The organism is Streptomyces sp. NPDC087263, assembly GCF_044744645.1.
Lineage (GTDB): Bacteria > Actinomycetota > Actinomycetes > Streptomycetales > Streptomycetaceae > Streptomyces.
Map to the genome: position 1 here is coordinate 55,859 of NZ_JBIUYT010000001.1, position 56,784 is coordinate 112,642.

The following is a 56,784-nucleotide window of genomic DNA, read 5'->3' on the forward strand; positions in this document are numbered from 1 at the left end:
GAAGTCCTTCACCAGCGCGAGCACCGCCGCGACTGCCGCGGAGGGCAGGAACGCCCACAGGGCCTTGGGGTTGACGCCCTTGCGGTAGTAATAGGGCGATCCCGGCCGGGCGTTGAAGAGCTGGTCGATGTCGATGCGACCGCGCTTGACCCAGTAGTAGTCGAGCATGATCACGCCGAACAGCGGTCCGAGGAAGGCGCCGAGGCCGCCGAGGAAGTAGTTGACGACCGTGGGGTTGGAGAAGAGGTTCCAGGGGGTCACCAGCAGCGCGGCGACCGTGCTGATCATGCCGCCGATCCTGAAGGTGATCTTCTGCGGCCAGACGTTGGCGAGGTCGTACGCCGGTGAGACGAAGTTGGCGACGATGTTGACGCCCATGGTGGCGATGGCGAAGGTCAGGGCGCCGAGGACGAGGACCCAGGTGTTGCCGACCTTGGCGACGAGCAGCGCCGGGTCGGTGATGGCCTCGCCGAACACCTCGATGGAGCCGGCCGTGACGATGACCGAAACGATCACGAAGGCCGTCGAATTGATGGGCAGACCCCAGAAGTTGCCGCGCTTGACGGTCTTGTAGCCGGGCGCGAAGCGCGAGAAGTCGCAGAAGTTGAGCATCAGGGTGCCGTACGTGGCGAGGATCAGCCCGATCGCGCCGAACCACTGCCGCCACTGCTCGCCGACCGACACCGGGTGCGGGGTCGAGGTGAGGGAGATCGTCCAACCCGCCTTGGACAGAACCCAGATGGCGAGCGTGATCATCACCAGCCAGATCGCCGGACCGCAGAAGTCCTGGAACTTGCGGACCGACTCCATGCCCTGGCTGATGATCATCGCCTGGATGAGCCAGAGCGCGACGAACGACACCCAGCCGAGCGCGTCCAGGCCGAGGAAGGAGTGATGGGTCCACGACTCCAGGCCCGGCCAGGCCGCGAGCAGCATCACGTTGACGGCGACCGACGCCAGATAGGTCTGGATGCCGTACCACATGATGGCGATGACGGCCCGGATCAGCGCGGGGATGTTGGCGCCCCAGACGCCGAAGCTGATGCGGCTGACGACCGGGAAGGGCACGCCGGTGCGCTGGCCGACGCGGCCCATCAGGTTCATCCCGGCATAGATGATCACGAAGCCGACGAGCAGCGACGTGAAGATCTGCCAGACGTTCATCCCGAGGACCAGCAGGCCCGCCGCGAAGGTGTAGTTGCCGAGGTTGTGGACGTCGGACATCCACATGGCGAAGAGGTCGAAGACCTTCCAGTTGCGCTTCTGCGCGGGCGCGAGGTCTTCGTTGGTGAGCCGGGGATCGGGGACGAACGCGGCGGTGCCGGTGGCTTCGGCACGGTCGGCGAGGGACACGGGGCCTCCATGGGCGAGAGGGCGGAGGGCAGCCTTTCGGCCTCGCTCGGAATACCTTGGGCACCTTTGACACCCTTGGCACCTTTGGAACCTATGGAACCTTTGGCACATCGCCTCTGACACATCGCCTTCGGCGCATCGCCTCGGCCACCTTCGGTGCACATTTGGTATACCAAACTGCCGTCATAGTCCCGCCCCGATGACGCCCACCCATGTCCTTGCAGTTACGACTCCGTAAAACACCCCCGGAGTCGGCGAACATGGACCCATGACGAAGATCGAACCCCTGGGCGCGGTGCGGGAACGCGTCCTCGCCGCGCTGCGGCAGGAGATCATCGCCGGACGGCTGCGCCCGGGCGACCGACTGGTCGAGCGCGAGCTCGCCGACCGCTTCGGGGTCTCCCGGGTCCCGGTTCGCGAGGCGATCCGCTCCCTGGTCGGCGAGGGGTTCGTGCACTCCGAGACACCACGCCGCACGGTGGTGCGCCGGCTGACCCCGACAGACGTGGCGGAACTCTTCGAGCTGCGCGAGGCCCTTGAGGTGTACGCGTCCGGGCTCGCCGCCACCCGTGCCACCCCGGAGTCCCTGGCAGAGCTGGCCGAACTGCTGGACCAGGCGGCGACCGCGACCCTGGCCGACGACGCGGAGGCGATCACGGACATCAACACCCGCTTCCACGACCACATCCTCGCCATGGCCGGCAACAGCCTGCTGATCTCCGTCATGGAACCGGTCGACGGCCGCCTGCGCCGGCTCACCCGCCAGAACGAGGAGTGGCCTCAACTCCTCACCGAGCACCGTGAGTTGTACGAGTCCATCGCGTCCGGCGACCCGGACCGCGCCCGCACACACGCACTCGCACACGTCCAGGCCAACTACCGCTCGACGATGCGCCACCTCTTCGGTGACGGCTAGCAGACCCTGTACACGGGGAAGCCCACATCAAAGACCCGTCGGTACCCGTTCACGGGCAACCGCACACTAGGTCCTGTCGAGGTACGGCCTCGTCGGCAGCCCCGCCACATCCGCCGCCGTACGCAGCACCTTGCGCAGCATCGCGGGGGTCAGTCGCCCGGTGAAGGTGTTGCGCTGACTGACGTGGAAGCATCCGAAGAGCTCGATCGAGCCGACCGAATCCGATCCGGCCGAATCCGAATCGACCGGTACCGAACCGGCCGGTGCCGGTGCCGAACCGGACCTCGGCGAGCCGAACCTCGGCGGGTCAGCCGACTCGGAGCCGACCACGACCCGCACCCCATGCCCGAACACCGGCCTGGGCCGAGGCATCACCCACCCCGCACCCGCCAGGGCCGGCAGCAAGGCCTGCCACCCGAATGCCCCCAGCACCACAACCGCCCGCAGCGAAGGCCGCAGCAGCTCCAACTCCCGTACGAGCCAAGGCCGGCAGGCATCCCGCTCCTGCGGCGTCGGCTTGTTGGCCGGTGGAGCACAGCGCACGGGCGAGGTGATTCGTACGCCGTACAGGGTCAGCCCGTCGTCCGCGCTCACGGCCGTACTCCGCGACGCCAGCCCCACGTCGTACAGCGCCTCGTACAACACATCACCCGACCGGTCCCCCGTGAACATCCGCCCGGTCCGGTTCGCGCCGTGCGCGGCGGGTGCAAGGCCGACGATCAGCAGCGACGCGTCGGCGGGTCCGAACCCCGGGACGGGCCGGCCCCAGTACGTCTCATCGGCGAAGGCCGCGCGCTTGGTGCGGGCCACCTCCTCACGCCATTCGACGAGGCGTGGACAGGCCCGGCACCCGATGATCCGCCCGTCGAGCTCCGCCAAACCGCCGCTGTCCATGCTCCACCGTACGACCAGGACGACTACGTCATCGCCGCCCGAGGTGTTCCAGTTCGATCAGGGCGGCCATGCGCCAGGACTTCCCACCGACCTGCCCGGCCCTGGGGACTAAAGTCGAGGTATGGCTTCTGAGGGTGCGGACGTCGACGCCGATGTCGTCACGGATGTCGAGAAGGACGACGAAAAGAAGGGCGCGGGCGGCTCGCCCGATGCCGCAGCCGCGGCCAGGGCTGCCGGTCCTGGCGATGGTGAAACCGTACGGGTCGACAGTTGGATCTGGTCCGTACGTCTCGTCAAGACCCGCTCCATGGGTGCCACCGCCTGCCGCGGTGGGCACGTCCGTGTGAACGGCGAGCGCGTCAAGCCCGCGTACGCCGTGCGCGTCGGCGACGAGGTACGCCTGCGGCACGCGGGCCGGGAACGGGTCGTCGTGGTGAAGCGCGTGATCCGCAAACGGGTCGGCCCGTCCGTCGCCGTCGAGTGCTTCGTCGACAACAGCCCGCCGCCCCCGCCGCGCGAGGCCGTCGCCCCCGCGGGCATCCGCGACCGCGGCGCCGGCCGCCCGACCAAGCGCGACCGCCGCGAGCTGGAGCGCCTCCGCGATCTCTCCCGCCCGCAGTCCGGTCCCGACGGCTCCTGAACCCACGACTGCCGACACGACCGCTGGCACGACCGCCGGCACAACTGCTGGCACGACTGCCGACACGACCGCTGGCACGAAGGAGAGCACGCGAGCTCCGGGACAGCAGATGCCGTACGACGTCGAGGGCGCCCAAGTTTTCTGGGCGCCCTCGACGTCGTACGAGGGTCGGCGGTCAGCGGTCCCCCTGGGCCGCGTGCGCGCGCAGGGCGGTCGGCGGTCGGCGGGCCCAGTCTCACGCCCGTCGTCGCACCAGGCGGAGCAACTCCGTGGTGTGACTCCTGCGGGCCCAGGCGATCAGTGCGAGCGGCAGGATCAGGATGAGCGGCGTCGCCACGTACGGCCCGTGCAGGACGGTGACGTTCACGATGAAGGCGCCGACCATCAGCGCGCTGAGCGACACCGCGGCCACGGAGGACAGCAGCGGGATCATCAGCGCGATGCCTCCGGCGAGTTCGAGGGCGCCGATGATGTACATCCCCGTGCTGCCCCATCCGAGCTTGTCGAAGCCCTCGGCCGCCGAGGGGTGTGCGATCAGCTTGGGCAGGGCGCTCGCGACGGCGTAGAAGAGGCCGAGCGTGATCTGCAGGGCGCCGAGGGAGATCCGGGCACCCCGGCTGCGCGGGGCTCCGGCGGCGGTGGCGGAGGAGGCGCGGGGGACGGGGGTGACGGGGACGGTGGTCTCGGACATCGGGGTCTCCTGTGTGGAACGGTGGCCGTTGCTTTCACACAGGTAGACCAGGTGTGCGTCCGGAACTCATCGGTGTGGGAGAGGATTTGATTCGCGCCCGCCGCCCCTGCCCGTCCCCTACCTGGAGCCCGCGGCGGAGCCGCTGATGGATGCGGTGCCCCCGGACCCCCGCTCGCCCGAAGGGCTCGTCCTCAAACGCCGGACGGGCTGAAGATCCCCTCCCCCAGCTGAACAGCTCAGCCCTTCACCACCCTCACCCACACCTCGTCCTCCGTCAGATACCGGTCCACCCTCAGTCCCGCCTCCCCCAGCGCCTCCTCGAACTGCTGCTTCGTCAACGGTCGGGACAGGAACGTCTGGGTCCAGATGGCGTCCGGGAACAGATACTCCACGTGTACCGAGTCGACCCCGTCGCCGACCGGCTCCGCCGACACGATCCGTATGGTGAAACCGGTGGGGTCGACCCGCTCGCGGGGCACGTTGGTATGGGAATCCGCCGCCTCGCGCTGGATCAACACGCAGCCGCCCTCCGCGACATGGCGGGCGCATGCCTCCAGCAACCCGCGCCGCACCTCGACGTCGCCGCTGTGCACGAGGAACGACGCGAGCATCACCACGTCGAATGTCTCGCCCAGGTCGAGACCCTCGATCGGGCCGCATATCGTGCGTGCCCCGCGGACCCGCTCCAGCATCTCGGCCGACTCGTCCACGGCCGTGACCGTGAACCCCCGCTCCAGGAGCGGATGGGTCATCCGCCCCACCCCACTGCCCAGTTCCAGAATGTGCGCACCCGCCGGTACCGCCGCGCTGATGATGGTCGGTTCGTCCCCGACGGTCAGCCGCGAATAGAGCTCGACCGCGCAGCCGTCCGGCGTGATCGCACCGGGTCCGGTCCCCTCGTAACCTTCACGCATCTCCATCTTCATACCCGCCCAACGGGCGCCCTCCGTCTGCCCGTTCCCATCCCCCACCACTCGTTCGAGTGAACCGTTCGAAGCACACCGGTCCGGATCACACCGGCGAGATCAGACCAGCCGGATCACACCAGCCGCATCACACCGGCCGCCTCACACCAGCCGACGTACCCACGGATCGCACCCGTCCGAATCACCACGCGAACCAGCCATGCCCCCCATACCAATGCCCACCCGCCCGCAGATGGTCCCCCACCGCCCGCTCGACGCTGTTGCGCCGGGGCAGTCCCGCCACCGGCAGTTCCGGATCACCGAAGACGAAGCCGACGGGCACCCCGTCGTCCGGGCTCGTCTCCTCGTAGGCGACCACGAACCGGTCCTGAAAGCGGACGATGTTGGAGTCCGCCGGCAGATACCGCTTGAGCTGCGGATCGAGCAGCCACGAGTGGCAGACGGCGACGTCGTGGCGCTCGTCGGGGAAGTGCAGCGCGAAGAACTCCCGTGCCAGGGCGAGCGAACGATCACAGGCAGCAGGCGACAGGGGACCGTGGAAGTCGGTGATGTGCAGGTTCAGGCAGGGGTCGCCCGGCCCGGATCCCTGATCCGCTGCCGCGACGGCTCGTCCCATCCGCTGCCCCAGCCGCGCCCGCTGGAACTGCAGACGGCCCAGCTGGAACAGCTCACCGTGGAAGTGCAGGGAGATCCACCACGGGAACAGCAGCCCAGGGGTACCGAGCCGCCTGTGGTGCACGGCCACATGCCGTCCGAGGTCGGCGAGCGTACGCCGGGACACGTCGTCCGGGATACCGCGCGAGCGGTGATAGGCACGCACGAACGGGAGCGCCGCGACAAACACGTACACGTGAAAGCAGCGTCCGAGCGCCCCTGTCGACGCCGGGAACGGCGGCGGCTCCCATCCCTTGCCGATCTCCCCCATATCCCGCACGAAGCGGCGGACGCACCGTGCGAGGAGCGTCATCGCCGCCGCGTCCGCCACCAACCGGGCGCGCAGCGCTACGAGTTCGTTGACGTGCTCATGGGCCACGGTCAGATCGAGCAGGACGTCCGCCAGCTCATCGGCTTCCGGTAGCAGCGCCGCCCCCCGCGGCGCGCTCTCGCTCTCACTCTCGCTCTCGCTCTCCAGGTCCCTCAGCCAGTCGGCGAGCCTCGCATCCGCCCGCAGCGCCTCCAGCAACACCGTCGCCCCCCTTCGTCCGACCGCTGTCCCATGGTGAACGTGCACCACGAAGAGTACGTTTTCTCGGTAGGAGTAGTGATCGGGATGCGTACAGGCAGTGAACCTATGACCGCGCGCAGTGCTCTGCGGATGCGTTTCTGGCTGAGCGCCTGGGGCCTGATCTGGGCGACCGCCGGGACGGCCGGGTTCGCTCTGGCCGGGCGGCCGGGATGGGCGGCCGCCTGCGGTGTGCTGTGGCTGATCGTCACCGCGGACATGGCCGTGATCCTGCGGCACATCCGCCAGGGTCCGCACTACCAGCCGGGCCGCGACGTCCCGCCGTACCGCCCGCCGGATCACCGTCACCCGTGACCGGACAGGAGTCACGAGGGGCCGACGAAGGACTCACGAGCGCAGTACGACAGTGCGAGGTACTCGTCAGAGCCGTCACACGAGGGGCCTACGAGTCGAAGCGCGCCGCTTCCAGATACTGCGGGTTCGGATCGAGCGCCGCCGCCAGCCTGAAGTGCCGTTTCGCCTGCTCGGGGCGGAGCAACCGCTCATAGGTGCGGGCGAGCGCGAAGTGCGCGAACGCGTTGTCCGGCTCACGCTCCAGGACGATCGTGAACTCCAGCTCGGCGGGGCGCAGTTGCGCGGCGGCGAAAAAGGAACGCGCGCGCAGCAGCCGCGCCGCCGTGTTCTCCGGATGCGCGGCAATCACGGAGTCGAGCAACTTCACCGCGCCCCGCGGGTCGCGGGCGGCGAGCAGTTGCTCGGCGGCACGGAAGTCGATGACATGCGTCTCCGGAGTACGTCCGGTCGAACCGCTGGTCTCGGGCACGGCAGAGTCCTTCCCTCACTGGAGAGGTTCAACGCCCCCATCGGCGGCCCCTATTCCATGGTCGTCGCCACAGGGGCCCCCTCACAATCGGCGCAGGGCGCCCGGCGTCGATGTCACACGACGCCACTCGTCCGTGGTCAGAGGCCGTGATACGCCCTCACAGAACCCCCACGACCGTCAGCCACCGGCCGTCACCGCCACCTACCACCAGTCGCCTACCACCCGCCACCCGTCACCCGTCACCCGGTCGATCACCGACCGACAGCCGTCGACCATCGACCACTAACCGTCAGTCATCAACCGTCACAGACCAAGCACCCCAAGCACCGCTCCCACCACGATCACCGCCCCGCCCCGCCCGCCACCACGAAGGCCCAGTCCACTCCGGCGCGCTCGCTCCCGAGCACTACTGTCTCCCGCGGGTCGTCCACGTCGTACGCGAGACGGATGTGGCCGCCCTCGGGCAACGGCCGACGCCGACTGCGCGGCACCGGCGACACGACCTCCACGACCCGTCCGTCCGCCGTCTCGAACTGCAGCAACGGCCGCTCCAGGCCCGGCTGCGGAGGTTTCACCAACGCCTCGGTCACCTGCCCCGCCGCGCTGATGCGTCGCGTCTGCCGCAGGCCGTACGCTCCCGCGAGCAACGCCACCAGGCCACCAAAAGCCGTCAGAGCAGCGAGGACGACCATTCCCGCCCCGTCCTCAGGCCGCCGTGGACGCCCGCTCCACGAGATCCGCCCATACGTCCCGTACGCGCTGCTCCAGCTCCTGGAGGGGTACGTCGTTGTCGATGACGATGTCCGCGATCTCCAGGCGCTTGTCGCGGGTGGCCTGGGCGGCCATGCGCGCGCGGGCGTCCGCCTCGGTCATGCCGCGCAGCCGTATGAGGCGGTCGAGCTGGGTCTGGGGGCTGGCGTCGACGACGATCACGAGGTCGTACAGGGCCGCGAGGCCGTTCTCGGCGAGCAGGGGCACATCGTGCACGACGACGGCGTCCTGGGACGCGGCGTTCTCCAGGTCGCGGGAGCGGGCGCCCACCAGGGGGTGCACGATCGAGTTGAGGACGGCGAGCTTCTCCGGGTCGGCGAAGACGATCGAGCCCAGCTTGGGGCGGTCCAGACTGCCGTCGGGAGCGAGGACGTCCTCACCGAAGGCGTCGACGACCGCCGCGAGCCCGGGAGTTCCGGGCGCGACGACCTCACGCGCGATCCTGTCCGCGTCGATCAGCACCGCACCCTGCTCGACGAGCAGCCGCGACACCTCGCTCTTGCCGGCGCCGATTCCACCGGTCAGGCCCACCTTCAACATGACGAGAAGCTTAGGGCCCGCCTCTGACAGTCGCCCGCGAGCCCCCGGGCGGGGCTCAGCCCTCGCCCTCCCGCTCCGCCAGGAAGCGCTCGAACTCCTGCCCGATCTCGTCCGCGGAGGGGATGTCCACCGGCTCGGCGAGCATGTTGCCGCGCGTCTCGGCGCCCGCGGCGGCATCGTACTGGTGCTCAAGGCCCTGGACGAGAGCGACCAGATCCTCGTCGCCCTCCTGGATCTGCCGGTCGATCTCGGTCTGCGTGCGGTGTGCCTCGGTGCGCAGGGCGTGCGCGACCGAGGGGAGCACCAGGCCCGTCGCGGCGGTGATCGACTCCAGGACGGTCAGCGCGGCGTCGGGGTACGGAGAGCGGGCGATGTAGTGCGGCACGTGTGCGCCGACCCCGAGGATGTCGTGTCCGGCCTCCATGAGCCGGTACTCGACGAGGGCCTCGGCGCTTCCGGGTACCTGCGCCTCGTCGAAGGGGCTGCGGTGGCCGGGCACCAGGTCGGTGCGGTTGCCGTGCGGGGTGAGGCCCACGGGACGTGTGTGCGGGACGCCCATCGGGATGCCGTGGAAGTTCACCGAAAGGCGGACCCCGAGTCGCTCCACGATCTGCTGGACGGCGGCGGCGAAGCGCTCCCACTCGACGTCCGGCTCGGGGCCGGAGAGCAGCAGGAAGGGCGCGCCGGTGGCGTCCTGTACGAGCCGTACATCAAGGGTCGGCACTTCGTAGTCGGTCCAGCGGTCGCGCTTGAACGTCAGCAGCGGGCGGCGGGCCCGGTAGTCGACAAGCCGGTCGTGGTCGAACCGGGCAACGACCTGATGGGGCAGCGTATCGAGCAGCCGTTCGACGATCTGGTCGCCGGTTTCGCCCGCGTCGATGTATCCGTCGAAGTGGTAGAGCATGACCAGTCCTGCCGACTCCTGGGCGAGCGCCATGTCGACAACAGCCAAGCCCTTCGGCTCCCATGCGTACAAACCCTGCGGATCAAGCACTGTGACCGCTCCTCCTTGTGTTCGTACGGCACAACGTGGTGTGGAGCGCGGGCATTCCCCACCGGCGCTCCACACGGGAAACCTCTTACCGACTTCTCAGCCTCCACGAGAGGCCCCGAAAACGGCTGTAGGAGGGGTCACCCGGACAGCACGCGCGCGTGGAGCGCGGTGACCGCCTTGCGGGCGGAGGTGAAGGCGCCATGCTGCCAGGCATCGGTGTAGCTGAGCCAGTCGCCCGCGAAGTAGACGCGTCCGGTGGGCTCGTTCAGGGGCTTGTAGCGGGCATCGTCGGGGCCGCCGGGGGTGCTGTGCCAGGCAGCCTCCAGGTGGGGCGTCTGACGCCAGTGGTGGGAGAAGGAGGACGCGAGTTCGGTGCGGTACTTCTCGCCGTAGATCTTCACGCCCGCGGCCACCGCGCGTGTCTCCCGCTCCTTGGGCGTGAGCTTCGCGTACGTGTCCGCGTCGTCGCCGTAGTTGTAGTAGCCGATCATGACGCCGCGCTCACCGTGGAAGCCGTAGGAGGGGTGCCAGATGTGGGTGACGTCCTGGTCGGTCTCGGTGATGCCGCCATAAATCTTGTGATCAAGCTCCCACCAGCGTGAACGGTACTCAAGTCCGATCTTGGCCGCCGACGAGGGAGTGATCGCCTCCAGAGCCGTCTGCACACCCGAGCCGAGGTTGTGCGGGATCTTGGCGAGGATGTTGGGCGGCAGGGCGCCGATGCAGTAGTCGGCGTCGAGGGACTTGGTGCGGCCTCCCTGGGTGTAGGTGACCATGACGCCACTCCCCTTGTCGGTGATTTTCGAGACGGCCGCCCCTGTCCGGATGCGCTGGGCCCCGATCGCCTTGGTGAGCGCGCGTGGTATCTGGTCCATGCCGCCCACCGGCTGGAACATCAGCATCGCCTGGTCGAAGCCGAACTCGAAGGAGAAGTAGCGGCCCACCCCGGTGGCGAAGATCTCGGAGGCGGAGGGGACGTCGCCGAGGAGCACACCGGGGGTGCCGGCGGCGGCCGGGACCGTGGTGTAGCCGCGGCGCTCACCGCCCTCGTACGTCAGCTTGTCGCCCAACTCCCCGAAGTCCTTGAGGAACTCGACGAGCCGCTCCTGGTCGGTGGCGGTCAGCTCCTTGTCGAGGGCGCCCTTGTCGGTGGCCTTGGCGAGCAACTCGGAGACATAGCCGTAGACATCGGCCTTCGCGGTCCGGTACCGCATCGGCGCGGTCATGCCGGCCGACTCGTTGTAGATGTACGCGTCCGCGTTCGTGTTGGTGAACACCTCGATGGGGACGCCGAGTTCGCGACAGTAGTCGAGGGTGACCATCCACTGCGGGAGCCGGGCGGGGCCGGCGTTCATGTAGTGGCCCTCGCTGAAGCGGGCCTTCTGGGTGTTGCCGTAGAGGTCGGTGGTCGAATCGCCGCCACGGACCGTGAAATTACGGCCGCCGGTGCGGTCCCTGGCCTCCAGGATCGTACAGTCGTAGCCGGCTTTCCCGAGTTCGTAGGCGGCCGCGAGTCCGGCGATTCCGCCGCCGACGATGACGACCTTGGCGGCGCCGCGCCCGGTGAGGGTGAAGTCGCTCGAGTTCAGGGCGCGGAAGGGCTGTTCACGCTGTGCGGCCTGCGCGGTGGGCGCGAGGCCGAGGGCTCCCATGGTGGCGAACATGGCGCCCGCGCCACCGGTGAGACCCACGTTGCGCAGAAACGAACGCCGGCTCGCGCCCGGCCCACTCTGAAGCTCTGTCATGGTTTCGGCTCCTCTGTCGATCTTGATCGATCGAGGAAGCCTCCCAACACCCCGTTACGGTCCGTCCGTTACTCGTGTATCCCCCACGTTTCTGCAATCTCAGCGGTACGGCGGACACCCGCGCAGGACACCGGAAACGCACTGCGGGCCCGCACCCAGAAGGGTGCGGGCCCGCAGCAAACAACTACCGGCTAGAAGCCGACCTGAGCGATCAGCTCTGGCCTCCGGCCAGCTTCTCGCGGAGGGCGGCCAGAGCCTCGTCCGACGCCAGGGCGCCGGAGGTGTCGTCCGACTCCGAGGAGTACGAACCACCCGAGACGCCGCTCGCGGCAGGACCGGCGACGGGGGCGGCAGCGCCCTCGGCCTCGGCCTGCGCGTCCGCCTCGCGGGACTTGATGACCTGCGCCTGGTGCTGCTCGAAGCGCGTCTGCGCCTCGGCGTACTGGGTCTCCCACACCTCGCGCTGAGCCTCGAAGCCCTCGAGCCAGTCGTTGGTCTCGGGGTCGAAGCCCTCGGGGTAGATGTAGTTGCCCTGGTCGTCGTACGACGCGGCCATGCCGTACAGCGTCGGGTCGAAGTCGACCGAGGCCGGGTCGGCACCGAAGGCCTCGTTGGCCTGCTTCAGCGAGAGGCTGATGCGACGACGCTCGAGGTCGATGTCGATGACCTTGACGAAGATCTCGTCGTTGACCTGGACAACCTGCTCCGGGATCTCCACGTGGCGCTCGGCCAGCTCGGAGATGTGGACCAGACCCTCGATGCCCTCGTCCACGCGGACGAACGCACCGAACGGAACGAGCTTCGTGACCTTACCCGGGACGACCTGACCGATCTGGTGCGTCCGGGCGAACTGCTGCCACGGGTCTTCCTGCGTCGCCTTGAGCGACAGGGAGACACGCTCGCGGTCCATGTCGACGTCGAGAACCTCGACGGTGACTTCCTGGCCGACCTCGACAACCTCGGAGGGGTGGTCGATGTGCTTCCAGGAAAGCTCGGAGACGTGAACCAGACCGTCGACGCCACCCAGGTCCACGAACGCACCGAAGTTGACGATCGAGGAGACGACGCCGGAGCGGACCTGACCCTTCTGCAGGGTCGTGAGGAACGTCTGGCGAACCTCGGACTGGGTCTGCTCGAGCCAGGCACGGCGGGACAGGACCACGTTGTTGCGGTTCTTGTCCAGCTCGATGATCTTGGCCTCGAGCTCCTTGCCCACGTACGGCTGGAGGTCGCGGACGCGGCGCATCTCGACGAGGGAGGCCGGCAGGAAGCCACGGAGGCCGATGTCGAGGATGAGACCACCCTTGACCACCTCGATGACGGTGCCGGTGACGATGCCGTCCTCTTCCTTGATCTTCTCGATGGTGCCCCAGGCGCGCTCGTACTGGGCACGCTTCTTCGAGAGGATCAGGCGGCCTTCTTTGTCCTCCTTCTGGAGAACAAGGGCTTCGATCTCGTCGCCGACCTTGACGACCTCGTTCGGGTCGACGTCGTGCTTGATCGAGAGCTCGCGGCTCGGGATGACACCTTCGGTCTTGTAACCGATATCGAGGAGAACCTCGTCCCGGTCAACCTTGACGATGACGCCATCGACGATGTCGCCATCGTTGAAGTACTTGATCGTCTCGTCGATCGCGGCGAGGAATGCTTCCTCGTCACCGATGTCGTTGACCGCAACCTGCGGAGTGGTGGCGGTGGTCTCGGTGCTGCTCGTCATGTGGGTAAGGGCTCCGGTACGGACAGTGAGTCGTAGGTACTGCTTACGCCGGGAGCCCGTTTCGCTCTGCAGAAGGCCGGACAGCCAAGGAAGCGCCGGATCCGGAGGGTGTTTGTGAACAAACACCGCCGGTGGCGCCTCGACAACCGAGGGGTCATACATACAGATGCGAGCGCGACCTGCTACGTCTGAGGTGCGCAGGCCCGCAGCGCAACTTGTAGCATACGGGGGCAGCCGGACAGGGTCAATGCGCGAAGGCGCACACCCGGGGCGGAACGCCGCATACCCGGCACAAGACCTGTCACACGAGGCCACGCGGGCCGTAGTTGACCCCTGCCGTGACCCATCCCCTGGACGGGTTGAGGAGGATGGGTCCGCAGACTAATACGAGGGAGCCGATCATCCAAGAGCCCGAACCGTTCGAGCCCGAAGCCACCCGACGCGACGCGGGCGGCACGGAGAGTTCCCGTGCCAATCGCGGCTGGTGGGACCGGAACGCGGACGACTACCAGACCGAGCACGGCACCTTCCTCGGAGACGACCGCTTCGTGTGGTGCCCCGAAGGGCTCGACGAGGTGGAGGCCGAACTCCTCGGCCCGCCCGAGGACCTCAAGGGCAAGGACATCCTGGAGATCGGCGCCGGCGCGGCCCAGTGCTCGCGCTGGCTGGCCGGGCAGGGGGCACGTCCGGTGGCCCTGGACCTCTCCCACCGCCAGCTCCAGCACGCCCTGCGCATCGGCGGCACCGTCCCCCTGGTGGAGGCCGACGCGGGCGCCCTGCCGTTCGCGGACGGCTCCTTCGACCTGGCCTGCTCGGCGTACGGCGCGCTGCCGTTCGTCGCCGAACCGGTCCGCGTCCTGCGCGAGGTGCACCGGGTGCTGCGCCCCGGCGGCCGTTTCGTCTTCTCGGTGACGCACCCGGTCCGCTGGGCCTTCCCCGACGAGCCGGGCCCCGACGGCCTGACGGTCGCCTCCTCCTACTTCGACCGCACTCCGTACGTGGAGCAGGACGAGGAGGGCCGCGCGGTGTACGTCGAACACCACAGGACGATCGGCGACCGCGTCCGCGACGTCGTGGCCGGCGGCTTCCGCCTCCTCGACGTCGTCGAGCCGGAGTGGCCCGCGTGGAACACCCAGGAGTGGGGCGGCTGGTCGCCGCTGCGCGGGAACCTGATCCCGGGTACGGCGATCTTCGTCTGCGTACGAGACTGAGCGGGTGATCCGCCACGACGCTCTGGACCCGCTGCCCGTACGCGGCGCGCTGCCCGCCCTGAACGACTCCCTGGAGGCGCACGGCGCGGCGGTCCTCGTCGCACCGCCCGGCACCGGCAAGACGACACTCGTGCCGCTGGCTCTCGCCGGGCTGCTGGACGAGGGCCCGCCCCGCCGTGTCGTCGTCGCCGAGCCACGCCGTATCGCCGCCCGGGCGGCCGCGCGGCGGATGGCGTGGCTGCTCGGGGAGAAGGTCGGCGAGAGCGTCGGCTTCACCGTGCGCGGTGAGCGTGTGGTGGGTCCACGCACACGCGTGGAGGTCGTCACGACCGGTGTACTGCTGCAACGCCTCCAGCGGGACCAGGAGTTGGCGGGCATCGACGTGGTCGTGCTCGACGAGTGCCATGAACGGCATCTGGACGCCGACACCGTGGCCGCCTTCGTGCTGGACGTACGGGCCACGCTCCGCCCCGAGTTGCGGCTGGTGGCCGCGTCCGCGACCACCGACGCCGGGGGCTGGGCCCGGCTGCTGGGCGGGGCGCCGGTGGTCGAGGCCCAGGGGGTCTCGTATCCGGTCGAGCTGGTGTGGGCGCCGCCCGTGCGCCCTGTACGGCCACCCCATGGGATGCGCGTGGACCCTGTGCTGCTCACCCATGTGGCGTCGGTGGTGCGCCGGGCGTTGGCCGAGCACGACGGGGACGTGCTGTGTTTCCTGCCCGGGGTCGGCGAGATCGCGCGCGTCGCCGGGCAGTTGGGGGATCTCGGCGCTGTCGAGGTACTTCAGGTGCACGGTCGGGCGTCGGCCGCCGTGCAGGACGCGGTGCTGTCGGGCGGGCCGGGGCGCCGGGTGGTCCTGGCCACCGCCGTCGCCGAGTCGTCGCTGACGGTTCCCGGGGTGCGGGTGGTCGTCGACTCCGGGCTCGCGCGGGAGCCACGGGTGGACCACGCGCGCGGGCTGAGCGCGCTGGCGACCGTACGGGCCTCGCAGGCGGCCGGACGGCAGCGGGCGGGGCGGGCCGGGCGTGAGGCACCGGGGCGGGTGTACCGCTGCTGGTCCGAGGCGCAGGACGCGCGTCTCAGCCGCTTCCCCGCGCCGGAGATCAAGGTGGCCGACCTGACGGCGTTCGCCCTCCAGGCGGCCTGCTGGGGCGATCCGGACGCGACGGGGCTCGCACTCCTGGACCCGCCACCGGGCGGCGCGATGGCCGCGGCGCGCACGGTGCTGACGGCCGTGGGCGCCGTCGACGCCGCGGGGCGGGCGACCGAGCGGGGTGTGCGGATGTCCCGTCTCGGGTTGCACCCGCGACTGGCCCGGGCCCTGCTGGACGCGGCACCCGAGGTCGGCGCGGACCGAGCCGCCGAAGTGGTCGCCCTGCTGAGCGAGGAGCCACCGCTGGAGTACGGCGACGACCTGGCGGCGGCCTGGCGGGCGGCCCGGCGCGGGGGCGACGCCTACGCGGCCCGCTGGCGCACGGAGTCCCGCCGGCTGCGCACGTCGTCCCCCGCACCCGCCCCTGGCTCCCACTCCGGTGTGGGCGACGACAGGGTGGCCGGACTCGTCGCCGCCCTGGCGTTCCCCGAACGCGTCGCGCGGGCTCAGGGCGGCTCGTACCTCATGGTCTCCGGGACGCGGGCCGAGGTCGGGGACGGTTCGGGGCTGCGCGGAGCGTCCTGGCTCGCCGTGGCTGTCGCGGACCGCCCCGTCGGCGCCGGGCACGCGCGCGTGCGTCTCGCGGCGGTCATCGACGAGGAGACCGCGATACGGGCGGCGGTGAGCCTGCGCTCCGCGGGCGACGAGGTCCACTGGGCCGACGGTGACGTCGTCGCACGGCGGGTCGAGCGGCTCGGGGCCGTGGAGTTGGCGGTGCGGCCGCTCAAGAAGGCCGACGCCGGGCTCGTACGGAATGCGCTGCTGGAAGGGTTGCGGGAGGACGGGTTCGGGCTGTTGCGGTGGTCGCCGGACGCCGAGGTGCTGCGGCGGCGGCTCGCGTTTTTGCGTCTGCACCGGGGCGCCCCGTGGCCCGACGTGTCCGACGACGCGCTCCACGCGCGCGTGGACGAGTGGCTGGAGCCGGAACTGAGCCGCGCCCGACGGCGGGCCGATCTGGCACGCATCGACGCGGGGCAGGCACTCGCCCGGCTACTGCCCTGGGCGACGGGCGAGGCGGCCCGCCTTGACGAACTCGCCCCCGAGCGGATCCAGGTACCCAGCGGATCCAGGATCCGGGTCGACTACGCCGACCCCGAACAACCGGTGCTCGCCGTCAAGTTGCAGGAGATGTTCGGCCTCCACAGGTCCCCGGCCGTCGCCGGGGTGCCCGTGCTCGTGCATCTGCTCTCGCCCGCGGGGCGGCCCGCCGCCGTCACCGCCGACCTGGCCTCCTTCTGGAGAGAGGGCTACAAGGCCGTACGGGCCGAACTGCGCGGACGCTATCCCAAACATCCGTGGCCCGAGGACCCGGCGACCGCCGAGCCGACGCGGTACACGAACGCGCGGCTCAGGCGCTGACCGGTTCCGGTTCCGCGGCGTCCGTGGGCGCGGGGTCGCCCGGGCGGCGGCTGCGTGCCTCCAGGTAGAGGGAGAGCGACAGGAGCCCCGCCCCCAGGATCAGGAAGCCCCAGGGGAGGTACACGGTCATCAGCAGGACAAGGGTGCGGTTCGACTTGACCAGATCGACCGTGTACCTGGTGTAGTCCTCGCGCATTTTCACGTGCCCGGAGAAGGCGGTCACCTTGTCGCGGTCCCCCAGGAGGGTGCCGCCGCGCAGCTCCTCCTGGTGGATCTCCTCGCCGTAGACGGGCGCTCCGGTGACCGGCTCCACCCAGAACTTGCGCACCGTGGTGTACCAGCGGGTGGTGCCCGTCTCGGCGAGCGACTCCGGTGTGACGCCCTCGATGGGCAGGACGTTCGGAAAAGCGACCTTGGTCCAGGGGATGGTCTGCTCGAAGTAGTAAACGTTTACGCCCCGGAAGTCGCGGGTGCCCTCGTAGTGGATGGGGGCGGAGGTGCGGGTCTGCGCGTCGAAGTACTCGTAGTCCCTTTTGTCCGTCATGAAGGGCCACTTGAACTCGATGCCCTCCCGGGTGACGGGCTCACCGTCGACCGACTCGCCGGTGGCGTGGACGGGCTCCTGAGTGTGCGCGTCGAAGATGTAGCGCTCGGGGAGCTTGGAGACCATCTCCCCGTCCGGGCCCTGCACATAGGAGAGGGAGTCCCAGACGACGACGTCCCGGCCGGCGGTCTTCTCGATCTTCTCGGAGGCTTCGACGTTGCCCTTGAGGGTCTGCACGATGGTGACCTTGGGGACCTTCTTGGCCGTCATCGTGCCGTAGTCGAGGAGGGTGGCGTCCTTCGCCTCCAGCACCATGTCCTGGTACTGGTTGGCGGGGACCTTGGCCAGGCGCGGGAAGGCGTACCAGCGCAGCAGGGGGGACAGCGCCGCGAAGAACACGGCGAAGGCGAGCAGGATCAGGCTGACCTTGCGGCGCATTTCGGCGTCCTCCCTGTGCGTCATGGGTGGGTGGGCACGGTGGTGAGCAGCGGCTTCGGAGAGGTCTTGCCGGCCGGTGAGCCCATGGCCGTGAGGGTGAACACCAGGGCGAGCGCGACGGCGAGACCGGTCGCGGCGGCGATGAGGGCACGCATGCGGGGCCTCCCCGAGGGCCGGAAACTGGAGCTGATACATCGTCAGGTCCGGCACCGTAGCAACGGCGGGGCGAGATGAGAACACGTTGCACACACAGACCAGGGCGCCCCTCCGCCGGAAGCGGAGGGGCGCCCTGACCGTGCGTGTACGGACTACGCCGTGGCCGTCGGTTCCGGCTCCGGCTCCGGTGTGGCCGCCGCGGCCACGGTCAGCTCGACCGTCAGCGTCGCGCCGCCCGTGGTGGAGATGCGGAGCAGGAAGGTGCCGGTGGTGTCGTCCGCGTACAGCTTCGGGAGTTGCAGCACTCCGTCGGCGTCCGTGGTGAGGTCCGTGAGGGTGCGTACGGTGTTGCCGTCCGCGTCCTTGAAGTACGGGCCCTTGTCGTTCTCGGTCGCGTCATCCGTCGACTTGATGAGCGTGGCGGTGGCGGCGACCTTGTCCGCGACGGCGCCGTCATAGGTGGCCTTCACCCCGACCTGGTCCGCGAACTCGCCGCCCGGCACACAGGTCAGCGCGGTGTCGGTGGTGCGGACGAGGGTGTCGGCCTGGCGTGCGGTGACGCTTGCCGTGTAGTCGAGGCCGGTCAGTGTGCGGCCCACGACGGTGGTCCGGACGATGAAGTCGCCGGTCTTCTCGCCCGCGACGAGCGCGGGCGCGGTGGCCGTGCCCGCACTGTCGGTGACGACCGTGGCGACGGTCTCGCCGCCGGTGAAGGTGGCGTCCGTGGTGTCGCCGACGATCGTGAACCGCACCCGGACCTTGGCGACCGCCTTGCCCGCCGAGGTCTCGGTCCGCACCGCGACCTGCTCGCCGAACGTGTCGCCCGCCGTCGCGGTGAGCGCGTCGGTGCCCGCGTCCTCCAGATGGTCCACCGTTTCGGTGGGGGTGGGCGGAACGGGTGGGGTGGGCGGCGGCGTGCTCGGCGGGGTGGCGGGGGGCGGAGTCGGGCTCGGCGGGGTGGCGGGAGGCGGGGTCGGACTCGGCGGGGTGCTCGGCGGGGTCGGACTCGGCGAGACGACGGCCCCGTCGGAGTCGTCGCTGCGGTTCCCGGGCAGCGTGCCCGTGCCGTCCGGTACCTCGTGGGTGCCCTTGCGGTAGTAGTCCAGCCACGACAGGACCGTGTTGAGGTACTCGGTCGAGTTGTTGTAGCTGAGGATCGCACTGTCGAGATCTGTCTGGTCGGACAGGTCCCAGCTGAACCGGCACAGGTAGTTGCCCGCCGCGAGCGCGGCGTCGTAGACGTTGTTGGGGTCCTTCTTGCCGTCGCCGTTGCCGTCCTCGCCGGCCCACTCCCAGGTGGACGGGATGAACTGCATCGGGCCGACCGCGCGGTCGTAGGTGCTGTCGCCGTCGTACGCGCCGTTGTCGGTGTCGCTGATGTTCGCGAAGCCGTTGCCGTCGAGGACCGGGCCGAGGATCGGTGTGATCGTGGTCCCGTCGGCGGCGACGTTGCCGCCGCGGGCCTGGCCCGACTCGACCTTGCCGATGGCGGCGAGGAGTTCCCAGGGCAGGTTGCAGCCCGGCTTGGACGCGCTCAGCGAGGCCGCGGCCTGCTGGTAGGCGTCGAGGACGGTCGCGGGTATGCCGGCCTCGGCCTCACCGGTGGCGGCAGGGGTGCCGATGGTCGGCGTCGGGCTGGGGGTGTTCAGCGGCGGAAGGTCCGTGTAGTACGGCGAGTTACCGGTCGCGCTGCCGTCGGGCGTGGACTCGGCGTCGGCGCCGGTGGTCTGTCTGCCCTGGTCGTCGGTGGCCACTCCCGGGGCCTGGGAGGCGGACAGAGCCGCGACAGCGACCGCGGCCACAGCCGTCGTCATCGCTCCCTTGCGCAGCCTCGTGCCGAAATGCGCCACCATTGAGTGAGTCCCTCCCGTGGACGACCACTTACGCGCCTTTTGTCGCGCAGTTTGTTCCCGTGCGCGCACTTCTGGTGCGTTTTCTTCTGTCTTCTCTGCTGTGTTCTCTACTGTTTTCTGTCCTGCGTGTTCGACCGTGCTCCCCGCCACGGCGACCCAGGCGACCCTACGACAACTCCTGTCGCCCGGGCACCCGTTCGTGCCCGATTTTCACCAGTTGGCCACGTCCGACAGTGCGGTCGGCAGCTCACCGTGTGCTCTGCCGGACAGTTCTCACGCGTCCCTCATAATGGGCGTCCGCCGGGCACCGGGGATCGCCGCGACCGGCGTACCCGGCCAACGTAAGCCACAGGGAGACGACTTGCCCTTCACTCTCAGCCACGCGGCGGCCGTACTGCCCGCCGTGCGCGCCGACGGAAGCGGTCGCGGCCGACTGGTGCCGATGGTGCTGGTGGCCGGTTCGTTCGCACCCGACATGACCTATTACGCGGCAGGTGTGCTGCCCGGAGCGATGGAGTTCGGCACCTTCACCCACTCCTTCACCGGTGTCCTCAGCGTCGACGTACTCGTCGCCTGGGCGCTCGCGGGCGCCTGGCTGGTGCTGCGCGAGCCGCTGGTGGGGCTGCTGCCGCGGGCCCGGCAGGGGCGGGTCGCCGGTCTGCTGCGCTGCGGGGCTCCACGGAGACGGCTGAGTCCGCCGGTGGTGTGGTGGTGGTACGCCTCGGCGGTGCTCGGCGCGCTGACCCATGTCGTGTGGGACGCGTTCACGCATCACGGCCGGTGGGGCGTGGAGCTGTTGCCCGTTCTGGGGCGGGAGATGGCCGGTTCGCCGCTGTACTGGTACGCGCAGTACGGCAGTTCGGTGGTGGCGGCCGTCGCCATCGCGCTCTTCGTGGCACTCGCGGTACGGCGGACGCCCTCGGGCGAGCCCGTGGGGGTGCCGGTGCTGTCCCGTTCCGACCGGTGGGCGGCCGGTGCGGTGATCGGGGGGTGCGCGCTGGTGGGCGCGGTGCAGCGGGCCTCGCTCTGGATGGCTTCCCGGGCCGCCGACGCGAAGATCTGGGAGTGGATCCCGACGCTGTGCTTCGGCGCGGGCGCCGGCCTGGTGCTCGGCCTCGCGCTGTACGCGGTCGGGGTCAGGATGTGGCGTCCTGCTCCGGCTCGTCCCAGCCCGCCAGCGGTCCGTACGGAGCCGAGCCGTCCGGCTCCTCGCTGATCGTGCTCTCCGGGGTGGGTGCCTGCACGAGTCCACGTTTGTGGCGCAGGCCGCGGTGGACGGCCTGGGCGATGCGCTCGATGGTGCGCACTCCGTACGCCATCGTCGGGTTGTCGTGCGACAGGACGACGATGCGATACGTGCGGTGGGGGCCGGTGAACGCGCCGACGCTGTGGACACGCCAGCCGTGCGTGGCGCGCGGCAGCCAGCCGTTCTTGACGTGGGCCTTCAGACCGCTCGGCATGCCCGCGGGCACCCCCCAGCGCTGGTCTCGGCGGACCTGGCTGAGCAGTTGCAGACCGTAGGCGCGGGTCTTCAGGAACGAGCGGGTGTTCGTGAGCACCGCCAGCAGCCGCATCTGGTCGGCTGCCGTGGTGCGGGTCAGGCCCCAGTAGCCGTTGGGGCCGAGGGCGGTGCCTGTCGTCCCGGCGCGGATCAGAAGGCGGCTCAGGCGGGCGTGGCCGAGGTCGGCCCACAGTCGTACGGCGGCGGTGTTGTCGGACCTGGTGATCATCGGGCGCAGGTTGGCCAGTTCCCAGTCGGTGAGTCTGCGCCCGAGCTCCTCCGCCCGCCGCAGCACGCCCTCCATGATCACGACCTTGGCGACGCTCGCCGAGTCGTACTGCCGCGTGCTCGCGATCGCACAGGTCAGCCCGGTGTCGTCGTCGCGCACCGCCACGGACACGGTGCCCTGGCGGGACGACAGCGCCGCCCGGATGTCGCGGGACATCCGGGCGGCGAGGTCGGGGTCACGGGGGGAGCGGCAGGCCGCGGGAACCTGGGCGGTGCTCGCGTGCGCGGCGACCGCGGGTACCGGCGCGAGGAGCGCCGAGACGACGGCCGTGGCTATGGCCGTACGACGGTTGAGCATGCGTATACCCATGCCCGCATCCTTACGGGCGCCTCGGGCGCGAGGCCCCTCTGCGGGGGCCACGCGAGTGACGCGGGGGCCGGGGCGGCGGCCGTCCCTCAGGTGTCCCGCACCGGTCCCGGTCCGCTGGACAGGCCGAACGGGGCCGAACGGGGCCGCCGAAGCCTGGTGCGGTTCGGCAGCGCCCCAAAGGAGCACAGGCAACTGGACCACCAGCCCCCACCGGGGGGCAGCGAACGAACCGCGCCCCAGGTTTGGTGCGGCTCGCCCGCGTCCCATAAGGAGCACGGACAACTGCACGACCAACCGCCACCGACCCGCAGCGAACGAACCGCACCCCAGGTCCGGTCCGGCTCGCCCGCGTCCCAAAGAAGCACGGGCAACTGCACGACCAACCCCTACCGACCCGCAGCGAACGAACCGCCTATCCAGCGGGGCGCCTAGTGTGCCGCCGATTCCCAGTCGTCCCCCGAGCCGATGGAGACGTCCAGCGGAGCCTGGAGCTGGACGGCGGACGCCATCTCGCGTCGGACCAGTTCCTCGGTCCTGGCGCGCTCACCGGGGGCGATCTCGAGGACGATTTCGTCGTGGACCTGAAGGAGCATGCGGGACTTGAGGCCTGCTTCCCGCAGGGCACGGTCCACGTTCAGCATGGCGATCTTGACGATGTCGGCGGCCGTGCCCTGGATGGGCGCGTTGAGTGCCATCCGCTCGGCCGTCTCGCGGCGCTGGCGGTTGTCGCTGTTGAGGTCGGGGAGATGCCTGCGCCGGCCGAAAAGCGTCTCCGTGTATCCCGTGGCGCGGGCCTCGTCGACAGCGCGGCGCAGATAGTCGCGTACGCCGCCGAAACGCTCGAAGTACGTGTCCATCAGCCCGCGCGCCTCACCCGCGTCGATGTTCAGCTGCTGGGAGAGACCGAAGGCCGACAGCCCGTACGCCAAGCCGTACGACATCGCCTTGATCTTGCGCCGCATCTCCGCGTCGACCCCGGACCGCTCCACCGAGAACACCTGCGAGGCGACCGTGGTGTGCAGGTCCTCGCCGGAGGTGAAGGCCTCCAACAGGCCCTCGTCCTCGGACAGGTGGGCCATCACGCGCAGTTCGATCTGGCTGTAGTCGGCCGTCATGAGGGACTCGAAGCCCTCGCCGACCACGAAGCCGCGGCGGATCGCGCGGCCCTCGTCGGTGCGGACCGGGATGTTCTGCAGGTTCGGGTCCGTCGACGACAGGCGGCCCGTCGCGGCCACCGTCTGGTTGAAGGTGGTGTGGATACGGCCATCCGCAGCGATCGTCTTGATCAGGCCCTCGACCGTCGACCGGAGCCGCGCCTGCTCACGGTGGCGAAGCATGATCACCGGCAGTTCGTGGTCGGTCTGCCCGGCCAGCCAGGCCAGCGCGTCCGCGTCCGTGGTGAAGCCCGTCTTCGTCTTCTTCGTCTTGGGCAGATCGAGTTCGCCGAAGAAGACTTCCTGGAGCTGCTTGGGCGAGCCGAGGTTGAACTCGTGGCCCACGGAGGCGTGCGCCTCCTTCACGGCCTGCTGCACGGCGGCCCCGAACATCTGCTCCATGGCTTCCAGATGCGTCCGGTCGGCAGCGATGCCGTGCCGCTCCAGACGGGCAAGGAGCGCGGACGTCGGCAGTTCGATGTCGCGCAGCAGGCCGGCCGCGCCGACCTCCTCCAGCTTCTCGCCGAACGCCTCGCCCAGGTCGAGGATCGTACGGGCCTGCACCATCAGCGCGTCGGCTTCGGCCTGGTCGTCCGTGCCGAAGGCGAGCTGCCCGTCGGCCGCCGCGGTGGGCCCCAGCTCCCGGCCGAGGTACTCCAGGGACAGCGCGTCAAGGGCGAAGGAACGGCGCCCCGGCTTGACCAGGTACGCGGCGAGCGCGGTGTCCATGGACACGCCCTCGACGGTCCAGCCGTGCTCGGGGAAGACCCGCATCGCACCCTTGGCGTTGTGCATGACCTTGGGCTGGTCGGGGTCGGCGAGCCACTTCGCGAACGCGTTCTCGTCGGCCTCGTCCAACTGCGTCGGGTCGAACCACGCGGCCTTGCCGTCGGCCGTCGCGAGCGCGACCTCGGCCACCGCGCCCGTGCCCAGCGCCCAGGAGTCGACCGTGGCCAGACCCAGGACCGCCCGGCCGTGCTCGGCCAGCCACGGCTTCAGCTCGCCCGCGCCCAGCACCGTGCCGTCGAGTTCGACTCCCTCGGTGACCGGCCGGGTGTCCTCGGTCTCCTCGGCCCCCGGGTCGACCGCGAGGAGCCGCTCACGCAGCGACGGGTTGCGGATCTCCAGGGTGTCCAGGACCATCGCCACCGCCGTGCGGTCGTACGCGGCGCGCTCCAGCTCGGTGACCGTCCTGGGCAGCGCCACGTCCTTCACCATCTCCGTGAGACGGCGGTTGAGCTTCACCGACTCCAGGTGGTCGCGGAGATTCTGCCCGACCTTGCCCTTGACCTCGTCGACGCGCTCGACCAGCTCCGCGAACGAACCGAACTGGTTGATCCACTTCGCCGCCGTCTTCTCACCCACACCGGGAATGCCCGGCAGGTTGTCGGACGGGTCGCCGCGCAGCGCAGCGAAGTCGGGGTACTGCGTCGGCGTCAGCCCGTACTTCTCGAAGACCTTCTCCGGAGTGAAACGGGTCAGCTCCGAGACACCCTTCGTCGGATACAGCACCGTCGTGTGCTCGGACACCAGCTGGAAGGAGTCGCGGTCACCGGTGACGATCAGCACGTCGAAACCCGCGGCCTCGGCCTGCGTGGCGAGCGTCGCGATGACGTCGTCCGCCTCGAAGCCGTCGACCGCGAACCGCTCCGCGTGCATCGCGTCGAGCAGCTCGCCGATCAGCTCGACCTGCCCCTTGAACTCGTCCGGGGTCTTCGACCTGTTCGCCTTGTACTCGGTGAACTCCTCGGAGCGCCACGTCTTGCGGGAGACGTCGAACGCCACCGCGAAGTGCGTGGGCGCCTCGTCGCGCAGCGTGTTCGCCAGCATCGACGCGAAGCCGTAGATCGCGTTCGTCGGCTGGCCCGTCGCGGTGGTGAAGTTCTCCGCGGGCAGCGCGAAGAACGCGCGGTACGCCAGCGAGTGCCCGTCCATGAGCATCAGCCGCGGACGCGTCTCGCCGGAGGTGCTGTCGGTCTTCTTCGATGCTGTTTCTGCCACGACCCCGATCCTGCCACGTGCCACTGACAGTGAGAGCCCTCACGGCCCGGCACGGCTGCTGTCGGCACCCCCTGCGAGGATCCGAAGGGGTGCGAGGGCCGGGGCCCGCGGCGGCCGGCCCTGGTGTCACAGCCCCGGGCCAACACCGCACACATGCACGCGAAGGGGTCCCCAGCGATGGCCGGCAAACCGCCCAGGAGCGATCCTGTTCAGGACGCGCCGCAGGTCACCGAGCCGAAGCACGCGGCCGCCGGACTCCCCGCCATCGGGCACACCCTGCGCATCGCCCAGCAGCAGATGGGCGTGCGCCGCACCACGCTCACCCTCCTCCGCGTCAACCAGAAGGACGACTCCGACTGCCCCGGCTGCGCCTGGCCCGAGCCCGAACACCGGCACGCGGCGGAGTTCTGTGAGAACGGCGCGAAGGCAGTCACCGAGGAGGCCACCCTGTGCCGGGTCACCCCGGACTTCTTCGCCGCGCACACCCTGGCCGACCTCGCCACCCGCAGCGGCTACTGGCTGGGCCAACAGGGCCGCCTCACCCACCCCATGTACCTGGCCCAGGGCGCCGACCACTACGAACCGGTGCCCTGGGAGCGGGCCTTCGACATCGTCGCCGAGGAACTCGCCGCGCTCGGCTCCCCCGACGAAGCCCTCTTGGAAACCATCGGCATCGGCAAGGGCAGCGTCCTCCTCGAGGACCTCTACACAGCGGACCTGATCATCGTCGCCGGACAGAACCCCGGCACGAACCACCCCCGCATGCTCTCCGCACGGGAGAAGGCCAAGGCCAACGGCGCGAAGATCATCACCGTCAACCCGCTGCCCGAAGCGGGACTTGAGCGCTTCAAGAACCCCCAGACCGCCCAGGGCATGCTCAAGGGCGCCGCCCTCACCGACCTGTTCCTACAGATCCGCCTCGGCGGCGACCAGGCCCTCTTCCGCCTCCTCAACAAACTCATCCTGGAGGCCGAAGGAACAGTCGACGAGGAGTTCGTCAGCGAACACACCCACGGCTTCGAGGACTTCGCCGAAACCGCCCACGCAGCCGACTGGGACCAGACAGTCACCGGCACCGGCCTCGGCCTCACCCGGGACAGGATCGACGAAGCCCTTCGCCTGATCCTCGAATCCCGGCGCACCATCGTCTGCTGGGCCATGGGCCTCACCCAGCACAAGCACGCCGTGCCGACGAGCCGCGAAGTCGTCAACGACAAATCCGTCGTCGTACGTCTGGAACAATCGAGAACCGACTGAGCGTTTGCTCAGAAAGTCAGTGAGCTTGATCCACCACCCAGTGATCCCACACAGTGAACCCGCACAGTGTTCCCACCCAGTGATCCACGACGGACGGAGTCGGGCCCGATGGGCGAGCAGCGCACCGTGAAGTTCCCGCAAGAGGTCATCGACGAGTACGCAGCGCTCGGCGTCGACCTGCCCGCACTCTTCTCGGCGGGCGATCTCGGCACCCGCATGGGCGTTCAGCTCATCGAGGCCTCCGCCGAGCGCGTCGTCGCCACGATGCCGGTGGAGGGCAACACCCAGCCCTACGGCCTTCTGCACGGCGGCGCCTCCGCCGTCCTCGCCGAGACCATCGGCTCAGTCGGCGCGATGCTGCACGGCGGCAGCTCCAAGATCGCCGTGGGCGTCGACCTGAACTGCACCCACCACCGCGGGGTGCGCTCCGGGCTGGTCACCGGCGTGGCCACCCCCGTACACCGGGGCAGGTCCTCGGCGACGTACGAGATCGTCATCACGGACGAGGCCGACAAGCGCGTCTGCACCGCCCGGCTGACCTGCATGCTCAAGGACGTCCCCACCGGCTGACACGCCCGCTCCAAGAGGCGCCTTCGACTGACTGCCACGAGCCGGCCGTCCGGGACGACGCCTGGGCGGCCGTCACGGGGCGGACGCCGCAAGACGGTCCCGATCCACCAGGTACCGCCAGCGGCGGACCAGGGCGCGGGACACCAGGAAGACCAGTACGCCGTCGAGGGTGTGCCACAGGAAGTGCGTGCCCAGCGGGAACGCACCGCAGATCTCCTCGTCGACCGTACGGGCGGACAGCGCGACCGCGAACACCACGGCCGCCGCCGCGAACTGCCGCCACTGGGCGGCCCTGCCCGCCTCTCGCGACCCGCGCAACGTCACCGCCAGGCCGGTCATCAGCAGCAGTACGGGGATGTACATGCCGGAGCGGTTGGGGATCAGCCCGCCGACCAGCACGCCGAACACGGCGCTGAAGACCACGAATCCGGCCACACCGAGCACACACCGCTGCCACGCGAGACCGTAGAACCGGCGCAGGAAGCACCCGAGGTAGAAGAGCACGAACAGCGTGATCGGCGCGACGTCCAGCGCCTGGGACCACCGCGTCGCCAGCGTGTGGAAGGCGAAGCTGCCGATGCCGATGAGCGCCATGAAAGGGGCCAGCAACCCGATGTCGGCGGGCACGCGCCGGTAGGGCCCAACGTCAGCGGGCGCGCGCCGGTAGGGCCTGAGGATGCGCCAGAGCGCGAACGCCGCCACGACGAAGGCGAGGTTGCTGACCGCGTTGACGGGCTCGGCCCAGAAGGCCGCCGACCCCCGCTCGCAGTACTCGTCGAGGTGCTCGCTCCAGTTCACGGTGCTCATCCTGTCCGGTCCTCATCCGTTGATCCCGGGCACCCGGCGGCTTAGCGTCAACCTATGCGAACGGCGGGAACCCCCTGGACGAGGACAGCGCTCGGGTTCGGCCTGACGTTCCTGACCGGCAGCCTGGTCACCGGCTGCGCGGATACCGGAACCACGGACGGAGCGAGGGCACCTGAGACGCAGAGCTCCGCGCGCCCCAACTCCCCTACACCGTCACCCTCTTCCACGCCACCCGAGGACCTGTGCACGCAGATCATCACGCACTGGTCGCGGGAGGCACTGGACCAGGACACCTACGGGGACTACCAGTCGATGGGCCTGTCCAACGGGCAGTACGAGATCCTGATGAAGGTCGTCGACGCCGCCCGGACCGAGGAAAAACGCAAGGACACCGAGGCGGCCGGGCAGTTGATCGACCGTCAGGCACGCGAACTGTGCGAGGAGCGCTATCGCAACGGCACCCCGAGCGGAGGTCCCTGGCAGTGAGCGGCATCGGTCCCGTCGAGCCGGGCGAAGGCACCCACCCGCGGGACACCCCCCTGCCTGCCAAGGTCACGCGGGGCCCGCTCACGCAGTGGTACGAGCGGCACCGCCGCGCCACACTCGCCGCCGCGCTGTCCGTCGCCGTCCTCGTCGTCGGCGGCTGCCTCTACGCCACCCGTCCCCGGCAACCGCCGCCGCCCGCCCCGCCGTACCCCTCCCAGGTGACCGAGGTCGCCTACGCCGGCCGTACGGACCCACCCGCGGACGGGCCGCGCGGGGCCTTCACCTTCGCCGTGGAGGTCACCGTGAGTTCCGGCCCGCCCGTCACTGTGACGCGGATCGGACAGCCCTCCGCCGGCCTCTCCCTCACCTCGGATCCACGTCCCCCGTTCCGGACAGGGACCGGATTTCCACACCGGATCACGGTCACCGTGCACGTGAGTGAGTGCGCGAAAGCTCCCCGGAACGCCGGGCTCCCTTTCCTCGATGTAACTCTACGTAATACGCGCGCAATACAAGTGCACAGCTACATCCTCGGTGACCGATACGCACAAGACCTCTCAGAAGCCCTTCAGGTAGCCTGCGGCAACAATTCCGAGTCATCACCAAAGTCCTAGAACACTCCTGAACACACCCCTCCGGGTCCTGCGCGTTCTCAACATGCGGACAGGGCGAATCAGCCTGAATTCCGCTGTTCCACCCACTCAGTACCGCTCTGCATTACCTCGTGTCATAACAAGAGCGTCACAGCCTTCCCCAGACCCTCCTCGATGTTCCCCGCACCCGCTTAGAGTCACGCCCAGTCACCGCTCCAAGGATTCGAAACTATTTCGGCTCAGCGCAGCGCTCGACTCGGCGCCTTCCATGGGGGAGGGCCGCGCCAGGGAAAGGACTGACCGTGCGTCAACGTTCGTTCATCGCCATCACCGCCGCGCTGGCGGCGGGAGCACTCACCCTTACCGCCTGCGGCTCGCGCGACGACGAAGGCTCGAGTTCCGGTGACAGTGGCACCACCGTCACCATCGGCGTCGACGCCCCGCTGACCGGCGACCTGTCCGCTCTGGGCCTCGGCATCAAGAACTCCGTGGACCTTGCCACCAAGCAGGCCAACAGCCAGAAGTACGTCGACGGCGTCACCTTCAAGATCGAGGCCCTCGACGACCAGGCGCTGCCGTCCCCGGGCCAGCAGAACGCCACCAAGCTCGTCGCCGACCCGAAGGTCCTCGGCGTCGTCGGACCGCTGAACTCCTCCGTCGCCGAGTCCATGCAGAAGATCTTCGACGACGCCAAGCTCGTCGAGGTCTCCCCCGCCAACACCAACCCGGCCCTCACCCAGGGCACGGACTGGAACACCGGCACGAAGAAGCGCCCGTACACGTCGTACTTCCGCACCGCGACCACGGACGCCATCCAGGGCCCCTTCGCCGCGCAGTACGTCTACAACGACTCCAAGAAGAAGAAGGTCTTCGTCATCGACGACAAGAAGACCTACGGCGCCGGTCTGGCCGCCACCTTCACCGAGGAGTTCAAGAAGCTCGGCGGCACGGTGGCCGGCACCCAGCACATCGACCCGGACACCAAGGACTTCTCCGCCATCGCCACCCAGGTGAAGAGCTCCGGCGCGGACGTCGTCTACTACGGCGGCGAGTACCCGCAGGCCGGCCCGCTCAGCAAGCAGATCAAGGCCGCCGGTGCCGCGATCCCGCTGGTCGGCGGTGACGGCATCTTCGACCCCACCTTCATCAAGCTGGCCGGTAGCAACAGCACCGGTGACCTCGCCACCTCGGTCGGCGCACCGGTCGAGGACCTCGCCTCCGCCAAGGAATTCGTCGCCAACTACAAGGCAGCGGGCTACACGGAGGAGTACGGGGCGTACGGCGGCTACTCCTACGACTCGGCCTGGGCGGTCATCGAAGCCGTGAAGAAGGTCGTCGACGACAACGGCGGCAAGCTCCCGGACGACGCCCGCGCCAAGATCACCGCGGCCATGCAGAACGTCTCCTTCGACGGCGTGACCGGCAAGGTCTCCTTCGACGAGTACGGTGACGCGACCAACAAGCAGCTCACCGTCTACGCGGTCGAGAACGGTGCCTGGAAGCCCGTGAAGTCCGGTACCTACACAGGCTGACCCCCACCCGCACCACCCACGAGCCGCGCGGGGCGCTGCACCACAGGCGCCCCGCGCGGACTCGCATCCGGCCCCCACTCGTCGAACATCCGACGTCCGAACGTCTCGGAGGACATGCGGTGAACGAACTGCCGCAGCAGCTGGTCAACGGCCTGCTACTGGGATCCATGTACGGGCTCGTCGCCATCGGCTACACAATGGTCTACGGCATCGTCCAGCTCATCAACTTCGCCCACGGCGAGATCTTCATGACCGGGGCCTTCGGCGCCCTCACGGTCTACCTGTACATCCTGCCCGACGGCACCACCATGTGGATCGCGCTGCCCCTCATGCTCATCGGCGCCATCGTGGTCTCCACCACCGTCGCCGTAGGAGCGGAACGGTTCGCCTACCGCCCGCTGCGCACCGCGCCACGCCTCGCCCCCCTCATCACCGCCATCGGCCTCTCCCTCGCCCTCCAGCAGGCGGTATGGGCCTGGTACCCGGAAGCCAAGTCCGACATCACCTTCCCGAGCATCCCCGGCGGACCCTTCGAGATCGGCAGCGTCACCATCCAGACCGGCGACATCTTCCTCTTCGTCGCCGCCCCCATCAGCATGGCGATCCTCGCCTACTTCGTGATGAAGACCCGCACCGGACGCGGCATGCAGGCCACCGCCCAGGACCCGGACACCGCCAAGCTCATGGGCATCAACACCGACCGCATCATCGTGGTCGCCTTCGCCCTCGGCGCCGCCTTCGCCGCCATCGGAGCCGTCGCCTACGGATTCAAGTACGGCCAGATCAACTTCCGCATGGGCTTCCTCCTCGGCCTCAAGGCCTTCACCGCCGCCGTCCTCGGCGGCATCGGCAACATCTACGGAGCCATGATCGGCGGCCTCGTCCTCGGCCTCGCCGAAACCATGGCCACCGCCTACATCGCCGACGTCCCCGGCATGTCGCAGCTCGGCGGCCAGTCCTGGGCCAACGTCTGGGCCTTCGTACTCCTCATCCTCGTACTCCTGTTCAGGCCACAAGGCCTGCTCGGTGAGCGCGTGGCGGACAGGGCGTGACACCGATGACCACACAGACCACCGCACCCGAGACCCCCAGCACCCCCACCCCGGGAACACTCAAGGGCCTCGTCGCCATCCCCCCCACCATCGGCCGCGCCCTCGCCACCGGCGGCGGCGCCCTCACCGTCGTCTCCACCTTCCTCGCCTGGACCTGGACCGCCGCATTCCCCGGCGACCTCACCGTCTACGGCTACCCGGGCGGCCTCCAGGTCCTCGTCCTCATCGGCGGCGTCCTCACCACCCTCTTCGGCCTCGCCTCGTACGGCATCAAGGGCCTGGGCTGGCTGGTACCCGCAGGCGCCGCCAGCTCCATCAAGCTCGCCGCACTCGGCACCTTCGCCACCGCCTGGTTCACAGTCATCGCGATCACCGTCCAACTCGGCGGCGTCGTCAACCTCGAACCCGGCGGCTACATCGTCGCCATCGCCACCCTCGCCACCCTCCTCGGGGCACTCTCCCTGCCGTTCGAGCGGCCGGAACCCGACATCGCCGACCCCGAGGACACCCCCCGCGAACGGCTCCTCCTCGACGTACGCAACAACGTCGGCGTCATCAAGGCAGCCTTCGCCTCCGGCACCCCCACCCCGGCCCGCAAACTGCCCGCGTACGCCGAGATCCTCATCATCGTCGCGACACTCGCCCTGGGCCTGATCGTCTTCACCTACGGCATCGGCACCGAATACGACGAACTCTTCGTCGGCTTCCTCATCATCACCGCCTTCAGCTTCGCCGCCGCCGCCAAGGCCGGCCTCGTGAGCAGGCTCTCCGCGCTCACCGCGAAGCACCGCAACGTGACGATGCTCGGCGCCTTCCTCGCCGCTGCCGCCTTCCCCTTCACCCAGTCCAACGACCAGTACGCGACCATCGGCGTCTACATCCTGATCTTCGCCACCGTCGCCCTCGGACTGAACATCGTCGTCGGCCTCGCCGGCCTCCTCGACCTCGGCTACGTCGCCTTCCTCGGTGTCGGCGCCTACACGGCGGCCATGGTCTCCGGCTCCCCGTCCTCCCCGTTCGACGTCCAGTTCCCGTTCTGGGCCGCGGCCCTCCTCGGCGCGGCCGTCGCCATGGTCTTCGGCGTCCTCATCGGCGCCCCCACCCTGCGGCTCCGCGGCGACTACCTGGCCATCGTGACCCTCGGCTTCGGTGAGATCTTCCGCATCGGCGTCCTCAACATGGACGGCACCTCGGGCCCGGACCTCACCAACGGCTCCAACGGCATCGCGTCGATCCCGAACCTCAACATCCTCGGCTTCGACTTCGGCGCGACACACACCTTCGCCGGATTCACCATCGCCCGATTCGCCAACTACTTCCTGCTGATGCTCCTCATCACCCTCGTCGTGGTCGTGGTCTTCCGGCGCAGCGGCGACTCCCGCATCGGCCGCGCCTGGGTCGCCATCCGAGAAGACGAGACCGCCGCCCTCGCCATGGGCATCAACGGCTTCCGGGTCAAACTCATCGCCTTCGCCCTCGGCGCCACGCTCGCCGGACTCGCCGGTACGGTCCAGGCACACGTCACCTACACCGTGACCCCCGAGCAGTACCAATTCGCCGCCGTCGTCCCCCCCAACTCGGCGTTCCTGCTCGCGGCAGTCGTCCTCGGCGGAATGGGCACCATCAGCGGACCGCTCGTCGGCGCCGCACTGCTCTACCTCATCCCGGCCAAGCTCCAGTTCCTGGACAAGTACCAGCTCTTGGTCTTCGGTCTCGCGCTCGTCCTACTGATGCGTTTCCGCCCGGAGGGCCTCATCCCGAACCGGCGCCGCCAGCTCGAATTCCACGAAGAGGCGGAAGCACCCACAGTCCTCAGCAAGGCAGGGGCCTGACCACCATGACTACCGACACCAGCACCCAGGCCGCCGCATCCGGCGCCAACGCCCCCGGCGGCGAAGTCGTACTCGACGCCCGCGGCGTCACCATGCGCTTCGGCGGCCTCACCGCCGTACGCAACGTCGACCTCACCGTCAACAGCGGCGAAATCGTCGGCCTTATCGGCCCCAACGGCGCCGGCAAGACAACCTTCTTCAACTGCCTCACCGGCCTCTACATCCCCACCGAGGGAGAGGTCCGCTACAAAGGCACCATCCTGCCGCCCAAGTCCTTCAAGGTCACGGCCGCCGGCGTCGCCCGCACCTTCCAGAACATCCGTCTCTTCGCCAACATGACGGTCCTGGAAAACGTCCTCGTCGGCCGCCACACCCGCACCAAAGAAGGACTCTGGTCCGCACTCCTGCGCGGCCCCGGCTTCAAGAAGGCCGAGAAAGCCTCCGAAGAACGCGCCATGGAACTCCTGGAGTTCATCGGCCTCGCCGCCAAGCGCGACCACCTCGCCAGGAACCTCCCCTACGGCGAACAGCGCAAGCTAGAGATCGCACGAGCCCTGGCCAGCGAGCCGGGCCTCCTGCTCCTCGACGAGCCCACCGCCGGCATGAACCCGCAGGAAACCCGCGCCACCGAAGAACTCGTCTTCGCCATCCGGGACATGGGCATCGCCATCCTCGTCATCGAGCACGACATGCGGTTCATCTTCAACCTCTGCGACCGCGTCGCCGTCCTCGTCCAAGGCGAAAAACTCGTCGAAGGCGACAGCGCCACCGTCCAGGGCGACGAACGCGTCATCGCCGCCTACCTCGGCGAACCCTTCGAAGACGCCCCCGGCGACGAAGAAGTCGCCGAAGTCGAAGCCGCCGAGGCGAACGCCGACACCACGACGAACACCACACCCGGAAAGGAGAACGACCGATGACCGCACTGCTCGAAGTCGAGGACCTCCGAGTCGCCTACGGCAAAATCGAAGCCGTCAAAGGCATCTCCTTCAAGGTCGAAGCCGGCGAGGTGGTCACCCTCATCGGCACCAATGGCGCCGGCAAAACCACCACCCTGCGCACCCTGTCGGGCCTTCTCAAGCCCGTCGGCGGCCAGATCAAGTTCAACGGCAAATCGCTGAAGAAGACGCCCGCCCACCAGATCGTCTCGCTGGGACTCGCCCACTCCCCCGAGGGGCGGCACATCTTCCCCCGCATGACCATCGAGGACAACCTGCGACTCGGCGCCTTCCTCCGCGACGACAAGCAGGCCATCGAGAAGGACATCCAGCGCGCCTACGACCTCTTCCCCATCCTCGGAGAACGCAGGAAGCAGGCCGCGGGAACCCTCTCCGGCGGCGAACAGCAGATGCTCGCCATGGGCCGCGCCCTCATGTCCCAGCCCAAACTCCTCATGCTCGACGAACCCTCCATGGGCCTCTCACCGATCATGATGCAGAAGATCATGTCCACCATCGTCGAACTCAAATCCCAGGGCACGACGATCCTCCTCGTCGAACAGAACGCCCAGGCGGCGCTCTCCCTCGCCGACCACGGCCACGTCATGGAGGTCGGCAGCATCGTCCTCTCCGGCGCGGGACAGGACCTGCTCCACGACGAGTCCGTCCGGAAGGCATACCTCGGCGAGGACTAGCCTCCCTTCGCGCATACGAGAAGGCCCGCACCCTTGTTGTCAGGGGTGCGGGCCTCTCGCTGTACTGGGGTCCGGCAACTAGTCCTTCGCGGACTTCTTCTCCTCGGCGTCCTGAATAACCGCCTCAGCGACCTGCTGCATCGACATCCGCCGGTCCATCGACGTCTTCTGAATCCACCGGAACGCGGCCGGCTCGGTCAGCCCGTACTGCGTCTGAAGAACCGACTTCGCCCGATCGACCAGCTTCCGCGTCTCCAGCCGCTGACTGAGGTCCGCGACCTCCCGCTCCAGCTGCTTCAGCTCCGTGAACCGCGACACCGCCATCTCGATCGCCGGCACCACGTCACTCTTACTGAACGGCTTCACGAGGTACGCCATCGCGCCGGCGTCGCGCGCACGCTCGACCAGGTCGCGTTGCGAGAACGCGGTCAGCATCAGCACCGGCGCGATGCCCTCTTCCGCGATCTTCTCCGCCGCCGAGATCCCATCGAGCTTGGGCATCTTCACGTCCAGGATCACGAGATCAGGCTTGTGCTTCCGCGCCAACTCGATGGCCTGCTCACCATCGCCCGCCTCGCCCACGACGCTGTAGCCCTCTTCCTCCAGCATCTCCTTGAGGTCGAGACGAATCAGCGCCTCGTCCTCAGCGATGACGACGCGGGTCGTCAGCGGAGGCACGTGCGACTTGTCGTCGTCGGGCGCGTCTACGGGCTGGGGCGACTCGGGGGCGGTCACGGGGGCTCCTCGTTGCGGGCCGGGCAGGTGCTGCTCCCCCAGAGCCTACCTAGCTGCACCGAGCTGCGGTGACCCGGTATGCTTCCGGGCAGCCACTTAGGCCGGGTTGGTGGAACGGTATACACGGAGGTCTCAAACACCTCTGCCTGAAAGGGCTTGCGGGTTCGAATCCCGCACCCGGCACATTTTGCCCCCTAAGCGGATGCTCACGTTCTCGTGAACATCCACTTTTTGGAGCACACGGTCACGATCGGTGACACAGAGTGCTCGCATGACCTTTCACGGCACAGAGGTGCGACAAAAGGCGCTCACACTGCTGCGCAGCGGCGCGAGTAACGCGGACGTCGCACGGAAATTCAACGTCCCGCTCGGCACAGTCAGCTACTGGAAGCACATGGACCGCGCGAAACGCGGCGAGTGTCCAGGGAAGCACGACCCGAAGTGCCCCCGATGCGATGGCCGCGAGCTGGACGAGTCCGCGTACAGCTATCTGCTCGGCCTGTATCTGGGTGACGGCCACATCAGCCACTACTCCGGGCATCGCGTGCCCAATCTCATGATCACCTGCGACGAATCATGGCCCGGGCTCATGGACAACTGCGAGCAAGCCATACGAGCAGTCTTCCCCGACAACTCCGTCTGCCGCGTCCGCAAAATCGGGTGTCGGAACGTGAAGGTCTACTCAAAGCACCTGCCCTGTCTGTTCCCCCAGCACGGCCCCGGCAAGAAGCACGACCGCCGGATCGTCCTCGAACCCTGGCAACAAGACATCGTCGACGCCCACGCCTGGGAATTCATCCGAGGCCTCATCCACTCCGACGGTTGCCGCATCACCAACTGGACAACGCGCCTCGTCGGCGGTGAGCGCAAGCGCTACGAGTACCCCCGGTACTTCTTCACCAACGTGTCCGACGACATCCGCACGCTCTACACAGACACCCTGGACAAACTAGGCCTCGACTGGACGCACTGCACCCGCCACGGGAACCCTTACAACATCTCCGTCGCCCGCCACACCTCCGTCGCCCTCATGGACACCCACGTAGGCCCCAAGTACTGACGGAGCCCCCTTACTTGGGACTGTCGTCCTCGCCGATGTGGTGGATGCGTACGAGGTTCGTCGAGCCCGAGACTCCGGGAGGCGAACCCGCCGTGATGACGACGATGTCGCCCTTCTCGCAGCGGCCGTACTTCAACAACAGCTCGTCGACCTGGTCGACCATCGCGTCCGTGGAGTCGACGTGGGGGCCGAGGAAGGTTTCCACGCCCCAGGTCAGGTTCAGCTGGGAGCGGGTTTCCGGGGCCGGCGTGAAGGCCAGGAGCGGGATCGGGGACCGGTAGCGGGACAGGCGGCGGACGGTGTCGCCGGACTGGGTGAAGGCGACGAGGAACTTGGCGCCGAGGAAATCGCCCATTTCGGCGGCGGCGCGGGCCACGGCGCCGCCCTGGGTGCGGGGTTTGTTGCGCTCGGTGAGGGGCGGGAGGCCCTTGTCGAGGAGGTCCTCTTCGGCGGCCTCGACGATGCGGCCCATCGTGCGGACGGTCTCGATCGCGTACTTGCCGACGCTCGTCTCGCCGGAGAGCATCACGGCGTCCGTGCCGTCGATGACGGCGTTGGCGACGTCGGAGGCTTCGGCGCGGGTGGGGCGGGAGTTCTCGATCATCGAGTCGAGCATCTGGGTGGCGACAATGACGGGCTTGGCGTTGCGCTTGGCGAGCTTGATGGCGCGTTTTTGGACGATCGGGACCTGTTCCAGGGGCATTTCGACGCCGAGGTCGCCGCGGGCGACCATGATGCCGTCGAAGGCGGCGACGATGTCGTCGATGTTGTCGACGGCCTGGGGCTTCTCGATCTTGGCGATGACGGGGAGGCGGCGGCCTTCCTCGTCCATGATGCGGTGGACGTCGTCGATGTCCTTCCCGCTCCTGACGAAGGACAGCGCGATGACGTCGCAGCCGATGCGCAGGGCCCAGCGGAGGTCTGCTTCGTCCTTGTCGGAGAGTGCGGGGACGGAGACGGCGACGCCGGGGAGGTTGAGGCCTTTGTGGTCGGAGACCATGCCGCCTTCGATGACGGTGGTGTGGACGCGGGGGCCGTCGACGGAGGTGACTTCGAGGGTGACTTTGCCGTCGTCGACGAGGATGCGTTCGCCGGTGGTGACGTCGGTGGCGAGTCCGTCGTAGGTCGTTCCGCAGGTCTGGCGGTCGCCTTGGACGCCTTCTTCGACGGTGATGGTGAAGGTGTCTCCGCGTTCAAGGAGTACGGGGCCTTCGGTGAAGCGGCCGAGTCGGATCTTCGGGCCTTGAAGGTCGGCGAGGATGCCGACGCTGCGGCCGGACTCGTCAGAGGCCTTTCGTACGCGCTGGTAGCGCTCCTCGTGGTCGGCGTAGGTGCCGTGGCTGAGGTTGAAGCGGGCTACGTCCATTCCGGCGTCGACCAGTGCCTTGATCTGGTCGTACGAGTCGGTGGCGGGGCCCAAAGTACAGACGATTTTTGCTCGGCGCATGTTTCGAGCGTAGGCCTTACCGACGGGTAGGGAATTGGCGCCGCATGACTACTCAACAACCTTTGTGTGAAGGGTTATTGACAAGCGTTGAATTGTGCGCCGGGGTGCTCTGATGAGCGCGGGGGGTCGCTTTCCGTGCCCCCTCGGGCACAATTCCGAATATCTTCGGCTGGAGCTACAGCTGGGGTGGTGCCATGGTGAATCGGGCGTTGACCTGGGCGTAGACGTGCTGGCGTTGGGGTTCGAGGTCGAGGGCGGCGACTTCGGTGTCGGCGGTGTCTGCGGCGTAGGACATGGAGCGCATGGCACGGCCGGGGGCCCGGGGGTATTGCTGGGTGTTTTCGGCGCCGATGTCGGCGAGTTCGACGAGGGCGGCGAGGGTGGTGCCGAGGGCTTCGGCGTATTCGCGGGCGCGTTGGACGGCTTCGCGGACGGCTTGTTGGCGGGCTTGGCGGTGGGAGGGCGAGGCGGGGCGCAGGGCCCACCAGGGGCCGTCGACGCGGGTGAGGTCGAGGTCGGCGAGTCGGGTGGTGAGTTCGCCGAGGGCGGTGAAGTCGGTGAGTTCGGCGGTGATGTGGACGCGGCCGTGGTAGGCGCGGATGCGTTCGCCGCGGCCGTGTTTGGTGAGTTCGGGGCTGATGGAGAAGGCGCCGGTTTCTACGCGTTCGACGGCGTCGCCGTAGGTTTTGACGAGGTCGAGTGCGGTGGTGTTGCGGCGGGTGAGGTCGATGAGGGCGCCTTGTCGGTCGGATCCGCGGGCGCTGACGGTGATGCCGATGCGGGCGATTTCGGGGTCGACTTCGAGGTGGGCTTCGCCTCGGACGGCGATGCGGGGTGAGTCGGGGGTGCCGTAGGGGAGGGCGGGTTGGGGTTCCTCTGCGGTGGGTGCCATACGTCCCACTCTGTCACTGGTGGGGTCGGTTGTGGTGGCGGTAGGTCACCAGATCGAAACCTTCTGGACCTGTTGTGGTGGTGGCTGGTGGGCCAGAATCTACGCGCGTCGTTGGCTTGTTTCCTGAGGAGTCGCTGAGATGTCGTTGAACCGCCGTAGGTTTCTGAAGAAGTCCGCCGTGACGGGGGCGGGGGTCGCGCTCGCCGGGGCGGTGGCGGCTCCGGCCGCGCAGGCCGCTGAGGCGAAGAAGGGCGGGAGGCCCGTGAAGCGGTACTCGCTGACGGTGATGGGCACGACCGATCTGCACGGTCATGTTTTCAACTGGGACTACTTCAAGGATGCGGAGTACAAGGACACGGCGGGCAACGCGCAGGGGCTGGCGCGGATTTCGACGCTGGTGAACGCGGTCCGCAAGGAGAAGGGCCGTGCGAACACGCTGCTTCTGGACGCGGGTGACACGATTCAGGGCACTCCGCTGACGTATTACTACGCGAAGGTCGACCCGATCACGGCGAAGGGCGGCCCGGTCCACCCGATGGCGCAGGCGATGAACGCGATCGGCTATGACGCGGTGGCCCTTGGCAACCACGAGTTCAACTACGGCATCGAGACGCTGCGGAAGTTCGAGGAGCAGTGCCGTTTCCCGCTCCTCGGTGCGAACGCGCTGGACGCGAAGACGCTGAAGCCGGCTTTCCCGCCGTACTTCATGAAGACGTTCCACGTGAAGGGTGCGCCGTCGGTCAAGGTCGCCGTTCTCGGTCTGACGAACCCGGGTATCGCGATCTGGGACAAGGCGTATGTCCAGGGGAAGTTGACGTTCCCGGGTCTGGAGGAGCAGGCGGCGAAGTGGGTGCCGAAGCTGCGGTCGATGGGTGCTGATGTGGTCGTGGTGTCGGCGCACTCGGGTTCGTCCGGCACGTCGTCGTACGGTGATCAGTTGCCGTATGTCGAGAATTCGGCGGCGCTGGTGGCGCAGCAGGTGCCGGGTATCGACGCGATTCTGGTCGGGCACGCGCATGTGGAGATTCCGGAGCTGAAGGTCACGAACACGGCGACGGGTAGGACGGTGGTGCTGTCGGAGCCGCTGGCGTACGCGGAGCGGCTGTCCCTCTTCGACATTGAGCTGGTTTTCGAGAAGGGGAAGTGGTCGGTCGAGTCGGTGGCGGCGTCGGTCCGTAACTCGAACTCGGTTGCCGACGACCCGAAGATCACGAAGTTGCTGAAGGACGAGCACGATGTGGTCGTCGCGTATGTCAACCAGGTGGTCGGTACGGCGACTCAGACGTTGACGACGGTGGAGGCGCGGTACAAGGACGCTCCGATCATCGATCTGATCACCAGGGTGCAGGAGGACGTGGTCAGGGCGGCGTTGGTGGGTACGGAGTATGCGTCGCTGCCGGTGATCGCGCAGGCGTCGCCGTTCTCGCGTACGTCGGAGATCCCGGCGGGGAATGTGACGATCCGGGATCTGTCGAGCCTGTATGTGTATGACAACACGCTGGTGGCGAAGGTGCTGACGGGTGCGCAGGTGCGGGCGTACCTGGAGTATTCGGCGAACTATTTCGTGCAGACGGCGGCGGGCGCGGTGGTCGACGTGGAGAAGCTGACGAACGCGAACAACCGTCCGGATTACAACTACGACTATGTGTCGGGTCTGACGTACGACATCGACATCGCGCAGGCGGAGGGTTCGCGGATCAAGAACCTGGCGTACAACGGTGCTGCGTTGGATGACGCGCAGCGGTTCGTGCTGGCGGTGAACAACTACCGGGCGAACGGCGGCGGTGCGTTCCCGTATGTGGCGTCGGCGACGGAGGTGTGGTCGGAGTCGACGGAGATCCGCACGCGGATCTCGGAGTGGGTGACGGCGAAGGGTTCGCTGGATCCGGCGGAGTTCGCTTCGGTGGACTGGAAGTTGACGCGGGACGGTACGCCGGTCTTCTGATTCCTTGCTTGTCTCAGATCCCGTCTGCCAGGGGGATCAGGACGCGTTCCTGGCGGGCGGACGGGATCTGGGGTTGTGGGGTGAGTCCGAAGGTGGTGAAGGCGGTTCGGTCGGGGAGGGGGTAGGGGTCTTTCCCGGTCAGGGCGTTGAGGATGGTGGCGCTGCGCCAGGCGGCGAGGCCGAGGTCGGGGGCGCCGACGCCGTGGGTGTGGAGTTCGGCGTTCTGGACGTGGACGTGGCCGGTGACGGAGGGGTCGAGGATGAGGCGGAACTGGTCGTCGATACGGGGGCGTTCGGAGCTGTCGCGGCGGAGGTAGGGGTCGAGCCCGGCGAGGATGCGGCCGAGGGGGCGTTCGCGGTAGCCGGTGGCGAGGACGACGGCGTCGGTGGTGAGGCGGGAGCGGGCGCCTTGTTGGGTGTGTTCGAGGTGGAGTTCGACTTTGGTGGCGGCGACGCGGCCTGCGGTGCGGACGGTGACGGCGGGGGTGAGGACGGCGTCGGGCCAGCCGCCGTGCAGGGTGCGGCGGTAGAGCTCGTCGTGGATGGCGGCGATGGTTTCGGCGTCGATGCCTTTGTGGAGTTGCCATTGGGCGGCGACGAGTCGGTCGCGTACGGGTTCGGTGAGGTGGTGGAAGTAGCGGGTGTAGTCGGGGGTGAAGTGTTCGAGGCCGAGCTTGGAGTACTCCATGGGTGCGAAGGCTTCGGTGCGGGCGAGCCAGTGGATTTTCTCGCGGCCTGCGGGTCGGTTGCGCAGCAGGTCGAGGAAGACTTCGGCGCCTGACTGTCCGGCGCCGATGACGGTGATGTGTTCGGCGGTGAGGAACTGTTCGCGGTGTTTGAGGTAGTCCGCGGCGTGGATGACGGGTACGCCGGGGGCTGCGACGAGGGGTTTGAGGGCGTCGGGGATGTTGGGGGCGGTGCCGACGCCGAGGACGATGTTGCGGGTGTAGGTGCGGCCGAGGGATTCGGCTTCTCCGTCGGTGTCGAGTTGGGTGAAGTCGACTTCGAAGAGGGCACGTTCGGGGTTCCAGCGGACGGCGTCGACCTGGTGGCCGAAGTGGAGTCCGGGGAGGCTGTCGGCGACCCAGCGGCAGTAGGCGTCGTATTCGACGCGCTGGATGTGGAAGCGCTCGGTGAAGTAGAAGGGGAAGAGGCGGTCGCGGGCTTTGAGGTAGTTGAGGAAGGACCAGGGGCTGGTGGGGTCGGCGAGGGTCACCAGGTCGGCGAGGAAGGGGACTTGGAGGGTGGCGCCGTCGATGAGGAGGCCGGGGTGCCAGTCAAAGCCGGGGCGCTGTTCGTAGAAGACGGTGTCGAGTTCGGCGAGGGGTTGGGCGAGGGCGGCGAGGGAGAGGTTGAAGGGGCCGATGCCGATGCCCACCAGGTCGCGGGGTGCTTCGGTGGCGGGGTGTGGGGGCTTGGGCGTCGGGCTCATCGGGGTGTGTGTCCTTCCACCAGTTTCAGGAGGGTGGCCAGGTCGTCGGGCCGGGTGTGGGGGTTGAGGAGGGTGGCTTTGAGCCAGCGGCGGCCGTCGAGGGTGGCGCGCCCGAGGACGGCGCGTCCTTGGTGCAGGAGGGTGCGGCGTACGGCGGCGACGGCGTCGTCCGTGGCTTCGGTGGGCCGGAACAGGACGGTGCTGATGGTCGGCCGGTCGTAGAGCTCGAAGCCGGGGTGGGTGGCGACGAGGTCGGCGAACTCTGCGGCGCGGGCGCAGACTTGGTCGACGAGTGCGCCGAGTCCTTCCCTCCCGAGTGTTTTGAGGGTGACGGCGATTTTGAGGATGTCGGGGCGTCGGGTGGTGCGCAGGGAGCGGCCGAGGAGGTCGGGGAGGCCTGCTTCGGTGTCGTCGTCGGCGTTGAGGTAGTCGGCGTGGTGTTGCAGTGCGGTGAGGTCGTGTGCGTCGCGGAGGGTGAGGAGGCCTGCGGCGACGGGCTGCCAGCCGAGTTTGTGCAGGTCGAGGGTGATGGTGTCGGCGCGCTGGAGTCCGTCGAGTTTGTGGCGGTGGCGGTCGCTGAAGAGGAGGCCTCCGCCGTAGGCGGCGTCGATGTGGAGGCGGGCGCCGTGGGCGGCGCAGAGGTCGGCGATCTCGGGGAGCGGGTCGATGAGGCCGGCGTCGGTGGTGCCGGCGGTGGCGGCGACGATCAGGGGGCCGCACAGCTTGGTGAGGGCTTCGTCGAGGGCGGCGGGGTCCATGGTGCCGGCGGGGGCGGGGACGACGACGGGGTCGGGCAGGCCGAGGAGCCAGGCGGCGCGGTGCAGGGAGTGGTGGGCGTTGGCGCCGTGCACGAGTCGTACGCCGCCGTGTGCGCCGTGGTGGGCTTCGCGGGCGAGGAGGAGGGCGAGTTGGTTGGACTCGGTGCCGCCGGCGGTGACGAGTGCGTCGGCCGCGTCGACTTCGCTCGCCAGCGCCCGTGTCACGAGTGCCTCCAGTTCGGAGGCGGCGGGGGCCTGGTCCCAGGAGTCCAGGGAGGGGTTGAGGGCGGAGGCGGCGAGGTCTGCGGCGGTGGCGACGGCGAGGGGTGGGCAGTGGAGGTGGGCGGCGCACAGGGGGTGGGCGGGGTCTGCGGCGCCTTCGGCGAGGGCCCGTACGAGGGTGTGCAGGGTGTTTTGGGTTCCCTGCCGGGGCAGTACGTCCCCGACCGCGTCCCGCAGCCGTCGCGCCACCGCCTCCGGTCCCCCGGCGGGCAGTGGTCCTCCCCTGGCCTCGCCGCCTTCGCGGAGGGCGTCGAGCACGGTGTCGAGCAACGGCCGCAGGGCGTCGGGGCCCTGGGGTCCTGAGGCGAGGGGCGGCGTGCTCATGGGGGTGTCCTCCGGTGGGCGCGCGGCAGGGTGGGGTCCAAGCCTGTACGCGGATCGGGTCGGCGCGCCCGCGAGGGTCAACGATCCGACCCGAAAGGGGGTACTGCCGTGCGGAGGAAATGTGTGGGAGCGGATGGGGTGCTAAGGGGTTTTTCGCCCCCGCCGCCCCTACCCGTCCCTTGCTTCCTGGGGGCTGCCGCCCCCAGACCCCCGCATCGGCCTGAACGGCCTCGTCCTCAAACGCCGGACGGGCTGGAGACAGCCCGTCCGGCGTTTGAGGAGCAGGGGTTTGGGGGCGGCGGGGGCGAGAAGATCCCCGGCCCGCACCACAGCGGGGCCGGGGATCGCGGGGGCCTATGCCCCCCTGACCCGCAACGCCCTTTCCAGGTCGTCGAGTTGGTCGGCGAGTTTGCGGCGCAGGGCCGGGATGGGGTCGGCGTCGCGGAGGCAGGCTTCGCCGAGGGCGAGGGTGTGCGGGGTGACGGCGTACACGGGGAAGGCCCAGTGGCCGGCGGCGTCGGCGATGGCGGGGCCCCGGCGGGCGGCCAGGGCGACGGCGTCGGGCCAGTAGCGCTCGACGTACTCCCTGACGAGGTCGGCCTGTTCGGGCTGCCAGAAGCCCTGGGCGGTGGCGGTGAAGAGGTAGTTGGAGAGGTCGTCGGTGGCGAACATCGACTCCCAGGCGGCGCGTTTGGCCTGCGGGTCGGGCAGGGCGGCGCGGCAGCGGGCGGCGCCTTCCTGGCCGGCGGCGCTGGGGTCCTGGACGAGTTCGGCGTCGATGACCGCGTCGTCGATCGCGCCGTGGACGGCGAGCCGGCCCAGGATGCGCCAGCGCAGCTCGGGGTCGAGTTCGGGTCCGCCGGGGACGGTGCCCTCGGAGAACCAGGCGCTGATGGTGTCGGGGTGGGCGGCGACGTCGATGAAGTGACGTACGGCGGTGAGGCGCAGGCCCGGGTTGGTGCCGTCCTCGGTGCGGCGGAGCAGGTCGCGGCACAGGGAGGTGAGGGTGGCGAGGGCGCTGGGCCGGTCCTCGGCGGGCAGGTAGCGGTCGGCGACCTGGGCGGCGGCGAAGGACAGGACGCCTTGGACGAGGGCGAGGTCGGTCTCGTGCGGGAGGTGGGCGCGGGCGGCGTCCAGGTAGGCCATGGCGGGGAGTTCGCCGTCGCGTACGGCGTCGCGCAGGGCGTTCCAGACGACGGCACGGGTGAGCGGGTCGGGCAGGCCGGAGAGACGGGTGCGGACGGCGTCGAGGGACTCGGCGTCGAAGCGGACCTTGGCGTAGGTGAGGTCGCCGTCGTTGAGGAGGACGAGGGCGGGGCGTGGGCCGGCGGTGCTGATGCCGATGTTGCCGGTGGCGGGGAGGTCCGCCTCCAGTCGGCTGCGCAGGGTCAGCAGGCTCGCGTCGTGGAGGTCGTGGTCGTAGACGCCGATGGTGATGCGGTGCGGGCGCCTGCCGCCGGGCGACTTGCGCGTGGTGAGGTGCTTGAGGCCGTTGCGGTCCTTGGCGGCGTCGGGCTTGGACCAGACTCCGCCACTGCTCTCGTGCCCGATGTCGAGGTGCCAGTTTCCGTTCTCGGCTCGGACTTCGGGGGTGAGGGTGTCGACGCCGGTGGTGCGCAGCCAGGCCTTCGCCCAGGCGTGTACGTCCCGTTCGGTCGCTCCGGCGAGGGAGTCGATGAAGTCGGCGAGGGTGGCGTTGCCGAACTTGTGGCGGGCGAAGTGGGTGTTGATGCCGGCGAGGAAGTCCTTCTCGCCGAGCCAGGCGACGAGTTGGCGTAGTGCGGAGGCGCCCTTGGCGTAGGAGATGCCGTCGAAGTTGAGCATGGCGGAGGCGGTGTCGGGGACGGCGTCCGGGTCGGGGGCGACGGGGTGGGTGGAGGGGCGCTGGTCGGCGTCGTAGCCCCAGGGTTTGCGGGTGACGCCGAAGTCGGTCCAGGTCTGGGTGAATCGGGTGGCTTCGGTGAGGGTCTGGTAGCCCATGTACTCGGCGAAGGACTCGTTCAGCCAGATGTCGTCCCACCAGCGCAGGGTGACGAGGTCGCCGAACCACATGTGGGCCATTTCGTGGGCGATGACCATGGCGCGGGTCTGGCGCTCGGTGTCGGTGACGGCGGAGCGGTAGATGAACTCGTCGCGGAAGGTGACGAGTCCGGGGTTCTCCATGGCTCCGGCGTTGAACTCGGGGACGAACGCCTGGTCGTAGGAGTCGAAGGGGTAGGGCTCGTCGAACTTCTCGTGGTAGCGGTCGAAGCAGGCGCGGGTGATGTCGAGGATCTCGTCGGCGTCGGCGTCCAGGTGGGGGGCCAGTGAGCGGCGGCAGTGGATGCCGAAGGGGAGGCCGCGGTGTTCGGTGCGTACGGAGTGCCAGGGGCCTGCGGCGACGGCGACGAGGTAGGTGGAGATGAGCGGGGTGGCGGCGGCTTCCCAGCGGCCCTTGCCCAGGTGTTCGGTGACGCCGTTGGCGAGGACGGTCCAGCCCTCGGGGGCGGTGACGGTCAGTTCGAAGACGGCCTTCAGGTCGGGCTGGTCGAAGGCGGCGAAGACGCGCTGGACGTCTTCCATGAACAGCTGGGTGTAGAGGTAGGTCTGGCCGTCGGCGGGGTCGGTGAAGCGGTGCATGCCCTCGCCGGTGCGGGAGTAGCGCATCGCCGCGTCGACGCGCAGTACGTGCTCACCGGCGGTCAGGCCCTTGAGCGGCAGCCGGTTCTCGTCGAGGGTCTCGGGGGCGAGGGGCTGTCCGTCGAGGGTGACGGAGCGCAGCTCGGCGGGCTTCAGCTCGACGAAGGTGTCCGCGTCGGCGCGGGCGGTGAAGCGGATGACGGTCCTGGAGTCGAAGGTGTCGTCCCCGCCGGTCAGGTCGAGGTCGATCCCGTAGTGGTGGACGTCGAGGAGCTTGGCACGGGTCTGCGCTTCGTCGCGCGTCAGTACGGACATGAGGACATGCTGCCTGATGCGTCCGACAGCGCACAGGGGTGGACCGGTATACGGCTTTTACGCCCCGTTTCCGGAGGACCACGAGGTCTGGTCCTGCTCCAGCTTCCCGTGGTGGGCGTCGCGCTGGAGGGGTACGCGGGTGTCAGGGTGCGCAGGGGCGGGGTCCGGGGTGTGTTCCTTGACCAGGGCGCGCAGTTCGCGCACTTCGCGTTCCAGCCTCAGGTAGCGGCGGTGGGTGTCGTACAGGTAGCGGACCTTGGTGCGCAGCGCCCAGGGGTCGATGGGTTTCATGACCAGGTCGGCGACGCCGAGGCCGAAGGCGGCGGAGGTCAGTTCGGCGTCGGGGCCGAAGCCGGTGACCAGGAGGACGGGGATGTGCTGGGTCTGTTCCAGGCGTTGCATGTAGCGCACGACGTCGAGGCCGCTGACGCCGGGCATACGCACGTCAAGGACGAGCAGTCCGACCTGGCCGCGCAGGACCTCCTTGAGTGCCTCGTCGCCGCTGGTCGCCCGGGACAGGAGGTAGCCCAGCGGGGCCAGCGCGCTCTCCAGGGCGTACAGCGTGTCCTCATGGTCGTCGACGATGAGGATCTTGGCGTCCGAAGGCATGGCCCGACGTCCCCTCGTTTGGACATACCAGCTTATGCCCGTACGGACTCACGACGTGTGCCCGTGGTTGACAAGGAGTGCTCGAATCGAAGGCGGCGCAGAGTGCTCAGCGCAGGATGCCCGGTCGGACCGCCCGGTGTCACTCCCCCGTCGCCGTTGCAGGGCCGTCGACGCCGTCCGCGATGCGCTCGTGGTGGCGGATGACCTCGGCGATGATGAAATTGAGCAATTTTTCGGCGAAGGCCGGATCCAGTTTGGCGTTCTCGGCGAGCCGGCGCAGTCGGGCGATCTGGGCGGACTCACGGGCCGGGTCGGCGGGCGGCAGTTGGTGGGCGGCCTTGAGGTGGCCGACCTGCTGGGTGCATTTGAAGCGCTCGGCGAGCATGTGCACGACGGCGGCGTCGATGTTGTCGATGCTGTCGCGCAGCCGGTCGAGTTCGGCGCGGACGCCCGGGTCGACCTGGCCGGCCACGCCGCCGGCCGTCTCGTTGGTGTTACTGGTGGTCATGGGGACCAACCCTAAGGGGCGTGCGGAGGCTCTCCACGGGGCGGGCGGGTGTTCCCACGTGCTGTGCGGAGGTTCCCGCATACTCCGCGGTTGCTCCCGCGTGCCCTGCGGCTATCAGTGATCGGTCTTCAGCGCCTTGTGGAAGTGCACGTCCTGATGACCGCCCGGAATACCTTCCGTGCGGCCCGTCTCTCGGTAGCCGTGCCCTTGGTAGAAGCCGGGGGCCTGGAAGGTGAAGGAGGAGACGATCACCTCGGTGCAGCCCCGCCGGGCGCCCTCCTCCTCGGCCGCCCGCAGCAGCTTGCTCCCCCAGCCCGCGTGCCGCTGGTCCTCGCGCACCCACAGCATGTCGATGGCGCAGAGGCTGCCCCAGGCCCAGGCGGTGAGGCCGCCGACGAGGTCGCCCGCGGAGTCGGTCACCCGGACGGAGAGCGGGACCGGCTCCCCGGCGCCGGTGGCGCGGCCGTTGAAGGCGGTCAACTCGTCGTCGAGGCACTGTTGCAGGGCCTCGTCCTTGCCGCCGACCTGCAACGACGCGGGTACGGGTGGCTGATGTGCGGTACTCATGGCGCGGAGTATCTCAGCCTCGGGGGCCAGGGTCCGAACGCCCTTCCTGCGGCCCGCACGCACGGCGGGATGCGCCCGGCCGGAGACGTACAGCCAATGACGTACAGCCAGAGGCACAACAAGTGACGTACAGCAGAAGACGTACAGCCGGAGACGCACAGCCAGAGACGTACAGCCCGAGACCCACAGCCGGGTGCATGCGCCAGGGCGCCCGCGACACCAGAACAGGTCGCGGACGCCCACGAACAGGCGTGTGCCGGCGCAGAGTCAGGGATCAGAGAGTCGCCGCGGCGCTGGCGATGGCCGACGCGAAGGTCGAGACCTCGGAGTAGACGCCGGGGGCGTTGGCCCGGGCGCAGCCTATGCCCCAGCTGACGATGCCGACCTGGATCCAGGCGTTGGCGCTGTCCCGGCGGAACATCGGGCCGCCTGAGTCGCCCTGGCAGGTGTCGACGCCGCCCGCGGCGTAGCCGGCGCAGATCTCGTCGCTGGCGACCAGACCGCTGTAGCCGCTGTAGGCGCGACAGGTGGCGTCACTGATGAAGGGCACGGTCGCCTTCAGCAGGTAGCGCTGCTGGGCGCCGCCCTCACTGGCCGATCCCCAGCCGGCGATGGTGAAGGTGCCGGTGTTGTACGTCGTGGTGGTGGCGATCTTCAGGGTGGACTGGGTGGTGATGGGCGAGGCGAGCTTGATGAGCGCCCAGTCCTTGCCGGCGCCGGTGTAGCCGGGGGCCCGGTAGACGTAGGTGGACTTGACCTGGACCCGACCGGTGGTGGACTGGAGGTCGACGACGCCGGCGGTGGCGGTGATGCTGGTGTTGGCGCCGGTGCCGCTCACGCAGTGCGCGGCGGTGAGCACGATCTGCTGGGTGTAGAGCGCGCCGCCACAGCCCATGGAGAGCCGGACCATGAACGGGAACTCGCCCTGCGCGGCCCGGGTTCCACCGATGACGGGCGCGGGTGCGGCCTGTGCGGTGGAGAGGGGCTGGAGGGAGACGGCCGCGAGGAGGACGGCACCGATGGCGAGCGTTCTCTTGACGCCGGTGAACTTCTTCAGGAACTTCAACGTGCTTCCCTTCGTGGGGGGTTGAACGTGCGGCGGGGGGCCGCACGTCACGCACAGCACTGGGACGCGGCACCGATAGCGCCGACCGACCCGAGGTGCCTGGCATGTTCCTGCCAAGCTGTTGCGGATTATGGAGAGCGCGCCACGACCCCGGCAAGGGGCTCATTTTGGCCATGTCCGGTTCGCCGCCCTCGTCCGCACTCCGCCGCCCGACGGAACCCCGGCCTACAGTGGAAGTCGGTTCCGGCGTCTTCAGGGGGTGCGGACGTGGCGAACGGCGGACCCGTCGAGCACGGCTTCCCGCACCTCGACACGGTGCGGGCCTCGATCACCGCGCTCTACAGACGCCTCTCGTACGACACCGTCCGCACCTTCGCGACCAGCGTGGCCCCCGCCGACGTGGCCTTCAGTGACAGCGACGACCTGCATCTGGGCGCCCAGCGCGTGGCCCGCGAGATGGTGCGGCACTACCGGCTGCCGGACGCCCGGATGATCATCGGCTTCCGCGAGATGACCCACGCGGCGAACGTCGAACTCGCCGCGGGCCCCGAGTACTTCATCGAGCTCAACGACCGGTTCCGTACCCACCGCCGGGACATCGGTGCCGCCCTCGCCCACGAGGTCATGCACGTCTACCTGCACCGCCTGGACCTCGCCTTCCCCGGCACCCGGGACACCGAGATCCTGACGGACACCGCGGCGGCCTACCTCGGCGCCGGCTGGCTCCTTCTCGACGCCTACCGCGAGGACGCGGCCTCCTCGCAGAAGCTCGGCTATCTGACGCCGGAGGAGTTCGGATACGTCCTCGCCAAGCGCGCCCTGGTCTTCGGCGAGGACCCCGCGATCTGGTTCACCAGCCCCCAGGCGTACACGGCGTACACCAAGGGCATGGCCCAGGCCCGCCGCGACGAGCAGCAGCAGCCGCTGACCGCGGCCGGCTGGGCGGGCCGCCGCCGCTACGCCAAGGACCGCCGCTACGCCCAGGACCATCCCGGCCACGGCTCACCCTCCGGCGTCCCCTACACCTTCAGCGCCGACGGTCGCGGCCCGCTGGGCGTGTCATTCCCCTGCCCGACCTGCCATCAGCGGATCAGGGTGCCGGTACGCGGCCGGGTACGGGCACGCTGCGCGCTGTGCCGGACGGTGCTGGAGTGCGACACGTAGGAACCGAGAGGGGTGGGAGGAGTGGGAGGAGTGAGGCAGAACACCCCAAAAGCCTTTGCCTCGGGCGCCCTTCGAGAGCGAGGGTCGAAGGATGAGCAAGAACGACCCCGCGGCGCTCGTCTTCACCGCTGTGTACGAGGGTGACGAGGACGCGGTCGTACGGCTGCTGCGTTCCGGCGCGGATCCGGAGTCCGTGGACGAGGACGGCCAGACGGTGCTGTACCTGGCGGCGGTCAGCGACCAGCCCGACATCGTACGGCTACTGCTTGCGGCCGGCGCCGCGCCCGACCGGCTCAGCGCGGGCTCCGACGCTCCCCTGTGCGGGGCGGCGTGCGGCGGGCACACGGAGGTCGTACGGGCCCTGCTGTCGGCCGGGGCCAATCCCGACACGGTGGAGGAGCACGGGTTCACCGCGCTGGCGTGGGCGCTGCGGTGCGGGCATGTCGCGGTGACCGAGGCCCTCCTCGGGGGCGGCGCGAGCCCGGACCGGCCCGGGCCGACCGGCGAGCCCCCACTGGTGGCGGCCGCGCGCCGGGGTTCCCCGGGATGTGTACGGGCTCTCCTCACGCACGGTGCGCAGGCCCGGTCCGAGGCCCTCGCGGAGGCGCGCCGCTGGCTGACCCTCGATGTGGAGGCCGAACTCCGCGCAGGCCTGGAGCAGGCCTACGGCCCCGGCTGCCGCTTCGTCACCCACCGCTACCCGGACGACGGCGGCGTCATCATCGAGGTCCAGCTCCTCGACCCCCAAGGCCGCCCCGTAGCGGGGAACGACCAGCAGACGGGACACCTCGAAATAGCCACACTGCTGGAAGCGGTCCTGCGCAGCACGGGTTCCTGAGCGGGGGCTGGGAGAAGTTTCTCGCCCCCTCCGCCCCTGCCCGTTCCCGTCCCTTGGGGGCTCCGCCCCCAAACCCCCACTCCTCAAACGCCGGAGGGGCTACCCCCTAGCCCGTCCGGCGTTTGAGGACGAGCGCGTTCAGCGCGACAGCGGGGGTCTGGGGGCGGAGCCCCAGGGGCAAGGGACGGGCAGGGGCGGAGGGGGCGAGAAAACGCACGTCACTCCACCCCGTACACCACCCCGGGCACCTCCGCCCCCGCCAACAACTTCAACGCGGCGTCCCCGGCCTCCGACGGAGTCCACCGCGCCCCCTTGTCCACACCGGGCCCCGCCCGCCACCCCTCCATCACGGTGATCCGCCCTCCCTCGGCCTCGAAGACCCTCCCGGTGACACCTGCGCTCGCGGCGGAACCGAGCCACACCACCAAAGGCGACACGTTCTCGGGAGCCATCGCATCGAAGGAGCCGTCGTCGGGCGCGGCCATCGCCGACGCGAACGCCCCCTCGGTCATCCGTGTCCGCGCCGCGGGAGCAACCGCGTTGACCTGAACGCCGTACCGCCCCAACTCGGCGGCGGCGACGAGCGTCAGCCCGACGACGCCGGCCTTGGCGGCGCTGTAGTTCCCCTGCCCGACGGACCCCAACAGGCCGGCTCCACTACTGGTGTTCACCACCCGGGCCAGCGGCGGCCGCCCGGCCCTGGCCTCCGCCCGCCAGTACGCCGCCGCGTGCTTCAACGGCAGAAAGTGCCCCTTCAGATGGACCCGCATCACGGCATCCCAGTCGTCCTCTTCGAGGTTGACCAGCATCCGGTCCCGCAGGAACCCGGCGTTGTTGACGAGGGTGTCGAGGCGCCCGTACGTCTCAAGAGCGGTGTGTACGAGGGACGCGGCGCCCTCGGCGGTCGCGACGTCGCCGCCGTGGGCCACCGCCACCCCGCCCGCGAAGCGGATCTCATCGACGACCTGCCCGGCGGGAGAGTCGGGGCCGGGCGTGCCGTCCGGACCGACACCGAGGTCGTTGACGACGACATGCGCGCCCTCGGTGGCGTATGCGCGCGCGTGCGCCCGGCCGAGCCCGCGCCCCGCACCCGTGACGACGACGACACGCCCCTCGCACAGCAGCGGTCCACTCATCTCAGCTCTCCTTGTTGGCGGTTGCGGCATCGAGGAAGGCGGGCCGTTCGCCCCCTCCGTGGACGAGCAGACTCGCCCCGCTGATGTACGCGGCGGCGTCCGAGGCGAGGAAGACGGCGGCCTCTCCGACGTCGTACGGCTCGGCGAGGCGGCCCAGCGGCACGGTCCGGGAGACGGCGGCGACGGCGTCCTCGTCGCCGTAGTGCAGGTACGAACGTTCGGTGCGGACCATGCCGACGACGAGGGTGTTGACCCGGACGTCGGGGGCCCACTCGACGGCCATCGAACGGGCCAGGTTCTCCAGGCCCGCCTTGGCCGCCCCGTACGCCGCCGTGCCGGGCGACGGCCGCGTCCCGCTCACACTGCCGATCATCACGATCGAGCCCCTGGCCCGCTGGAGGTGGCGGTACGCGGCGAGCGAGGCGGTCAGCGGCGCGGTGAGGTTGAGCTCGATCACGCGCGCGTGGCGTTCGGCGTCCGATTCCGCGAGTGGCCGGTAGGGGGAGCCGCCCGCGTTGTTGACCAGGACGTCGAGCCGGGGCAGGGCGTCGAAGAAGTCGCGGACGGCGGGCGGGTTCCGTAGGTCCACGGACGTGAACGCGGCGCCCTCGACCGGTACTTCGGGCGGCCTGCGCGCGCAGACCACGACCTCGGCGCCCGCCCGCACGAAGGCCCGCGCGATCCCGGCGCCGACCCCGCGGGTACCGCCCGTGACGACGACGGACCTGCCGTCGAGATCCGCGTTGTCCACAGGGCCTCCCGCTGGGCTGCATTCGCTGCTAGCTTCGAAATCTCACCTAACAAACGTTTGGTGGAAAGATAGCCGAAGGTAGCTGATGTGCCCATGGGTGTCTCCACCTCGAACCCGGAAAAGGGGATCTCGGTCGTCACGGTCGACTTCCCGCCGGTGAACGCGCTGCCCGTGCGGGGCTGGTTCGACCTGGCCGACGCCGTCCGCGCGGCGGGCCGTGACCCCGGGACCCGCTGTGTCGTGCTGACGGCCGAGGGCCGCGGTTTCAACGCGGGCGTGGACATCAAGGAGATACAGCGGGACACCGCCGGCCGTACGCAAGGTCATGGCGTGCTCATCGGCGCGAACCGGGGCTGCTTCGAGGCGTTCGCGGCGGTGTACGAGTGCGAGGTGCCGGTGGTGGCGGCGGTGCAGGGCTTCTGTCTGGGCGGCGGGATAGGTCTCGTCGGCAACGCGGACGCGATCGTGGCGAGCCAGGACGCGACCTTCGGGCTGCCCGAGCTGGACCGTGGGGCGCTCGGTGCGGCCACCCATCTGGCCCGTCTGGTGCCGCAGCACCTGATGCGCGTCCTGTACTACACCTCGCGCACCGCGACCGCGGCCGAGCTGCACGCGCACGGCTCGGTGTGGAAGGTCGTGCCGCGCACCGAACTGCGCGCGGCCGCACTGGAGCTGGCCCGGGAGATCGCCGCGAAGGACGGCCGTCTCCTGCGGCTCGCCAAGGCCGCCATCAACGGAATCGATCCGGTGGACGTGCGCCGCAGCTACCGCTTCGAGCAGGGCTTCACCTTCGAGGCCGGCCTCAGCGGGGTGGCCGAAGGCGTCCGCGACACCTTCGGCAGGTCCGGTGAATTCGACGAGTTCGGCAAGGAGGCCACCCGGTGAGCGACAAGACCATGTCGGCCCAGCAGGCAGTGGGCCGTCTGGAGAGCGGGATGACGCTCGGCATCGGCGGCTGGGGCTCACGCCGCAAACCGATGGCCCTGGTGAGAGCACTGCTCCGGTCCGAGATCACCGATCTCACCGTCGTCTCGTACGGCGGCCCGGACGTGGGTCTGCTCGCCGCCGCCGGCCGGATCCGGAAGCTGGTGACCGCGTTCGTGACCCTGGACTCGATCCCGCTCGAACCGCACTACCGCGCGGCGCGCGAGAGCGGGGCCTTCGAGCTGATGGAGGTCGACGAGGCGATGTTCATGTGGGGACTGCACGCCGCCGCGAACCGGCTGCCGTTCCTGCCGGTGCGTGCCGGGCTCGGCTCGGACGTGATGCGGGTCAACCCCGCCCTGCGGAAGGTCACTTCGCCGTACGCCGACGACTTCACCGTGGGCGCCACGCCATCAGAGGCGCCGGGCGGGCCCTCGGGCATCCGCGAGGAGTTCGTCGCCATGCCCGCCCTCCGCCTGGACGCGGCCCTGGTCCACATGAACCGCGCGGACCGGCTGGGCAACGGCCAGTACCTGGGCCCGGACCCGTACTTCGACGACCTGTTCTGCGAGGCGGCCGACGCGGCCTACGTCTCCTGCGAGCGCGTCGTCGACACGGCGGAGCTGACCAAGGAGGCCGCGCCGCAGACCCTGCTGCTCAAGCGGTCGAGCGTGACGGGTGTCGTCGAGGCGCCGAACGGCGCGCACTTCACGTCCTGCGCCCCGGACCACGGCCGCGACGAGGCCTTCCAGAAGCTGTACGCGACCACGCCGTACGCCGAGTTCGCCGAGCGGTTCCTCGGCGGCGACGAACACGCCTACCAGAGCGCCGTCCAGGCCTGGCAGAAGGAGCAGGACCAGTGAGCCCGACCCTGGCCGAGTACTGCGTGATCGCCTGCGCCGAAGCCTGGCGGGACAACGGCGAGGTGCTCGCCAGTCCCATGGGACTGATTCCGTCCATCGGCGCGCGTCTCGCCAAGCGCACCTTCTCCCCCGAACTGCTGCTGACCGACGGCGAGGCAATGCTGGTAGGGCTCGACGGAACGCCGGAGGGCTGGCTGCCGTACCGACAGCATCTGACGATGGTGACCGGCGGGCGTCGGCACGTGATGATGGGCGCGAACCAGATCGACCGCTTCGGCAACCAGAACATCTCCTGCGTCGGCGACTGGGACCGGCCCCGGCGCCAGCTGCTCGGCGTGCGCGGCGCACCGGTCAACACCCTCAACAACCCGACCAGTTACTGGATCCCGAAGCACTCCCCGCGCGTGTTCGTCGGGAAGGTCGACATGGTGTGCGGTGTGGGGTACGACCGTGCCGCCGCCGCGGGCCCGAGCGCCACCCGTTTCCACCGCATCCCGCGCGTGGTGACCGACCTCGGCGTCTTCGACTTCGCCACCTCCGACCACTCGATGCGCCTTGCCTCGCTGCACCCCGGCGTCACGGTCGAACAGGTCGGGGAAGCGACAGGCTTCGAGCTGCACGTGCCCGCCGAAGTTCCGTACACCCGCGAACCGTCCCCGGCGGAGCTGAAGTTGATCCGCGAGGTCATCGACCCGAAGGGCACGCGGGACCGTGAGGTGCCCGGCGCGGCCCGCGCCGGGACCACCGGGACCACCGGGACCACCGGGACCACCGGTACAGGGAGTCGCTGATGGACACCGCGCTCACCCGGCTGGTCGGTGTCCGCCACCCGATCGTGCAGACCGGCATGGGCTGGGTGGCGGGCCCCCGTCTGGTCTCCGCGACGGCGAACGCGGGCGCACTGGGCATCCTGGCGTCCGCGACGATGACCCTCGACCAACTGCGGGACGCCGTACGGGAGGTCGGGTCCCGCACGGACGCGCCCTTCGGCGTGAATCTGCGGGCCGACGCGGGGGACGCGGGCGACCGGGTGCGGATCATCATCGACGAAGGCGTACGCGTGGCGTCCTTCGCGCTCGCCCCTTCCCGCGCGCTGATCACGGAGCTGAAGGACGCGGGCGTGGTCGTCATCCCCTCCGTCGGAGCGCGCCGGCACGCCGAGAAGGTGGCCGCCTGGGGCGCCGACGCGGTGATCGTGCAGGGCGGCGAGGGCGGCGGGCACACCGGCGAGGTCGCGACGACCGTGCTGCTGCCGCAGGTGGTGGACGCGGTCGCCATCCCGGTCGTGGCGGCGGGCGGTTTCCATGACGGGCGGGGGCTGGTGGCCGCGCTGGCCTTCGGCGCGGCAGGCGTCGCCATGGGCACGCGTTTCCTGCTGACCTCCGACTCGACGGTCCCCGACGCGGTGAAGGCGCGGTACCTGGCGGCGACGGTCAAGGACGTCACGGTCACGACGGCCGTAGACGGCCTCCCGCACCGCATGCTGCGTACCGACCTCGTCAACTCCCTGGAGAAGTCCGGCCGCACAAGAGTCCTGGCCCACGCCGTCCGCCGGGCCGCCCACTTCCGCAAGATATCCGGCCTCTCCTGGCCCGCCATGATCCGCGACGGCCTCGCGATGAAGCACGG

50 protein-coding genes, 1 tRNA gene and 1 pseudogene (2 of these 52 only partly in view) are annotated in these 56,784 nt (G+C 69.3%); 23 read left to right on the plus strand and 29 right to left on the minus strand.

Annotated elements, in window-relative coordinates; all coding sequences use genetic code 11:
- Positions 1-1,353, minus strand: the 5' portion of a protein-coding gene (locus tag ACIPC1_RS00270) for an NCS1 family nucleobase:cation symporter-1 (RefSeq protein ID WP_402511947.1). It extends 126 nt beyond the left edge of the window; the window shows 1,353 of its 1,479 coding nt (coding positions 1-1,353); it begins with the start codon at positions 1,351-1,353; the stop codon falls past the left edge of the window.
- Positions 1,354-1,621: 268 nt separating this feature from the next.
- Between ACIPC1_RS00270 and ACIPC1_RS00275 the strand changes: the two genes are divergently transcribed.
- Entirely contained in the window at positions 1,622-2,269 is a 648-nt protein-coding gene (locus ACIPC1_RS00275; RefSeq protein WP_384381635.1) for a GntR family transcriptional regulator, read from the plus strand.
- 66 nt (positions 2,270-2,335) lie between these two features.
- Here ACIPC1_RS00275 and ACIPC1_RS00280 read toward each other — a convergent pair whose 3' ends face one another.
- Positions 2,336-3,163 carry a uracil-DNA glycosylase gene (locus ACIPC1_RS00280; protein WP_402511949.1) on the minus strand — a complete coding sequence of 276 codons (828 nt, stop codon included), beginning with the start codon at positions 3,161-3,163 and terminating at the stop codon, positions 2,336-2,338.
- Between the two features lie 121 nt (positions 3,164-3,284).
- On the opposite strand from ACIPC1_RS00280, the gene ACIPC1_RS00285 reads away from it, so the two are divergent.
- Positions 3,285-3,803 (plus strand): RNA-binding S4 domain-containing protein, encoded by a 519-nt coding sequence (locus ACIPC1_RS00285; protein ID WP_402511952.1) that lies wholly within the window; start codon positions 3,285-3,287, stop codon positions 3,801-3,803.
- 235 nt (positions 3,804-4,038) lie between these two features.
- Here ACIPC1_RS00285 and ACIPC1_RS00290 read toward each other — a convergent pair whose 3' ends face one another.
- From ACIPC1_RS00290 to ACIPC1_RS00300, 3 genes are all read right to left on the minus strand, one after another.
- Complete coding sequence (locus ACIPC1_RS00290) at positions 4,039-4,494, minus strand: DoxX family protein (RefSeq protein WP_402511954.1); 456 nt, start codon at positions 4,492-4,494, stop codon at positions 4,039-4,041.
- Positions 4,495-4,730: 236 nt separating this feature from the next.
- Positions 4,731-5,408 (minus strand): class I SAM-dependent methyltransferase, encoded by a 678-nt coding sequence (locus ACIPC1_RS00295; protein WP_402511956.1) that lies wholly within the window; start codon positions 5,406-5,408, stop codon positions 4,731-4,733.
- A 193-nt stretch (positions 5,409-5,601) separates the two neighbouring features.
- Positions 5,602-6,606, minus strand: coding sequence for an acyltransferase domain-containing protein (locus ACIPC1_RS00300; RefSeq protein ID WP_402511958.1), 1,005 nt, complete (start codon positions 6,604-6,606; stop codon positions 5,602-5,604).
- 84 nt (positions 6,607-6,690) lie between these two features.
- Between ACIPC1_RS00300 and ACIPC1_RS00305 the strand changes: the two genes are divergently transcribed.
- Positions 6,691-6,957: a DUF6343 family protein gene (locus tag ACIPC1_RS00305; protein WP_402511960.1), complete on the plus strand. Its 267-nt coding sequence runs from the start codon at positions 6,691-6,693 to the stop codon at positions 6,955-6,957.
- A gap of 88 nt (positions 6,958-7,045) precedes the next feature.
- Here ACIPC1_RS00305 and ACIPC1_RS00310 read toward each other — a convergent pair whose 3' ends face one another.
- The 6 genes from ACIPC1_RS00310 to rpsA form a co-directional block, all read right to left on the minus strand.
- Positions 7,046-7,426: a tetratricopeptide repeat protein gene (locus tag ACIPC1_RS00310; RefSeq protein WP_384381621.1), complete on the minus strand. Its 381-nt coding sequence runs from the start codon at positions 7,424-7,426 to the stop codon at positions 7,046-7,048.
- Positions 7,427-7,767: 341 nt separating this feature from the next.
- Positions 7,768-8,118 carry a DUF3592 domain-containing protein gene (locus ACIPC1_RS00315; protein ID WP_402511962.1) on the minus strand — a complete coding sequence of 117 codons (351 nt, stop codon included), beginning with the start codon at positions 8,116-8,118 and terminating at the stop codon, positions 7,768-7,770.
- A gap of 13 nt (positions 8,119-8,131) precedes the next feature.
- Positions 8,132-8,737 carry a dephospho-CoA kinase gene (gene coaE, locus ACIPC1_RS00320; protein WP_402511964.1) on the minus strand — a complete coding sequence of 202 codons (606 nt, stop codon included), beginning with the start codon at positions 8,735-8,737 and terminating at the stop codon, positions 8,132-8,134.
- A 55-nt stretch (positions 8,738-8,792) separates the two neighbouring features.
- Positions 8,793-9,731: a PAC2 family protein gene (locus ACIPC1_RS00325; RefSeq protein ID WP_384381615.1), complete on the minus strand. Its 939-nt coding sequence runs from the start codon at positions 9,729-9,731 to the stop codon at positions 8,793-8,795.
- Positions 9,732-9,868: 137 nt separating this feature from the next.
- Positions 9,869-11,476, minus strand: coding sequence for a flavin monoamine oxidase family protein (locus ACIPC1_RS00330; protein ID WP_402511967.1), 1,608 nt, complete (start codon positions 11,474-11,476; stop codon positions 9,869-9,871).
- A gap of 211 nt (positions 11,477-11,687) precedes the next feature.
- On the minus strand, positions 11,688-13,193 hold the full coding sequence (gene rpsA / locus ACIPC1_RS00335) for a 30S ribosomal protein S1 (protein WP_402511969.1): 1,506 nt from the start codon (positions 13,191-13,193) through the stop codon (positions 11,688-11,690).
- A 368-nt stretch (positions 13,194-13,561) separates the two neighbouring features.
- Between rpsA and ACIPC1_RS00340 the strand changes: the two genes are divergently transcribed.
- Positions 13,562-14,404 carry a class I SAM-dependent methyltransferase gene (locus ACIPC1_RS00340; RefSeq protein ID WP_402511970.1) on the plus strand — a complete coding sequence of 281 codons (843 nt, stop codon included), beginning with the start codon at positions 13,562-13,564 and terminating at the stop codon, positions 14,402-14,404.
- Positions 14,405-14,408: 4 nt separating this feature from the next.
- Positions 14,409-16,913, plus strand: a complete 2,505-nt coding sequence (gene hrpB, locus ACIPC1_RS00345; protein WP_402511972.1) for an ATP-dependent helicase HrpB — start codon at positions 14,409-14,411, stop codon at positions 16,911-16,913.
- Here hrpB and ACIPC1_RS00350 read toward each other — a convergent pair.
- The 3 genes from ACIPC1_RS00350 to ACIPC1_RS00360 form a co-directional block, all read right to left on the minus strand.
- On the minus strand, positions 16,903-17,895 hold the full coding sequence (locus ACIPC1_RS00350) for a DUF3068 domain-containing protein (RefSeq protein WP_402513333.1): 993 nt from the start codon (positions 17,893-17,895) through the stop codon (positions 16,903-16,905). The genes hrpB and ACIPC1_RS00350 overlap by 11 nt on opposite strands.
- Before the next feature lie 20 nt (positions 17,896-17,915).
- Positions 17,916-18,050 (minus strand): SPW_0924 family protein, encoded by a 135-nt coding sequence (locus ACIPC1_RS00355; RefSeq protein WP_402511973.1) that lies wholly within the window; start codon positions 18,048-18,050, stop codon positions 17,916-17,918.
- A 153-nt stretch (positions 18,051-18,203) separates the two neighbouring features.
- Positions 18,204-19,904: a lytic transglycosylase domain-containing protein gene (locus ACIPC1_RS00360; protein ID WP_402511976.1), complete on the minus strand. Its 1,701-nt coding sequence runs from the start codon at positions 19,902-19,904 to the stop codon at positions 18,204-18,206.
- Positions 19,905-20,265: 361 nt separating this feature from the next.
- Here ACIPC1_RS00360 and ACIPC1_RS00365 point away from each other — a divergent pair, with 361 nt between their 5' ends.
- Positions 20,266-21,120 (plus strand): DUF4184 family protein, encoded by an 855-nt coding sequence (locus ACIPC1_RS00365; RefSeq protein WP_402511978.1) that lies wholly within the window; start codon positions 20,266-20,268, stop codon positions 21,118-21,120.
- Here the strand turns inward: ACIPC1_RS00365 and ACIPC1_RS00370 are convergent.
- Positions 21,041-22,003 carry a serine hydrolase gene (locus ACIPC1_RS00370; protein WP_402511979.1) on the minus strand — a complete coding sequence of 321 codons (963 nt, stop codon included), beginning with the start codon at positions 22,001-22,003 and terminating at the stop codon, positions 21,041-21,043. The two genes, ACIPC1_RS00365 and ACIPC1_RS00370, sit on opposite strands and share 80 nt — an antisense overlap.
- Positions 22,004-22,431: 428 nt before the next feature.
- Positions 22,432-25,158, minus strand: coding sequence for a DNA polymerase I (polA, locus tag ACIPC1_RS00375; RefSeq protein ID WP_402511981.1), 2,727 nt, complete (start codon positions 25,156-25,158; stop codon positions 22,432-22,434).
- A gap of 177 nt (positions 25,159-25,335) precedes the next feature.
- Between polA and ACIPC1_RS00380 the strand changes: the two are divergent.
- Both ACIPC1_RS00380 and ACIPC1_RS00385 read left to right on the plus strand, forming a co-directional pair.
- Positions 25,336-26,370, plus strand: a pseudogene (locus tag ACIPC1_RS00380) (hypothetical protein); the annotation flags it as partial.
- Positions 26,371-26,523: 153 nt separating this feature from the next.
- Positions 26,524-26,985 carry a hotdog fold thioesterase gene (locus tag ACIPC1_RS00385; protein WP_402511983.1) on the plus strand — a complete coding sequence of 154 codons (462 nt, stop codon included), beginning with the start codon at positions 26,524-26,526 and terminating at the stop codon, positions 26,983-26,985.
- 72 nt (positions 26,986-27,057) lie between these two features.
- Here ACIPC1_RS00385 and ACIPC1_RS00390 read toward each other — a convergent pair whose 3' ends face one another.
- On the minus strand, positions 27,058-27,792 hold the full coding sequence (locus ACIPC1_RS00390) for a ceramidase domain-containing protein (protein ID WP_402511984.1): 735 nt from the start codon (positions 27,790-27,792) through the stop codon (positions 27,058-27,060).
- Positions 27,793-27,846: 54 nt separating this feature from the next.
- Here ACIPC1_RS00390 and ACIPC1_RS00395 point away from each other — a divergent pair, with 54 nt between their 5' ends.
- The 6 genes from ACIPC1_RS00395 to ACIPC1_RS00420 all read left to right on the plus strand — a co-directional run bounded on the left by ACIPC1_RS00395 (position 27,847) and on the right by ACIPC1_RS00420 (position 34,920).
- Positions 27,847-28,278 (plus strand): hypothetical protein, encoded by a 432-nt coding sequence (locus ACIPC1_RS00395; RefSeq protein ID WP_402511986.1) that lies wholly within the window; start codon positions 27,847-27,849, stop codon positions 28,276-28,278.
- Positions 28,279-29,173: 895 nt separating this feature from the next.
- Positions 29,174-30,403, plus strand: coding sequence for a branched-chain amino acid ABC transporter substrate-binding protein (locus tag ACIPC1_RS00400; protein ID WP_402511987.1), 1,230 nt, complete (start codon positions 29,174-29,176; stop codon positions 30,401-30,403).
- 119 nt (positions 30,404-30,522) lie between these two features.
- Positions 30,523-31,455: a branched-chain amino acid ABC transporter permease gene (locus ACIPC1_RS00405; protein ID WP_402511989.1), complete on the plus strand. Its 933-nt coding sequence runs from the start codon at positions 30,523-30,525 to the stop codon at positions 31,453-31,455.
- A gap of 5 nt (positions 31,456-31,460) precedes the next feature.
- Positions 31,461-33,287 (plus strand): branched-chain amino acid ABC transporter permease, encoded by a 1,827-nt coding sequence (locus ACIPC1_RS00410; RefSeq protein ID WP_402511992.1) that lies wholly within the window; start codon positions 31,461-31,463, stop codon positions 33,285-33,287.
- Between the two features lie 5 nt (positions 33,288-33,292).
- Complete coding sequence (locus ACIPC1_RS00415; protein WP_402511994.1) at positions 33,293-34,207, plus strand: ABC transporter ATP-binding protein; 915 nt, start codon at positions 33,293-33,295, stop codon at positions 34,205-34,207.
- The gene (locus ACIPC1_RS00420; protein WP_402511997.1) at positions 34,204-34,920 is read left to right on the plus strand and encodes an ABC transporter ATP-binding protein; all 717 of its coding nucleotides are present in this window, start codon (positions 34,204-34,206) and stop codon (positions 34,918-34,920) included. The genes ACIPC1_RS00415 and ACIPC1_RS00420 overlap by 4 nt, the downstream gene beginning before the upstream one ends.
- Positions 34,921-34,998: 78 nt before the next feature.
- On the opposite strand, the gene ACIPC1_RS00425 is transcribed toward ACIPC1_RS00420, so the two are convergent.
- On the minus strand, positions 34,999-35,655 hold the full coding sequence (locus tag ACIPC1_RS00425) for an ANTAR domain-containing response regulator (protein ID WP_402511999.1): 657 nt from the start codon (positions 35,653-35,655) through the stop codon (positions 34,999-35,001).
- 100 nt (positions 35,656-35,755) lie between these two features.
- On the opposite strand from ACIPC1_RS00425, the gene ACIPC1_RS00430 reads away from it, so the two are divergent.
- A tRNA-Leu gene (locus tag ACIPC1_RS00430) sits at positions 35,756-35,838 on the plus strand.
- An 88-nt stretch (positions 35,839-35,926) separates the two neighbouring features.
- Positions 35,927-36,715 carry a helix-turn-helix domain-containing protein gene (locus tag ACIPC1_RS00435; protein WP_402512002.1) on the plus strand — a complete coding sequence of 263 codons (789 nt, stop codon included), beginning with the start codon at positions 35,927-35,929 and terminating at the stop codon, positions 36,713-36,715.
- Positions 36,716-36,725: 10 nt separating this feature from the next.
- Here ACIPC1_RS00435 and pyk read toward each other — a convergent pair whose 3' ends face one another.
- Both pyk and ACIPC1_RS00445 read right to left on the minus strand, forming a co-directional pair.
- Entirely contained in the window at positions 36,726-38,162 is a 1,437-nt protein-coding gene (pyk, locus tag ACIPC1_RS00440; RefSeq protein WP_402512004.1) for a pyruvate kinase, read from the minus strand.
- 175 nt (positions 38,163-38,337) lie between these two features.
- Entirely contained in the window at positions 38,338-39,054 is a 717-nt protein-coding gene (locus ACIPC1_RS00445; RefSeq protein WP_402512007.1) for an SIMPL domain-containing protein, read from the minus strand.
- 139 nt (positions 39,055-39,193) lie between these two features.
- On the opposite strand from ACIPC1_RS00445, the gene ACIPC1_RS00450 reads away from it, so the two are divergent.
- On the plus strand, positions 39,194-40,999 hold the full coding sequence (locus tag ACIPC1_RS00450) for a bifunctional metallophosphatase/5'-nucleotidase (RefSeq protein WP_402512009.1): 1,806 nt from the start codon (positions 39,194-39,196) through the stop codon (positions 40,997-40,999).
- A gap of 13 nt (positions 41,000-41,012) precedes the next feature.
- On the opposite strand, the gene ACIPC1_RS00455 is transcribed toward ACIPC1_RS00450, so the two are convergent.
- From ACIPC1_RS00455 to ACIPC1_RS00485, 7 genes are all read right to left on the minus strand, one after another.
- On the minus strand, positions 41,013-42,431 hold the full coding sequence (locus ACIPC1_RS00455; protein ID WP_402512012.1) for a lysine N(6)-hydroxylase/L-ornithine N(5)-oxygenase family protein: 1,419 nt from the start codon (positions 42,429-42,431) through the stop codon (positions 41,013-41,015).
- Entirely contained in the window at positions 42,428-43,795 is a 1,368-nt protein-coding gene (locus ACIPC1_RS00460; protein WP_402512014.1) for a pyridoxal phosphate-dependent decarboxylase family protein, read from the minus strand. Before ACIPC1_RS00460 ends, ACIPC1_RS00455 begins: the two co-directional genes overlap by 4 nt.
- Before the next feature lie 354 nt (positions 43,796-44,149).
- Positions 44,150-46,729 carry an aminopeptidase N gene (gene pepN / locus ACIPC1_RS00465; RefSeq protein WP_402512016.1) on the minus strand — a complete coding sequence of 860 codons (2,580 nt, stop codon included), beginning with the start codon at positions 46,727-46,729 and terminating at the stop codon, positions 44,150-44,152.
- Positions 46,730-46,786: 57 nt separating this feature from the next.
- The gene (locus ACIPC1_RS00470) at positions 46,787-47,338 is read right to left on the minus strand and encodes a two-component system response regulator (RefSeq protein WP_402512018.1); all 552 of its coding nucleotides are present in this window, start codon (positions 47,336-47,338) and stop codon (positions 46,787-46,789) included.
- Positions 47,339-47,477: 139 nt separating this feature from the next.
- Positions 47,478-47,846 carry a chorismate mutase gene (locus ACIPC1_RS00475; protein WP_402512019.1) on the minus strand — a complete coding sequence of 123 codons (369 nt, stop codon included), beginning with the start codon at positions 47,844-47,846 and terminating at the stop codon, positions 47,478-47,480.
- 114 nt (positions 47,847-47,960) lie between these two features.
- Positions 47,961-48,413, minus strand: coding sequence for a GNAT family N-acetyltransferase (locus tag ACIPC1_RS00480; RefSeq protein WP_402512020.1), 453 nt, complete (start codon positions 48,411-48,413; stop codon positions 47,961-47,963).
- Between the two features lie 274 nt (positions 48,414-48,687).
- Positions 48,688-49,470: a S1 family peptidase gene (locus ACIPC1_RS00485; RefSeq protein ID WP_402513334.1), complete on the minus strand. Its 783-nt coding sequence runs from the start codon at positions 49,468-49,470 to the stop codon at positions 48,688-48,690.
- 276 nt (positions 49,471-49,746) lie between these two features.
- Here ACIPC1_RS00485 and ACIPC1_RS00490 point away from each other — a divergent pair, with 276 nt between their 5' ends.
- On the plus strand, positions 49,747-50,643 hold the full coding sequence (locus tag ACIPC1_RS00490) for a hypothetical protein (protein ID WP_402512023.1): 897 nt from the start codon (positions 49,747-49,749) through the stop codon (positions 50,641-50,643).
- A gap of 91 nt (positions 50,644-50,734) precedes the next feature.
- Positions 50,735-51,481, plus strand: coding sequence for an ankyrin repeat domain-containing protein (locus ACIPC1_RS00495; protein ID WP_402512025.1), 747 nt, complete (start codon positions 50,735-50,737; stop codon positions 51,479-51,481).
- 218 nt (positions 51,482-51,699) lie between these two features.
- Here the strand turns inward: ACIPC1_RS00495 and ACIPC1_RS00500 are convergent, their stop codons facing one another.
- Positions 51,700-52,617 (minus strand): SDR family oxidoreductase, encoded by a 918-nt coding sequence (locus ACIPC1_RS00500; RefSeq protein WP_402512027.1) that lies wholly within the window; start codon positions 52,615-52,617, stop codon positions 51,700-51,702.
- 1 nt (position 52,618) lies between these two features.
- Positions 52,619-53,368 carry an SDR family oxidoreductase gene (locus tag ACIPC1_RS00505; protein WP_402512028.1) on the minus strand — a complete coding sequence of 250 codons (750 nt, stop codon included), beginning with the start codon at positions 53,366-53,368 and terminating at the stop codon, positions 52,619-52,621.
- Positions 53,369-53,461: 93 nt separating this feature from the next.
- On the opposite strand from ACIPC1_RS00505, the gene ACIPC1_RS00510 reads away from it, so the two are divergent.
- The 4 genes in view from ACIPC1_RS00510 to ACIPC1_RS00525 are tightly spaced (each overlapping or abutting the next) and all read left to right on the plus strand, a layout consistent with a single transcriptional unit that may run on beyond the window.
- Entirely contained in the window at positions 53,462-54,253 is a 792-nt protein-coding gene (locus ACIPC1_RS00510) for an enoyl-CoA hydratase family protein (RefSeq protein ID WP_402512031.1), read from the plus strand.
- Positions 54,250-55,155 (plus strand): CoA transferase subunit A, encoded by a 906-nt coding sequence (locus ACIPC1_RS00515; protein ID WP_402512033.1) that lies wholly within the window; start codon positions 54,250-54,252, stop codon positions 55,153-55,155. The genes ACIPC1_RS00510 and ACIPC1_RS00515 overlap by 4 nt, the downstream gene beginning before the upstream one ends.
- Positions 55,152-55,946, plus strand: coding sequence for a CoA-transferase subunit beta (locus ACIPC1_RS00520; RefSeq protein ID WP_402512036.1), 795 nt, complete (start codon positions 55,152-55,154; stop codon positions 55,944-55,946). Before ACIPC1_RS00515 ends, ACIPC1_RS00520 begins: the two co-directional genes overlap by 4 nt.
- Positions 55,946-56,784 carry the 5' portion of an NAD(P)H-dependent flavin oxidoreductase gene (locus tag ACIPC1_RS00525; RefSeq protein ID WP_402512038.1) on the plus strand. The gene runs 220 nt beyond the window's last position, so only the first 839 of its 1,059 coding nucleotides appear in the window; it begins with the start codon at positions 55,946-55,948; the stop codon falls past the right edge of the window. The genes ACIPC1_RS00520 and ACIPC1_RS00525 overlap by 1 nt, the downstream gene beginning before the upstream one ends.

Bases quoted from the DNA above. Each gene is read 5' to 3' on its own strand.
- ACIPC1_RS00385 (WP_402511983.1), top strand. From the start codon at position 26,524: ATGGGCGAGCAGCGCACCGTGAAGTTCCCGCAAGAGGTCATCGACGAG.
- ACIPC1_RS00500 (WP_402512027.1), bottom strand. From the start codon at position 52,617: ATGAGTGGACCGCTGCTGTGCGAGGGGCGTGTCGTCGTCGTCACGGGT.
- ACIPC1_RS00495 (WP_402512025.1), top strand. From the start codon at position 50,735: ATGAGCAAGAACGACCCCGCGGCGCTCGTCTTCACCGCTGTGTACGAG.
- ACIPC1_RS00330 (WP_402511967.1), bottom strand. From the start codon at position 11,476: ATGACAGAGCTTCAGAGTGGGCCGGGCGCGAGCCGGCGTTCGTTTCTG.
- ACIPC1_RS00360 (WP_402511976.1), bottom strand. From the start codon at position 19,904: ATGGTGGCGCATTTCGGCACGAGGCTGCGCAAGGGAGCGATGACGACG.
- ACIPC1_RS00305 (WP_402511960.1), top strand. From the start codon at position 6,691: ATGCGTACAGGCAGTGAACCTATGACCGCGCGCAGTGCTCTGCGGATG.
- ACIPC1_RS00420 (WP_402511997.1), top strand. From the start codon at position 34,204: ATGACCGCACTGCTCGAAGTCGAGGACCTCCGAGTCGCCTACGGCAAA.
- ACIPC1_RS00455 (WP_402512012.1), bottom strand. From the start codon at position 42,431: ATGAGCCCGACGCCCAAGCCCCCACACCCCGCCACCGAAGCACCCCGC.
- coaE (WP_402511964.1), bottom strand. From the start codon at position 8,737: ATGTTGAAGGTGGGCCTGACCGGTGGAATCGGCGCCGGCAAGAGCGAG.
- ACIPC1_RS00340 (WP_402511970.1), top strand. From the start codon at position 13,562: ATGGGTCCGCAGACTAATACGAGGGAGCCGATCATCCAAGAGCCCGAA.
- ACIPC1_RS00445 (WP_402512007.1), bottom strand. From the start codon at position 39,054: ATGGCACCCACCGCAGAGGAACCCCAACCCGCCCTCCCCTACGGCACC.
- ACIPC1_RS00395 (WP_402511986.1), top strand. From the start codon at position 27,847: ATGCGAACGGCGGGAACCCCCTGGACGAGGACAGCGCTCGGGTTCGGC.
- ACIPC1_RS00295 (WP_402511956.1), bottom strand. From the start codon at position 5,408: ATGCGTGAAGGTTACGAGGGGACCGGACCCGGTGCGATCACGCCGGAC.
- ACIPC1_RS00275 (WP_384381635.1), top strand. From the start codon at position 1,622: ATGACGAAGATCGAACCCCTGGGCGCGGTGCGGGAACGCGTCCTCGCC.
- ACIPC1_RS00480 (WP_402512020.1), bottom strand. From the start codon at position 48,413: ATGAGTACCGCACATCAGCCACCCGTACCCGCGTCGTTGCAGGTCGGC.
- ACIPC1_RS00460 (WP_402512014.1), bottom strand. From the start codon at position 43,795: ATGAGCACGCCGCCCCTCGCCTCAGGACCCCAGGGCCCCGACGCCCTG.
- ACIPC1_RS00355 (WP_402511973.1), bottom strand. From the start codon at position 18,050: ATGCGTGCCCTCATCGCCGCCGCGACCGGTCTCGCCGTCGCGCTCGCC.
- rpsA (WP_402511969.1), bottom strand. From the start codon at position 13,193: ATGACGAGCAGCACCGAGACCACCGCCACCACTCCGCAGGTTGCGGTC.
- ACIPC1_RS00350 (WP_402513333.1), bottom strand. From the start codon at position 17,895: ATGCGCCGCAAGGTCAGCCTGATCCTGCTCGCCTTCGCCGTGTTCTTC.
- ACIPC1_RS00435 (WP_402512002.1), top strand. From the start codon at position 35,927: ATGACCTTTCACGGCACAGAGGTGCGACAAAAGGCGCTCACACTGCTG.
- pepN (WP_402512016.1), bottom strand. From the start codon at position 46,729: ATGTCCGTACTGACGCGCGACGAAGCGCAGACCCGTGCCAAGCTCCTC.
- ACIPC1_RS00290 (WP_402511954.1), bottom strand. From the start codon at position 4,494: ATGTCCGAGACCACCGTCCCCGTCACCCCCGTCCCCCGCGCCTCCTCC.
- ACIPC1_RS00370 (WP_402511979.1), bottom strand. From the start codon at position 22,003: ATGGGTATACGCATGCTCAACCGTCGTACGGCCATAGCCACGGCCGTC.
- ACIPC1_RS00315 (WP_402511962.1), bottom strand. From the start codon at position 8,118: ATGGTCGTCCTCGCTGCTCTGACGGCTTTTGGTGGCCTGGTGGCGTTG.
- pyk (WP_402512004.1), bottom strand. From the start codon at position 38,162: ATGCGCCGAGCAAAAATCGTCTGTACTTTGGGCCCCGCCACCGACTCG.
- ACIPC1_RS00415 (WP_402511994.1), top strand. From the start codon at position 33,293: ATGACTACCGACACCAGCACCCAGGCCGCCGCATCCGGCGCCAACGCC.
- ACIPC1_RS00280 (WP_402511949.1), bottom strand. From the start codon at position 3,163: ATGGACAGCGGCGGTTTGGCGGAGCTCGACGGGCGGATCATCGGGTGC.
- ACIPC1_RS00510 (WP_402512031.1), top strand. From the start codon at position 53,462: ATGGGTGTCTCCACCTCGAACCCGGAAAAGGGGATCTCGGTCGTCACG.
- ACIPC1_RS00470 (WP_402512018.1), bottom strand. From the start codon at position 47,338: ATGCCTTCGGACGCCAAGATCCTCATCGTCGACGACCATGAGGACACG.
- ACIPC1_RS00475 (WP_402512019.1), bottom strand. From the start codon at position 47,846: ATGACCACCAGTAACACCAACGAGACGGCCGGCGGCGTGGCCGGCCAG.
- ACIPC1_RS00410 (WP_402511992.1), top strand. From the start codon at position 31,461: ATGACCACACAGACCACCGCACCCGAGACCCCCAGCACCCCCACCCCG.
- ACIPC1_RS00285 (WP_402511952.1), top strand. From the start codon at position 3,285: ATGGCTTCTGAGGGTGCGGACGTCGACGCCGATGTCGTCACGGATGTC.
- ACIPC1_RS00390 (WP_402511984.1), bottom strand. From the start codon at position 27,792: ATGAGCACCGTGAACTGGAGCGAGCACCTCGACGAGTACTGCGAGCGG.
- ACIPC1_RS00450 (WP_402512009.1), top strand. From the start codon at position 39,194: ATGTCGTTGAACCGCCGTAGGTTTCTGAAGAAGTCCGCCGTGACGGGG.